Annotated in this window: 57 protein-coding genes, 2 tRNA genes, 2 pseudogenes and 1 riboswitch (2 of these 62 running past the window's edge); of the genes and pseudogenes, 23 read left to right on the top strand and 38 right to left on the bottom strand. The window is 59.5% G+C overall.

Annotated elements, in window-relative coordinates:
• On the top strand, window positions 1-257 hold the end of the coding sequence (locus M5G26_RS27265; protein ID WP_150693124.1) for a flavin reductase family protein. Its footprint begins 343 nt before the window's first position; only the last 257 of its 600 coding nucleotides appear in the window; its start codon lies beyond the left edge, outside the window; it ends in the stop codon at window positions 255-257.
• Window positions 258-333: 76 nt separating this feature from the next.
• Window positions 334-966 carry a LysE family translocator gene (locus M5G26_RS27260; RefSeq protein ID WP_273916984.1) on the top strand — a complete coding sequence of 211 codons (633 nt, stop codon included), beginning with the start codon at window positions 334-336 and terminating at the stop codon, window positions 964-966.
• A gap of 39 nt (window positions 967-1,005) precedes the next feature.
• Here the strand turns inward: M5G26_RS27260 and M5G26_RS27255 are convergent, their stop codons facing one another.
• From M5G26_RS27255 to ggt, 4 genes and pseudogenes are all read right to left on the bottom strand, one after another.
• On the bottom strand, window positions 1,006-1,818 hold the full coding sequence (locus M5G26_RS27255; RefSeq protein WP_273916983.1) for a MerR family transcriptional regulator: 813 nt from the start codon (window positions 1,816-1,818) through the stop codon (window positions 1,006-1,008).
• Window positions 1,819-1,880: 62 nt separating this feature from the next.
• Window positions 1,881-2,087: pseudogene (locus M5G26_RS27250) on the bottom strand (transcriptional regulator); the annotation flags it as partial.
• Between the two features lie 119 nt (window positions 2,088-2,206).
• Entirely contained in the window at window positions 2,207-2,575 is a 369-nt protein-coding gene (locus tag M5G26_RS27245) for a DUF6124 family protein (protein WP_273916982.1), read from the bottom strand.
• Window positions 2,576-2,971: 396 nt separating this feature from the next.
• Window positions 2,972-4,804, bottom strand: coding sequence for a gamma-glutamyltransferase (ggt, locus tag M5G26_RS27240; protein WP_273916981.1), 1,833 nt, complete (start codon window positions 4,802-4,804; stop codon window positions 2,972-2,974).
• Between the two features lie 155 nt (window positions 4,805-4,959).
• Here ggt and M5G26_RS27235 point away from each other — a divergent pair, with 155 nt between their 5' ends.
• A complete protein-coding gene (locus M5G26_RS27235; RefSeq protein WP_273916980.1) occupies window positions 4,960-6,060 on the top strand; it encodes a DUF2817 domain-containing protein in 1,101 nt (366 codons plus the stop codon).
• Window positions 6,061-6,155: 95 nt separating this feature from the next.
• Here the strand turns inward: M5G26_RS27235 and M5G26_RS27230 are convergent.
• A tRNA-Met gene (locus tag M5G26_RS27230) sits at window positions 6,156-6,232 on the bottom strand.
• Between the two features lie 115 nt (window positions 6,233-6,347).
• Complete coding sequence (locus M5G26_RS27225) at window positions 6,348-8,405, bottom strand: methyl-accepting chemotaxis protein (RefSeq protein ID WP_273916979.1); 2,058 nt, start codon at window positions 8,403-8,405, stop codon at window positions 6,348-6,350.
• Window positions 8,406-8,845: 440 nt separating this feature from the next.
• Here M5G26_RS27225 and M5G26_RS27220 point away from each other — a divergent pair, with 440 nt between their 5' ends.
• The gene (locus M5G26_RS27220) at window positions 8,846-10,063 is read left to right on the top strand and encodes an MFS transporter (protein WP_122663044.1); all 1,218 of its coding nucleotides are present in this window, start codon (window positions 8,846-8,848) and stop codon (window positions 10,061-10,063) included.
• A gap of 156 nt (window positions 10,064-10,219) precedes the next feature.
• Here the strand turns inward: M5G26_RS27220 and ychF are convergent, their stop codons facing one another.
• The 8 genes from ychF to M5G26_RS27180 all read right to left on the bottom strand — a co-directional run bounded on the left by ychF (window position 10,220) and on the right by M5G26_RS27180 (window position 17,138).
• Window positions 10,220-11,320 carry a redox-regulated ATPase YchF gene (gene ychF, locus M5G26_RS27215; RefSeq protein WP_007912904.1) on the bottom strand — a complete coding sequence of 367 codons (1,101 nt, stop codon included), beginning with the start codon at window positions 11,318-11,320 and terminating at the stop codon, window positions 10,220-10,222.
• A 22-nt stretch (window positions 11,321-11,342) separates the two neighbouring features.
• Window positions 11,343-11,927 carry an aminoacyl-tRNA hydrolase gene (gene pth / locus M5G26_RS27210; RefSeq protein WP_007912902.1) on the bottom strand — a complete coding sequence of 195 codons (585 nt, stop codon included), beginning with the start codon at window positions 11,925-11,927 and terminating at the stop codon, window positions 11,343-11,345.
• A 171-nt stretch (window positions 11,928-12,098) separates the two neighbouring features.
• Complete coding sequence (locus tag M5G26_RS27205; protein ID WP_038360906.1) at window positions 12,099-12,698, bottom strand: 50S ribosomal protein L25/general stress protein Ctc; 600 nt, start codon at window positions 12,696-12,698, stop codon at window positions 12,099-12,101.
• Between the two features lie 141 nt (window positions 12,699-12,839).
• Window positions 12,840-13,781 (bottom strand): ribose-phosphate pyrophosphokinase, encoded by a 942-nt coding sequence (locus tag M5G26_RS27200; RefSeq protein WP_003171603.1) that lies wholly within the window; start codon window positions 13,779-13,781, stop codon window positions 12,840-12,842.
• A 45-nt stretch (window positions 13,782-13,826) separates the two neighbouring features.
• A tRNA-Gln gene (locus M5G26_RS27195) sits at window positions 13,827-13,901 on the bottom strand.
• A 36-nt stretch (window positions 13,902-13,937) separates the two neighbouring features.
• Window positions 13,938-14,789, bottom strand: coding sequence for a 4-(cytidine 5'-diphospho)-2-C-methyl-D-erythritol kinase (gene ispE, locus M5G26_RS27190; protein WP_150693133.1), 852 nt, complete (start codon window positions 14,787-14,789; stop codon window positions 13,938-13,940).
• 3 nt (window positions 14,790-14,792) lie between these two features.
• Window positions 14,793-15,410 (bottom strand): lipoprotein insertase outer membrane protein LolB, encoded by a 618-nt coding sequence (lolB, locus tag M5G26_RS27185; protein ID WP_273916978.1) that lies wholly within the window; start codon window positions 15,408-15,410, stop codon window positions 14,793-14,795.
• A 3-nt stretch (window positions 15,411-15,413) separates the two neighbouring features.
• Entirely contained in the window at window positions 15,414-17,138 is a 1,725-nt protein-coding gene (locus tag M5G26_RS27180) for a tetratricopeptide repeat protein (protein ID WP_110721189.1), read from the bottom strand.
• Between the two features lie 182 nt (window positions 17,139-17,320).
• Between M5G26_RS27180 and hemA the strand changes: the two genes are divergently transcribed.
• From hemA to M5G26_RS27150, 6 genes are all read left to right on the top strand, one after another.
• Window positions 17,321-18,607 (top strand): glutamyl-tRNA reductase, encoded by a 1,287-nt coding sequence (gene hemA / locus M5G26_RS27175; RefSeq protein ID WP_134177942.1) that lies wholly within the window; start codon window positions 17,321-17,323, stop codon window positions 18,605-18,607.
• Window positions 18,604-19,686 (top strand): peptide chain release factor 1, encoded by a 1,083-nt coding sequence (gene prfA, locus M5G26_RS27170; RefSeq protein WP_038360919.1) that lies wholly within the window; start codon window positions 18,604-18,606, stop codon window positions 19,684-19,686. Before hemA ends, prfA begins: the two co-directional genes overlap by 4 nt.
• Window positions 19,687-20,517 carry a peptide chain release factor N(5)-glutamine methyltransferase gene (gene prmC, locus M5G26_RS27165; protein ID WP_273916977.1) on the top strand — a complete coding sequence of 277 codons (831 nt, stop codon included), beginning with the start codon at window positions 19,687-19,689 and terminating at the stop codon, window positions 20,515-20,517.
• The gene (locus tag M5G26_RS27160; protein ID WP_134177944.1) at window positions 20,511-21,266 is read left to right on the top strand and encodes a molybdopterin-synthase adenylyltransferase MoeB; all 756 of its coding nucleotides are present in this window, start codon (window positions 20,511-20,513) and stop codon (window positions 21,264-21,266) included. Before prmC ends, M5G26_RS27160 begins: the two co-directional genes overlap by 7 nt.
• Window positions 21,259-22,050, top strand: a complete 792-nt coding sequence (murI, locus tag M5G26_RS27155) for a glutamate racemase (protein ID WP_273916976.1) — start codon at window positions 21,259-21,261, stop codon at window positions 22,048-22,050. The genes M5G26_RS27160 and murI overlap by 8 nt, the downstream gene beginning before the upstream one ends.
• A gap of 112 nt (window positions 22,051-22,162) precedes the next feature.
• Window positions 22,163-22,681: an acyloxyacyl hydrolase gene (locus tag M5G26_RS27150; protein ID WP_038360929.1), complete on the top strand. Its 519-nt coding sequence runs from the start codon at window positions 22,163-22,165 to the stop codon at window positions 22,679-22,681.
• 95 nt (window positions 22,682-22,776) lie between these two features.
• On the opposite strand, the gene M5G26_RS27145 is transcribed toward M5G26_RS27150, so the two are convergent.
• The 12 genes from M5G26_RS27145 to M5G26_RS27090 form a co-directional block, all read right to left on the bottom strand.
• On the bottom strand, window positions 22,777-23,082 hold the full coding sequence (locus M5G26_RS27145) for a YkgJ family cysteine cluster protein (RefSeq protein ID WP_077574517.1): 306 nt from the start codon (window positions 23,080-23,082) through the stop codon (window positions 22,777-22,779).
• A 53-nt stretch (window positions 23,083-23,135) separates the two neighbouring features.
• Window positions 23,136-23,627: a DUF2878 domain-containing protein gene (locus tag M5G26_RS27140; protein ID WP_273916975.1), complete on the bottom strand. Its 492-nt coding sequence runs from the start codon at window positions 23,625-23,627 to the stop codon at window positions 23,136-23,138.
• Complete coding sequence (locus tag M5G26_RS27135) at window positions 23,620-24,885, bottom strand: SAM-dependent methyltransferase (protein ID WP_273916974.1); 1,266 nt, start codon at window positions 24,883-24,885, stop codon at window positions 23,620-23,622. The genes M5G26_RS27140 and M5G26_RS27135 overlap by 8 nt, the downstream gene beginning before the upstream one ends.
• The gene (locus M5G26_RS27130) at window positions 24,872-25,687 is read right to left on the bottom strand and encodes a DUF1365 domain-containing protein (RefSeq protein ID WP_273916973.1); all 816 of its coding nucleotides are present in this window, start codon (window positions 25,685-25,687) and stop codon (window positions 24,872-24,874) included. The genes M5G26_RS27135 and M5G26_RS27130 overlap by 14 nt, the downstream gene beginning before the upstream one ends.
• Window positions 25,684-26,931 carry an NAD(P)/FAD-dependent oxidoreductase gene (locus tag M5G26_RS27125; RefSeq protein WP_273916972.1) on the bottom strand — a complete coding sequence of 416 codons (1,248 nt, stop codon included), beginning with the start codon at window positions 26,929-26,931 and terminating at the stop codon, window positions 25,684-25,686. The genes M5G26_RS27130 and M5G26_RS27125 overlap by 4 nt, the downstream gene beginning before the upstream one ends.
• Window positions 26,928-27,710 (bottom strand): SDR family NAD(P)-dependent oxidoreductase, encoded by a 783-nt coding sequence (locus tag M5G26_RS27120; RefSeq protein ID WP_038360943.1) that lies wholly within the window; start codon window positions 27,708-27,710, stop codon window positions 26,928-26,930. Before M5G26_RS27120 ends, M5G26_RS27125 begins: the two co-directional genes overlap by 4 nt.
• Window positions 27,707-28,129 carry a nuclear transport factor 2 family protein gene (locus M5G26_RS27115; RefSeq protein WP_273916970.1) on the bottom strand — a complete coding sequence of 141 codons (423 nt, stop codon included), beginning with the start codon at window positions 28,127-28,129 and terminating at the stop codon, window positions 27,707-27,709. Before M5G26_RS27115 ends, M5G26_RS27120 begins: the two co-directional genes overlap by 4 nt.
• Window positions 28,122-29,567 (bottom strand): deoxyribodipyrimidine photo-lyase, encoded by a 1,446-nt coding sequence (gene phrB, locus M5G26_RS27110; RefSeq protein WP_273916969.1) that lies wholly within the window; start codon window positions 29,565-29,567, stop codon window positions 28,122-28,124. The genes M5G26_RS27115 and phrB overlap by 8 nt, the downstream gene beginning before the upstream one ends.
• Before the next feature lie 20 nt (window positions 29,568-29,587).
• A complete protein-coding gene (locus tag M5G26_RS27105) occupies window positions 29,588-30,529 on the bottom strand; it encodes a MerR family transcriptional regulator (protein ID WP_122599140.1) in 942 nt (313 codons plus the stop codon).
• Window positions 30,529-31,491 (bottom strand): YbgA family protein, encoded by a 963-nt coding sequence (locus M5G26_RS27100; protein WP_273916968.1) that lies wholly within the window; start codon window positions 31,489-31,491, stop codon window positions 30,529-30,531. The genes M5G26_RS27105 and M5G26_RS27100 overlap by 1 nt, the downstream gene beginning before the upstream one ends.
• A 180-nt stretch (window positions 31,492-31,671) precedes the next feature.
• Window positions 31,672-31,890, bottom strand: coding sequence for a TIGR02450 family Trp-rich protein (locus M5G26_RS27095; protein ID WP_007912847.1), 219 nt, complete (start codon window positions 31,888-31,890; stop codon window positions 31,672-31,674).
• Window positions 31,887-32,873, bottom strand: coding sequence for an NAD(P)/FAD-dependent oxidoreductase (locus tag M5G26_RS27090; RefSeq protein ID WP_134177955.1), 987 nt, complete (start codon window positions 32,871-32,873; stop codon window positions 31,887-31,889). The genes M5G26_RS27095 and M5G26_RS27090 overlap by 4 nt, the downstream gene beginning before the upstream one ends.
• 197 nt (window positions 32,874-33,070) lie before the next feature.
• On the opposite strand from M5G26_RS27090, the gene M5G26_RS27085 reads away from it, so the two are divergent.
• Both M5G26_RS27085 and hemH read left to right on the top strand, forming a co-directional pair.
• Window positions 33,071-33,973, top strand: coding sequence for a TIGR01777 family oxidoreductase (locus tag M5G26_RS27085; protein WP_134177956.1), 903 nt, complete (start codon window positions 33,071-33,073; stop codon window positions 33,971-33,973).
• 13 nt (window positions 33,974-33,986) lie between these two features.
• Window positions 33,987-35,012 (top strand): ferrochelatase, encoded by a 1,026-nt coding sequence (hemH, locus tag M5G26_RS27080; RefSeq protein WP_273916967.1) that lies wholly within the window; start codon window positions 33,987-33,989, stop codon window positions 35,010-35,012.
• A gap of 150 nt (window positions 35,013-35,162) precedes the next feature.
• Here the strand turns inward: hemH and M5G26_RS27075 are convergent, their stop codons facing one another.
• A complete protein-coding gene (locus tag M5G26_RS27075) occupies window positions 35,163-36,437 on the bottom strand; it encodes a uracil-xanthine permease family protein (RefSeq protein WP_007912843.1) in 1,275 nt (424 codons plus the stop codon).
• A gap of 2 nt (window positions 36,438-36,439) precedes the next feature.
• Window positions 36,440-37,078, bottom strand: a complete 639-nt coding sequence (gene upp, locus M5G26_RS27070) for a uracil phosphoribosyltransferase (RefSeq protein ID WP_007912842.1) — start codon at window positions 37,076-37,078, stop codon at window positions 36,440-36,442.
• Window positions 37,079-37,253: 175 nt separating this feature from the next.
• Here upp and M5G26_RS27065 point away from each other — a divergent pair, with 175 nt between their 5' ends.
• The 3 genes from M5G26_RS27065 (at window position 37,254) to M5G26_RS27055 (ending at window position 38,776) form a co-directional block, all read left to right on the top strand.
• Window positions 37,254-37,811, top strand: coding sequence for a hypoxanthine-guanine phosphoribosyltransferase (locus M5G26_RS27065; protein WP_016987197.1), 558 nt, complete (start codon window positions 37,254-37,256; stop codon window positions 37,809-37,811).
• A 134-nt stretch (window positions 37,812-37,945) separates the two neighbouring features.
• Window positions 37,946-38,425, top strand: coding sequence for a hypothetical protein (locus M5G26_RS27060; RefSeq protein WP_273916966.1), 480 nt, complete (start codon window positions 37,946-37,948; stop codon window positions 38,423-38,425).
• A gap of 63 nt (window positions 38,426-38,488) precedes the next feature.
• Window positions 38,489-38,776, top strand: coding sequence for a PA4642 family protein (locus M5G26_RS27055; protein ID WP_034156015.1), 288 nt, complete (start codon window positions 38,489-38,491; stop codon window positions 38,774-38,776).
• Between the two features lie 149 nt (window positions 38,777-38,925).
• Here M5G26_RS27055 and mqo read toward each other — a convergent pair whose 3' ends face one another.
• Together mqo and M5G26_RS27045 are read right to left on the bottom strand one after the other, a co-directional pair.
• Window positions 38,926-40,434, bottom strand: a complete 1,509-nt coding sequence (gene mqo, locus M5G26_RS27050) for a malate dehydrogenase (quinone) (RefSeq protein WP_150693147.1) — start codon at window positions 40,432-40,434, stop codon at window positions 38,926-38,928.
• Between the two features lie 709 nt (window positions 40,435-41,143).
• Window positions 41,144-41,377, bottom strand: a complete 234-nt coding sequence (locus M5G26_RS27045) for a hypothetical protein (RefSeq protein ID WP_007912834.1) — start codon at window positions 41,375-41,377, stop codon at window positions 41,144-41,146.
• Window positions 41,378-41,581: 204 nt separating this feature from the next.
• Between M5G26_RS27045 and M5G26_RS27040 the strand changes: the two genes are divergently transcribed.
• On the top strand, window positions 41,582-42,166 hold the full coding sequence (locus tag M5G26_RS27040; RefSeq protein WP_008086137.1) for a YajG family lipoprotein: 585 nt from the start codon (window positions 41,582-41,584) through the stop codon (window positions 42,164-42,166).
• A 385-nt stretch (window positions 42,167-42,551) separates the two neighbouring features.
• On the opposite strand, the gene M5G26_RS27035 is transcribed toward M5G26_RS27040, so the two are convergent.
• Entirely contained in the window at window positions 42,552-42,758 is a 207-nt protein-coding gene (locus M5G26_RS27035; protein WP_008083982.1) for a hypothetical protein, read from the bottom strand.
• A gap of 193 nt (window positions 42,759-42,951) precedes the next feature.
• Between M5G26_RS27035 and M5G26_RS27030 the strand changes: the two genes are divergently transcribed.
• Window positions 42,952-43,230: a hypothetical protein gene (locus M5G26_RS27030; RefSeq protein WP_093441332.1), complete on the top strand. Its 279-nt coding sequence runs from the start codon at window positions 42,952-42,954 to the stop codon at window positions 43,228-43,230.
• An 88-nt stretch (window positions 43,231-43,318) separates the two neighbouring features.
• Here the strand turns inward: M5G26_RS27030 and M5G26_RS27025 are convergent, their stop codons facing one another.
• Window positions 43,319-44,482, bottom strand: a complete 1,164-nt coding sequence (locus M5G26_RS27025) for a 1-acyl-sn-glycerol-3-phosphate acyltransferase (protein WP_200887272.1) — start codon at window positions 44,480-44,482, stop codon at window positions 43,319-43,321.
• Window positions 44,483-44,624: 142 nt separating this feature from the next.
• Here M5G26_RS27025 and M5G26_RS27020 point away from each other — a divergent pair, with 142 nt between their 5' ends.
• The 3 genes from M5G26_RS27020 to M5G26_RS27010 are packed head-to-tail and all read left to right on the top strand — an operon-like array spanning window position 44,625 to window position 45,737.
• Complete coding sequence (locus M5G26_RS27020; protein ID WP_095050626.1) at window positions 44,625-44,807, top strand: CPXCG motif-containing cysteine-rich protein; 183 nt, start codon at window positions 44,625-44,627, stop codon at window positions 44,805-44,807.
• Between the two features lie 9 nt (window positions 44,808-44,816).
• Window positions 44,817-45,077, top strand: a complete 261-nt coding sequence (locus M5G26_RS27015) for a putative signal transducing protein (protein WP_007912819.1) — start codon at window positions 44,817-44,819, stop codon at window positions 45,075-45,077.
• Window positions 45,078-45,113: 36 nt separating this feature from the next.
• The gene (locus tag M5G26_RS27010) at window positions 45,114-45,737 is read left to right on the top strand and encodes an SOS response-associated peptidase (protein WP_150693150.1); all 624 of its coding nucleotides are present in this window, start codon (window positions 45,114-45,116) and stop codon (window positions 45,735-45,737) included.
• 208 nt (window positions 45,738-45,945) lie between these two features.
• Here M5G26_RS27010 and M5G26_RS29690 read toward each other — a convergent pair whose 3' ends face one another.
• Window positions 45,946-46,689 (bottom strand): methyl-accepting chemotaxis protein, encoded by a 744-nt coding sequence (locus M5G26_RS29690; protein ID WP_443218398.1) that lies wholly within the window; start codon window positions 46,687-46,689, stop codon window positions 45,946-45,948.
• A gap of 111 nt (window positions 46,690-46,800) precedes the next feature.
• A pseudogene (locus tag M5G26_RS29685) lies at window positions 46,801-46,998 on the bottom strand (HAMP domain-containing protein); the annotation flags it as partial.
• 1,351 nt (window positions 46,999-48,349) lie between these two features.
• Between M5G26_RS29685 and M5G26_RS27000 the strand changes: the two are divergent.
• Window positions 48,350-49,168 carry a M48 family metallopeptidase gene (locus M5G26_RS27000; RefSeq protein WP_273916964.1) on the top strand — a complete coding sequence of 273 codons (819 nt, stop codon included), beginning with the start codon at window positions 48,350-48,352 and terminating at the stop codon, window positions 49,166-49,168.
• A 124-nt stretch (window positions 49,169-49,292) separates the two neighbouring features.
• On the opposite strand, the gene M5G26_RS26995 is transcribed toward M5G26_RS27000, so the two are convergent.
• From M5G26_RS26995 to M5G26_RS26985, 3 genes are all read right to left on the bottom strand, one after another.
• Window positions 49,293-49,877 (bottom strand): TMEM165/GDT1 family protein, encoded by a 585-nt coding sequence (locus M5G26_RS26995; protein ID WP_007912813.1) that lies wholly within the window; start codon window positions 49,875-49,877, stop codon window positions 49,293-49,295.
• An 87-nt stretch (window positions 49,878-49,964) separates the two neighbouring features.
• A riboswitch (yybP-ykoY riboswitch) is annotated at window positions 49,965-50,089 on the bottom strand.
• A gap of 39 nt (window positions 50,090-50,128) precedes the next feature.
• A complete protein-coding gene (locus tag M5G26_RS26990) occupies window positions 50,129-51,127 on the bottom strand; it encodes a class I SAM-dependent methyltransferase (RefSeq protein ID WP_134177963.1) in 999 nt (332 codons plus the stop codon).
• A 32-nt stretch (window positions 51,128-51,159) separates the two neighbouring features.
• Window positions 51,160-52,125 carry a 2-hydroxyacid dehydrogenase gene (locus tag M5G26_RS26985; protein WP_273916963.1) on the bottom strand — a complete coding sequence of 322 codons (966 nt, stop codon included), beginning with the start codon at window positions 52,123-52,125 and terminating at the stop codon, window positions 51,160-51,162.
• Window positions 52,126-52,216: 91 nt separating this feature from the next.
• On the opposite strand from M5G26_RS26985, the gene M5G26_RS26980 reads away from it, so the two are divergent.
• Window positions 52,217-52,846 (top strand): LysE family translocator, encoded by a 630-nt coding sequence (locus M5G26_RS26980; RefSeq protein ID WP_108226027.1) that lies wholly within the window; start codon window positions 52,217-52,219, stop codon window positions 52,844-52,846.
• Between the two features lie 97 nt (window positions 52,847-52,943).
• On the opposite strand, the gene M5G26_RS26975 is transcribed toward M5G26_RS26980, so the two are convergent.
• Window positions 52,944-53,708 carry an AraC family transcriptional regulator gene (locus tag M5G26_RS26975; RefSeq protein ID WP_273916996.1) on the bottom strand — a complete coding sequence of 255 codons (765 nt, stop codon included), beginning with the start codon at window positions 53,706-53,708 and terminating at the stop codon, window positions 52,944-52,946.
• An 85-nt stretch (window positions 53,709-53,793) separates the two neighbouring features.
• Between M5G26_RS26975 and M5G26_RS26970 the strand changes: the two genes are divergently transcribed.
• Window positions 53,794-53,877, top strand: the 5' portion of a protein-coding gene (locus M5G26_RS26970; RefSeq protein WP_273916962.1) for an MFS transporter. It continues 1,101 nt past the right edge of the window; 84 of the gene's 1,185 nt are visible here — the first part of the coding sequence; the start codon lies at window positions 53,794-53,796; the stop codon falls past the right edge of the window.

Below are 53,877 nucleotides of genomic sequence, written 5' to 3'. Positions count from 1 at the left end.
GCGAACAAGTCGAAGCGCCGCTGCTCGACGGCTGCGTCGCTTGGCTCGAATGCCGTTTGCTGCCGGAGCCGCGCAATCACGAGCAGTACGACCTGTTCCTCGCCGAAGTCATCGCTGCCCATGCTGATGAGCGCGTGTTCAGCGACGGACGCTGGCATTTCGAAGGGCACGATGGTTTACGCACCTTGCACCACGTGGCGGGCGGGCATTTTCTGAAGATTGGTGATGCGGTGGATGGCAAGACGCTAGCGGTCTGAATGACGGCTGATGGCAAAACATTGCCGGATGTTGCAAGGTAGAGGGCATCGTCGAACCCAATCAGGCACATGCCCCATGGATCCTTCCCTTTCGAGTTATCTGGCGCCGCTGCTGTCGTTGGCCCTGTTGTGGACGGTGGCCGTGGTCACGCCCGGCCCGAACTTCTTCAACATCGCGCAACTCGCGGTCAGCCGTTCCCGCCGCCACGGTGTCGTCGCGGCGCTCGGCGTGGCCAGCGGAACCGTGTTGTGGGGGCTGGCGGGTGGCCTGGGCATTCAGTCGCTGTTCAGCGCCGCACCAGCGCTGTACTTTAGCTTCAAGATTGCCGGTGGCTGCTACCTGATCTACCTCGGACTCAAGCAGTTCAAGCGCAAGGCGCCGATCGTCCCGGGCACGCTGGATGACTCGCAGCAAACGTTGCTCGGCGCTTACGGTCTGGGCTTTCTGGGCAACATGACCAACCCCAAATCCGCATTATTTGTCGCCACCATTTTCGCCACCGCCATGCCGGCTCACATCCCACCGCTGTTGCTGGCGCTGGCAGTCATGACCATGGCGACGCTGTCGTTCAGTTGGTATTGCTGCGTGGCGCTGTTCTTCGCCAGTCGGCGGATCGCCGGTGTGTATGAGCGTTCGCGGCAATGGCTGGATCGCTTGGCCGGTGGTTGTTATCTGCTGTTTGGTGCGCATCTGGTGGCGAATCGCTGATCGTGAACAAGGCTGCGTTTGCAGCCTTGTTCACGACCATCAGTCTTTCAGCGGAATGTACAACTCGACCACGCTGCGCGGGTCCATCGGACCGAAGAACCGCTCGCCGCAATACTCGAATTCAATTCCTTCGTCTGGCGCCATGCCGGCGGCGGGCAGCCATTCACTGTAAGCGGCGCGAAAGGTTTCCGGCAGCGTTGTGACTGTTCCGTGGTGCTCCACGCGGGCATAACGACGAGCCGGTATCTGCAATTCGACCATGCCAGAAATCAGCGGGGCACTGTGTCCCACCGGCAGGCCGGCGATGTAGCGCCATTGACCGTCTTCCAGCGGCTGGCACACGCCGAAAGTGCCGAGCGGTTCATGCAGACGGTCGATCTCTTCTTCCCGTGGTACAAACCGCTGCCACATGTCGGCGATGGTGCCTTCGTCATCTTGTTGCCAGGTCATGCCCATGATTCGCAGGGCGGGATAGTCGACACGTGCAGGCGTTTGCATGGCCGGCAGCGGCCGGTCCGGTTGTGCAAGATATCGGTTCAATTGCCCTAAAACGTTTTCGCTGCGCTGGATATCAGCCCTCAATTGCTGCGCATGCTTTTCGAGGGTTTCACGCAGATTGACGACACTGTCCAGCCCGCCATTGGCGGACAAGACTTTGATCTCGTCGAGCCCCATGCCCAACTGTTTGAGCCAGATGATTCGGCCAAGCGTGACGATTTGCTCCGGGCGATAGTAGCGATAACCGTTGTCTCGCCCGGTGGCTGCCGGGCTGAACAAACCAATGCTGTCGTAATGACGCAATGTCTTGGTGGTGAGCCCGTGGCAGCGGGCCATTTGTCCGATGGTAAGCATGAACCTCTCCTGTTGGCTGCTTGGACTCAACGGTAAAGCTTGCCCCAAGGGCAAACTCAATCCCCTGATTGTTCCATCCGGAATTTGAATGCTTCGGTCGGGTTGTAGCGCGGAAATTGCTTGGTTTCGTAAGCTTCGATCAAGATGATCATTGCCTCGAAGTAGTTACCTTTCGGGGAGTTACGTTCCGGTTCATTGTCGAAAAGCGCAGAAACGTCTTGCAGCGCCGCACGGTAGTCTTCTTCGGTATGAATCGGAAGTATGTTCATGAGGTGCTCTGATTTCAGCGGGCGATGACTCCGGCTTGTGGTGCCCCCTCGCCCGATCTTTGGCTACAAGAAAAATCCGATGCCTGTGCGGGCATCGGATTTTTTATACGCCGAAGTAATTATGCAGTCGGCTGAACGTTATCCAGCGCCTGATTCACCGCCAGCTCACTCAGCATGACGATTTGCGCGATACCCAGCGCGGTCTTGCGGTGCGCGGTATCCAGCACGGCGGCGAAATTGTTGAGCATCTCGGTGACCGAACCCAAGGATTCACTGGCATTGGCCAGCAGCGATTCGGTGTCGTAAACCGGGTTGGCGAGGTACATGGGTTCAGCTACGCGGGCGGACGCCATGATGTGAATGGTCGGTTTGAGGTAGTGGTCGAGCGCGCGGTCCGCCGCTTCGTTGAGTTTTTTGCTGTCGATGGTTGCGTACGGGGATGTTGGGTCGGTGTCTGTTTCGGGGGGATTGGGTGTTGGTTTTTTCATGGTGTTCTCCGATCAGGATTGGAGCTGGCCGATTCGGTTTCCGAACGAATAGGTGGCAGCTGTGCGCAGGTTGGAAACCCGGGGAACGGAGAACCCGGTTGACCCGAAGGTCTCCCGCGCACAGCCGCCATAACGGAGTGCACACCATGAAGGTGCGCAAGGATACGTTATGAAAGGCGCTTGTGCGCTCGGTTCTACTCGGGGTTTCCAATCCCGGTCACTGAATTGGCAGCGACGAGTACAGGCTAGAGAGCTGACGTCCGACGGACAACCTGAAAACCTTGTGGGACGGTTCTCTGTTTACCTCGCAGCCTTTAAACATCCCGATTTGAAATACGCAGTGTGCTAAACAAAAGGCCTACCTCACGGTAAGCCTTTTCTCTTTGCGTCCTAGCCTCAATCCCCCAACGCTTCGCCTTCACGCCGTGGATCCGCGCCGCCTTCCAACGACGCTTTCCCCTGTGCATCCTTGACCCGCACGATGGCCTGGGTGCCGCTGGTCATGTCGATTTCATTCACCGCATGCCCTTTGTCTTTCAGCGCCTGAATCAGCGCCGGGCTGAACTGGCCTTGTTCCAGTTCTGTCGGGCCGTTGCGGCTGCCGAAGTTGGGCAGGCTGATGGCGCTTTGCGGGTCGAGGTTCCAGTCGAGCAGGCCGACGGTGGTTTTCGCCACGTATTCGATGATTTGCGAACCGCCGGGCGAGCCGACCGTGGCGACGAATTCGCCGCTGTGGCGATCAAAGATCAGCGTTGGCGCCATCGACGAGCGTGGACGTTTGCCAGGTTCGACGCGGTTGGCAACTTTCTGGCCATTCTCTTCGGGGATGAACGAGAAGTCGGTCATCTGGTTGTTCAGCAAGAAGCCCTGAACCATCAGGTGCGAGCCGAACGCGGCTTCGATGGTGGTGGTCATCGACACGGCGCCGCCGAGGTCATCCACCGCGACCACTTGCGAGGTGGAGATGCGCAGCGGCGAACGGTCCGGGGCGTAGGCAACCTGCACACCCGGTGGCGTGCCCGGTTTGGCGCTGCCCATGCTGCGTTCGCCGATCAGGCTGGCGCGGCTGGCCAGATAACCCGAGTCGACCAGGCCTTTGACCGGCACTGGCACGAAGTCGGTGTCGGCGACGTATTGCGCGCGGTCGGCGTAGGCCAGACGTTCGGCTTCGGCGATCAAATGCACAGCCTCTGGCGCCGGTTCGATGCCAGCCGGTTTGTCAGTTTTCACCGGTTTGAGCGGTGTCAGCGAAAGACGTGGATCGCGGGTTTCCAGCGCCTGCAACGTACCGAGAATCTGCGCCACGGCGATCCCGCCCGACGACGGAGGCGGCATGCCGCAGACCTGCCAGCGTTTGTAATCGGTGCACAGCGGCGCACGTTCCTTGGCCTGGTAGCGCTGCAGATCGTTCAGCGACAGGCTGCCGGGGTTGGCGTGGTCTTGCACTTTGGCGACGATTTCTTCGGCGATCGGGCCTTTGTACAGTGCGTCCGCACCTTCGTTGGCGATGCGTTTGAGCACGGCGGCCAATGCCGGGTTTTGCAGGCGCGTGCCGACGGCTTTGACGCTGCCATCGGCGTTCAGGAAATACTTGGCCATGTCCTGCGACTGGCGGATGACTGGATCTGATTCCAGCAGCGAGTGCAAACGCGCAGATATCGCAAAGCCTTGCTCGGACAGTTTGATCGCCGGTTCAAACAGCTTCGCCCACGGCAGGCGACCGTGTTGTTTGTGTGCCATCTCCAGCGCGCGCAACACGCCCGGTGTACCGACCGAGCGACCGCCGATCTGCGCCTGCGGGAACGACATCGGCTGACCATCGGCACGCAAGAACAGCTTATCGGTGGCGCCGGCCGGTGCGGTTTCGCGGCCGTCATACGTGCGCACTTGTTTGCCGTCCCACAAGACGATCATAGCGCCGCCGCCGATCCCGGAAGACTGCGGCTCAACCAGGGTAAGCACCGCTTGCATCGCAATCGCCGCATCAATCGCCGAACCGCCCTGACGCAGCATCTCGCGCCCGGCCTCAGCAGCCAGTGGATTGGCAGCGGCGGCCATGTGTTGGCTGGCGTGACGGGTTTGCAGATCGGTGCGGAAACCGGACGCGGCTTCCGGGGCCAGCGGCAAGGTCGAGGAGGGCGGGGCGTTGCACGCGGTGAGGGTCAGGGCGCTGATGATCAGCGTCAGGGCTGGCAGGCGAAAGCGTCTCAAGGGCAAGGCTGAAAACACGCGGGCTCTCCGTCCGTGGGATAAAAAGTCTGTGGGACTTTATCGGCCGACCGTGCAGGACGCAAACCGCCGGTATGTTTCTCCTTCATGCCTTTCCGAATTTTCTGTAGGGTCAGTGGCAATCGTGAAGCCAGAACAATCCACAAGAGGCCAGCATGCACAGCGAGTTTCCCACCGAGTCCAGTTATCGCCATCAGCGCGAACAGTTTCTTGCCGCCGCGACCGCTGCCGGCGCAACCCTGACTTCTTATGCGCATCCACGCAGCGGGCCGTTTGGCGTGCCGTTGAGCACCGACGTTGCCGTGCTCGGTGATCCGCAGGCGAAGCGGCGTCTGGTGGCGCTGAGCGGTACGCACGGGGTGGAGGGTTATTACGGCTCCGACTGTCAGATCGACTGGCTGAAAACCTTCGTGCCGGGTTCGCTGCCCAAGGATGTTGCCGTGGTGATGGTTCACCTGATCAATCCCTGGGGCACGGCGTGGTTGCGGCGGGTCAACGAAGACAACATCGACCTCAATCGCAATCACCTGGATTTCACCGGGCCGCTACCGGATAACCGCGCTTACGCCGCACTGCATGAAATCTACGCCTGCCGCGACCTGAACGGCCCCGAGCGACAACGCGCCGATGCCTTGCTGGCTGCGCAGATCGCTGAGCATGGTTGGCCGGCGGTGATGTCGATCGTCGAGGGAGGCCAGCACAGCCATCCCGATGGATTGTTTTACGGTGGCCGCGCGCCGAGCTGGTCGAATCGCACGTTGCATCAAATCATCGAAGCGCATCTGGCTGGCGCTGAAACGCTGATGTGCTTCGACCTGCACACCGGCGCTGGCGAGTACGGCCACCCAATGTTGCTCACCATCACCCAAGCGCCTTACCCGGCACTTGCGCAGGCCCAGGCGATCTACGGCCCATGGCTCTACACGCTGCACACCGGCGCCGACACCCTGAGCGAAACCGGTGTGGCGGCGACGGCTACCGGGTACACCTCGCAGGCGCTGCTCAATGCGTTGCCGGGCGTGCAACTGATGCCGTTTGTGATCGAGTGTGGGACGTATCCGGGTCCGGATGTGCATCGGCATTTGCGTGATGACCATTGGCTGCATCTGCATGGCGATCCGCTGGATGCGACGGGGCGGAGGATCAAGTTGAATCTGCTGGAGCAGTTTTATCCGGCGGATCCGGATTGGCGGGCGATGGTGGGGTTGCGGACTCGGCAGATCTGGGTGAAAGGGTTGGCGGCGCTGACAGGCTGAAAACCAGATGAGGGGAGAAATCCCCCATCACGAAATCGCACTTTTCTCGAGGCATAAAAAAACGGCCTACCTTTCGGTAAGCCGTTTTTAGTACTTGGTGGCTACACAGGGACTTGAACCCCGGACCCCAGCATTATGAATGCTATGCTCTAACCAACTGAGCTATGTAGCCAAGTGGCGCGCATTATTCCCCTGAAATGGAAAAGCGTCAAGCGTAAATTTAAAATATTTCTTCTTATTTTCAACCGCTTATCCTCCAGCCCGGAAAATCCGGGCCGGACGGGGCATCAACGCAGCTGAAATCTTGCCGTATTGGCGCTCAAGGCGTGGCTGCCCTGACTCAGGGTATCCGCCGCGAGGTTCACCGCCCGTGCGCCTTCAAGCAAACGCACGGCCGCCTGATCGACCTGCTGGATATTGCCGCTGACCTCATCGGCGGTGCTGGCCTGTTCCTCAACCGCCGTGGCGATCTGCGCCAACGTGTCGGTAACGCTCTGCACGGCGCTGGCGATTTCACCCAAACGTTCACCGAGACCAGTGACCGACTCGGCATCGGTTTGCGCCTGGCCGCATGCAGCTTCCATCAAACTCACGGCTTCGTTGACCGTGGCGCGCAAACTGTCGACCGTGCCGGCGATCTGCGCGGTGGATGACTGCGTGCGTTGCGACAGGCTGCGCACCTCATCGGCTACTACGGCAAAGCCGCGACCCTGTTCACCCGCACGAGCAGCCTCGATGGCTGCGTTGAGCGCCAGCAGGTTGGTCTGTTCGGCAACACCGCGAATAGTGTCGACCACCAATTGAATCTGCTGACCTTGTTCACTGACCCGACCCAACGCTGCAGCCGTTTCATTCAAGCGCTGATTGAGCTGCTGAATACTCGCCGTGGTGCGCTGGCTGTCGCGGCTGCTGTCAGCAGCAATGCGCCGGGTGTGCTGAGCGCTGCCTGAGGCCTGTTCGCAGCTTTGCGCCACACCTTGCGACGTTGCGGCCAATTGCGTGGCGGCTGCGGCGATCTGGCTGATCTGCAACTGTTGCGCTTCGACTTCGCCGAGGGCGCCGCTGGAGTGTTCGTTGAGGCTGCGTACCGCGTTGCTCAGTTGCGAGGTCTCGTGATCGACGCCAAGCATGCTCGTGCGCAGTTGCACCACGGCAACGTTGAGCGCAGTGCTGATCGCCGCCAATTCATCGCGGCCTACCACCGGCACTTGCAGGCTGAGGTTGCCATCGCGCAGGGCTTCGGCGAGCAGGGTGATGCCGCTGGCACTGCGACGGATCGAGGCTTGCAGGCAGACGAACAAATACAGCGCCGCGAGCAGCAGGCAGCCGAAGATTGTGGCGACGATGATGAATTGGCGAATCGCCGAGCTGTGGTAGGCATCGAGTCGCTGATCCAGCGAGACCAGCGATTGCTGGCGCAGGGCGGCGAGGTCGGTCAGCAGCGCATCGAGGCTACGTTCGAATTCTTCCGGTTTGAGATTGATAGAGCCGCCGAACACGCCGTCGTCCAACACCTTCAGACCGCTGTCGAGGTTTTTGAGGCTGTCGTGGTATTGGCTGGCCCAGCTCTGCTGATCTTTCGGCAGGCGTGCTTCGAGCAGCGTGGCGGTTTTCACCAGTTGCTCGCGGGCATCGCCGATGCGGCTGCGCAGGTCGCGCAATTGCAGACGGCTTTGCAGGGTGAATTGGCCGGAGACAACCGATGCCTGGCCGACTGCAGCGAGGCGTCCGACCCGTTCGATCAGATCCGGCGCGTGTTGCGTGGAAATTTGCGTCAGCAGATAGGTTTCCAGCCACGGCGCGAGGGTCAGGCGATTGTCCATGACGATTTGTTCGCGCAACGCTTGCAGGGCGCTGAGGGCGTTGGTGAAACGGTCGTAACCGTCCGGCCACCAGCCGACGCCGCTGAGGCTTTTCGAATCCAGACCATTGAGTGCGGTTTGCAGCGCTTGATAGCGGGTGAGGGTTTCGCCTTCGGCACCTTCTTTTTTCAGCGCGTTGCCCAAATCTGTAGTGGCTTGCTGCACGGCCGGTTGCACCGCGTCGAACGCGCCCATGGCGGCAAGCGTGGCCGGTGTCGGCTGGCGATTGGTTTCCGTGGCGCGCCAGCGGGCAGCGCGATCGCGCTGGGCGGCGAGCAGGTTGTCCAGCGCATCCAGCGCGAGCAACTGGCGTACGCCGGCGCGTTCGCCGGAAATCAGATTGAGTTTGTCGCGATAGTCCTGGCCGATCATCAACAGGCTGCCGGCCAACGGCAGAATGAACAGCAGAAACAACAACTGGAATTTACCTGCGAAGCCAAACCGCCCCAGCAATTTGATCCCCGGTGAAAGGAAAGCCTGCATGCCCCATGACTCCTCTGGACACCACGCACCAATGGCGTGCATCGCGGTCGTTGGACGTTGATGTTGTGCCCTGCTAAAAGGCCTCGAAAGTTCACTCTCGCCCGCTCTGTAGGCCGGCTCTGTAGCGAAACTTCCCATTGTCGGTCGCCTTTGTAAGGCGCCCGCGTTCAAGGGGAGAAGCAAGGCAAGATTCAGACCATGGCGTTGCGCTATCACCTTGCCGAACACCCTGCCCCTGTAGGAGCTGCCGCAGGCTGCGATCTTTTGATCTTGATCTTAAAAACAAAGATCAAAAGATCGCAGCCTGCGGCAGCTCCTACAGGGATTGATCTGTGATTCAGTTGGTTAGTTAGCTGGCTAAGGGGATGGCGCTGGCGCACCGAAAAATGGCACATTGACGCACCTGCCTGTGTGCACCCATCTGCTGTCCGGAATCTTCCATGGCTATCAGCAACGTTCAGACCGCCGCTGCCTCGGCGCCCGCTGCTCCGCAAAGCAGTCCTTTGGTGATGCGTATCATCGGCGCGGTGGCGCTGGCGCATTTGATCAACGACCTGATCCAGTCGGTGCTGCCGTCGATCTACCCGATGCTCAAGGCCAATTACGGCCTGACGTTCACTCAGGTCGGCTTGATCACTTTGACCTTTCAACTGACTGCGTCGCTGTTGCAGCCGTGGGTCGGTTATCACACCGATCGGCATCCAAAACCGTGGCTGTTGCCGGCCGGTTCGATTTGCACGCTGATTGGCATCGTGATGATGTCGATGGTCGGCAGTTTCCCGTTGATTCTGCTGGCGGCGGCGCTGATCGGAATCGGTTCCTCGACGTTCCACCCCGAGGCTTCGCGGATTGCGCGACTGGCCTCGGGCGGACGCTTTGGTCTGGCGCAATCGACCTTCCAGGTCGGTGGTAACGCCGGTTCCGCGTTCGGTCCGTTGCTGGCGGCGGCGATCATCATCCCGTTCGGCCAAGGCAATGTGGCGTGGTTCGGTTTGTTCGCGGTGTTTGCGCTGTTCGTGCTGTACCGCATCAGTCGCTGGTACGCCCATCACCTCAATCTGTTCAAGCTCAAGGCCGGTCAGGCGGCGACTCACGGTCTGTCGAAGGGCAGGGTGACCAGTGCGTTGGTGGTGCTGGGGCTGTTGGTGTTCTCCAAGTATTTCTACATGGCCAGCCTGACCAGTTACTTCACGTTCTACCTGATCGAGAAGTTCGATTTGTCGGTGGCCAGCTCGCAGTTGCACCTGTTCCTGTTTCTCGGTGCGGTAGCGGCGGGGACGTTCTTCGGCGGGCCGATCGGCGACAAGATCGGGCGTAAGGCGGTGATCTGGTTCTCGATCCTCGGCGTGGCACCGTTCACGCTGCTCATGCCTCACGTTGACCTGTTCTGGACCAGCGTCCTCAGCGTGGTGATCGGCTTCATTCTGGCTTCGGCGTTCTCGGCGATTGTGGTGTACGCGCAAGAACTGGTGCCGGGCAATGTCGGGATGATTGCCGGAATCTTCTTCGGTCTGATGTTTGGTTTTGGTGGGATTGGCGCGGCGTTGCTCGGGCATCTGGCGGATATTCACGGGATTGAGTACGTGTATTTCCTGTGTTCGTTCCTGCCACTATTTGGCGTGCTGGCGATTTTCCTGCCGCGCACCAAAAAGACCTAAGATCAAAAGATCGTCCGATCGCGGCCCGAGCCTTCGGCAGCTCCTACATGGGATTGATGTACACCTGTAGGAGCTGCCGAAGGCTGCGATCTTTTAACAATCTGCCAGGCACAAAAAAGCCGCGTATCAAACGCGGCTTTTTCTTCGGCGTAACGCTTACACGTTGAAGCGGAAGTGCATCACGTCGCCGTCTTTGACGATGTAATCCTTGCCTTCCAGACGCCATTTACCGGCTTCTTTGGTACCGGCTTCGCCCTTGTACTGAATGAAGTCGTTGTAGGCGATGACTTCGGCGCGGATGAAGCCCTTCTCGAAGTCGGTGTGGATCACGCCGGCAGCCTGAGGTGCGGTGGCACCGACTTTGACGGTCCAGGCGCGGACTTCTTCGACACCGGCGGTGAAGTAGGTCTGCAGGTGCAGCATTTCGTAGCCGGCGCGGATCACGCGGTTCAGGCCAGGCTCTTCCAGGCCCAGGGCCTCGAGGAACATGTCTTTTTCTTCGCCGTCATCGAGCTCAGCGATTTCCGCTTCGATCTTGTTGCAGACCGGAACGACCATCGCGCCTTCTTCTTCGGCAATGGCACGAACCACGTCCAGGTGCGGGTTGTTCTCGAAACCGTCTTCAGCGACGTTGGCGATGTACATGACCGGTTTGGTGGTCAGCAGGTGGAAGCCCTTGATCACTGCTTTTTCGTCAGCGCTCATGTTCTTCATCAGGCTGCGTGCAGGCTTGGCTTCGGTGAAGTGCGCGATCAGTTGCTCCAGCAGAGCTTTCTGAACCACGGCGTCCTTGTCACCACCTTTGGCGTTACGCGCAACTTTCTGCAGTTGCTTCTCGCAGCTGTCGAGGTCGGCGAAGATCAGTTCCAGGTCGATGATTTCGATGTCGCGTTTCGGGTCAACGCTGTTGGAAACGTGGATCACGTTTTCGTCTTCGAAGCAGCGCACCACGTGAGCGATCGCGTCAGTCTCACGGATGTTGGCGAGGAACTTGTTGCCCAGACCTTCACCTTTCGAGGCGCCGGCAACCAGGCCTGCGATGTCGACGAATTCCATGGTGGTCGGCAGGATGCGCTTCGGATTGACGATGGCCGCCAGGGCTTCCAGACGCGGATCCGGCATCGGCACGATGCCGCTGTTCGGCTCGATGGTGCAGAAGGGGAAGTTCTCGGCCGCGATACCGGATTTGGTCAGGGCGTTGAACAGGGTGGACTTGCCGACGTTAGGCAGGCCGACGATGCCGCAATTGAATCCCATGGTGTTTCCCCTCGGAGTAGAGTCAGGCCTTCTGGCTGTGCAGGTTTTTCATCGCGCGGTTCCATTCACCGGCGAGGATATCCGGCAGCACGCCGAGGGCAAAGTCGATGCTGGCATCGAGTTTTTCCTGTTCGGCGCGTGGCGCACGACCCAGGACGAAATTTGAAACCATACTGGCGACGCCCGGGTGGCCAATGCCAAGCCGCAGGCGGTAGAACGTATTCTGATTGCCCAGTTGCGCAATGATGTCGCGCAACCCGTTGTGACCGCCATGGCCGCCGCCCTGCTTGAGCTTGGCAACGCCCGGAGGCAAGTCGAGTTCGTCGTGCGCCACGAGGATTTCTTCAGGCTTGATGCGGAAGAAACCGGCGAGTGCCGCCACGGCCTGGCCGCTGCGGTTCATGTAGGTGGTGGGAATCAGCAGACGAACATCCTGACCCTGATGCGAATAGCGCCCGGTCAGGCCGAAATATTTGCGATCGGCGACAAGGTTGACACCTTGTGCGTCAGCGATGCGCTCAACAAAAAGGGCCCCTGCGTTATGCCGGGTCTGGTCGTATTCGGCGCCTGGATTTCCCAGGCCAACGATCAGTTTGATGGCAGTCACGATAGGGGCCCTTCCTTAGAGTGGTGGGTAACATCGCCGCGATCAGGCAAAGCGGCGAAAGTGGACGAAAAATGCTCATTTACCATGGATGTAAACTCCGCGTTCTCGCCCGCTTTCTCGCTACGTTCCAGTCCGCGATGTTACTTGCTCACTCAGGCATGACAGAGTGAATTACTCTGCTGCGCCTTCTTCAGCTTCTGGAGCAACGCGTGGAGCGTGTACGTTTGCAACAGCTTTGTCGTCACCGTGAGCCAGTGCAACGAACTCAACGCCTTTAGGAGCTTTGAGGTCGGACAGGTGGACGATTGCGCCGATTTCCAGAGCCGACAGGTCGACTTCGATGAACTCAGGCAGATCTTTCGGCAGGCAAGTTACTTCGATTTCGTTCAGGACGTGCGAGATCTCGCCGCCTTTCTTGATCGGAGCTTCTTCACCAACAAAGTGCACAGGCACGATAGCGGTCAGTTTCTGGCCGGCTACGACGCGTACGAAGTCAGCGTGCATAACGTGACCCTTGGACGGGTGACGTTGCAGAGCTTTGATGATGACGTTCTGCTTTTTGCCGCCAACGTTCAGTTCGATAACGTGGCTGTAGGCAGCTTCGTTTTCGAGCAGTTTGGCAACTTCTTTAGCCAGCATGCTGATGGATTCAGGGGCTTTTTCGCCACCGTAAACTACAGCTGGAACCAGGCTAGCGATACGACGCAGGCGGCGGCTCGCACCTTTCCCCAGGTCGGAACGCACTTCAGCATTCAGAGTAAAATCGTTCATTTTGTATCTCCAAAATAGCCATGACCGAGTGGCGTTTGCGACCAGCGCCAAACACGGTATGGGCAAAAAAGCCCCGCCCCGGCAGGAATGCCGGGGCGGGGCGCTTTTCGTCAACGAGACATTTCGCGAAGGGCAGGGCCCTTAACGGAACATCGCGCTGATCGATTCTTCATTGCTGATGCGGCGAACCGCTTCGGCAACAACCGGTGCGATATCCAGTTGACGGATACGTGCACAGGCTTGTGCTGCAGCGGACAGCGGGATGGTGTTGGTCACCACCAGCTCGTCCAGCACGGAATTTTCGATATTCTCGATGGCCCGACCCGACAGCACAGGGTGTGTGCAGTAGGCAAAGACCTTGGCTGCGCCATGCTCTTTCAGGGCCTTGGCCGCGTGGCACAGAGTGCCGGCGGTATCGACCATGTCATCGACCAGAATGCAGGTACGCCCTTCGACATCACCGATGATATGCATCACTTCAGAGTGATTGGCTTTCTCACGGCGTTTGTCGATGATCCCGAGATCCACGCCCAGGGATTTGGCAACGGCACGTGCACGCACGACGCCACCAATGTCCGGGGAAACGATCATCAGGTTTTCGAAGCGCTGATCTTCAATGTCATCCACCAGAACCGGGGAGCCGTAGATGTTATCTACCGGAATATCGAAGAAACCCTGAATCTGGTCAGCATGCAGATCAACCGTGAGAACACGGTCGATGCCGACTACGGTAAGCATGTCAGCAACGACTTTCGCGCTGATAGCTACACGTGCGGAACGCGGACGGCGATCCTGACGGGCATAACCAAAATAAGGAATAACAGCAGTGATACGAGTAGCCGAGGAGCGGCGGAAGGCATCAGCCATCACTACCAGTTCCATCAGGTTATCGTTGGTCGGAGCGCAAGTCGGCTGAATAATGAAAACGTCTTTACCGCGAACGTTTTCATTGATCTCGGCAGTAATTTCGCCGTCGGAGAACTTACCGACAGAGATGTCACCGAGAGGGATATGCAGCTGACGTACGACACGCCGAGCCAGATCGGGGTTAGCGTTCCCCGTAAAGACCATCATCTTGGACACGCGCAGTACCTAGAGGCTGAGGGTAACCTGGATGAGTATAGAAAATGGCAGGGGCGGCTGGATTCGAACCAACGCATGGCAGGATCAAAACCTGCTGCCTTACCGCTTGGCGACGCCCCTGTATCTGTTGCATCAAGTGCCGAGCACCTGGTTCCTTTAGAGCAGACTTTGCAGCTTGCGGTGCAACATCGAAACGTTGCTGCCTTTGGCTACAAACCCTGTAAGGGTCTCTGTCAGAAGGGCCGAGACTTTATCAGCTTCAGCTTTGCTTGGGAAGCCCCCAAACACACAACTTCCAGTTCCGGTGAGCTTTGCTTCGGTAAATTTACCTAACAAATCCAATGCGTTACGTACTTCTGGATAACGCCTTGCAACCACCGGCAAGCAGTCATTTCGACTGTTTCCCTCGGGAACGGGGCGCACTTTAATGGGCGGCGTGTTACGTGTCAACAAAGGATCGGAAAAAATTTCTGCCGTACTAACAGAGACTTGCGGCACGAGCACCAGATACCACGGTTCTTCGGGATCCACCGGAGTGAGTTTTTCGCCCACGCCTTCGGCAAAAGCCGCGTGGCCACGGACGAAAACCGGTACGTCGGCACCCAGCGATAGGCCCAGTGCGGCCAGGCGATCTTCATCCCAACCCAACTGCCACAAATGATTCAGGCCCAGCAAAGTCGTCGCCGCATTCGAACTTCCGCCGCCGATGCCGCCGCCCATGGGCAGGACTTTATCGATCCAGATATCGATGCCGAGCTTACAGGCGGATTGTTGCTGGAGCATTTTTGCCGCACGCACGATCAGGTTGCTGTCATGCGGCACGCCAGTGAACTCGGTGTGCAGTTGAATCACACCGTCATCACGCACGGCAAAAGTGATTTCATCGCCGTAATCGACAAACTGAAACAGCGTCTGCAATTCGTGGTAACCGTCTTCACGGCGCCCGAGAATGTGCAGCATCAGATTCAGTTTGGCCGGCGAGGGCAGGGTCAGACGTGCAGCGGTCATCGGTTATTGCCCCAACTTGCGCGGTTGCCAGGTCTTGATCACCAGCGTCACGTCAAGATCAGTGCCGTGCAGCTTGATGCGCTCCGGCAACCAATAACCATTTTGTTCGGTGTAAGCGGTGTATTCGACTTTCCAGCCATCCTGTTCCAGGTTGGCCAGACGACTGTCGGCATCCAGGCTCAGGCGACTTTTGCTGTCCGGAGCGGGCAGGCCGCGCACCCACCAGGCCAGATTCGACACTGGCAGTTTCCAGCCAAGCTGTTCTTCGAGCAGGGCTTCCGGGGACTGCGATTCGTAGCGGCCCTGATTGGCAACTTCCAGCGAGACCTTGCCCGGACGCCCGGTCAGGCGTGCGGCGCCACGACCCAGCGGGCCGGACAAACGAATGTCGTAGTAGTCCTGACGTTGCAGCCAGAACAGCGTGCCGCTACCGGAATCTTTCGGTGCGCGGATGCCGATCTTGCCGTCGATCTGCCAGCCATCGAGGCCGGTCAGCTGTTGTTTGTTCGCGGCCCATTGAGCCGGGCTGCCGTGGCCCTCGACCGATTCGCGAGTGCCAAAACCCGAGCAGCCAGCGAGCAGGGCGATAAAGCTGAAAACAATTACGTGGCGCAAAAACATGAGTTAAAGAGTCTCGGATCCGGTCAGGCGCTTGATGGTGCTGCGCAGAATGGTGCTGTCGGGCTGATCCTTGAGGAATTTGCCCCAGATTTGTTTGGCTTCACGCTGGTTGCCCTTGGTCCACAACACTTCGCCCAGGTGCGCGGCGACTTCGTGATCAGGGAAGCGCTCCAGCGCCTGACGCAGGTATTTCTCGGCGTCATCCAGATTGCCCAGGCGGTAATTCACCCAGCCGAGGCTGTCGAGTACGGCCGGGTCTTCCGGATTGATCTGGTGTGCCTGCTCGATCAGCGCTTTGGCTTCAGCGTAGCGCGTGGTGCGATCGGACAAGGTGTAGCCGAGTGCGTTGAGCGCCATGGCGTTGTCCGGATCACGCTTGATGATCAGGCGCAGGTCTTTTTCCATTTGCGCCAGATCATTGCGTTTTTCCGCGAGCATGGCCCGGGTATAGAGCAGATTCAGATCGTCCGGGTATTGCAGCAAGGCTTGCTGCAAGACTTTCCAGGCCTTGTCGTCCTGTTTGTTGGCCGACAGGGTTTCCGATTCGATCAGGTACAACTGAATCGCGTAGTCCGGTTGTTCGTCGCGCTGGGCAGCGAGTTTGCTTTGCGCTTCAGCGGTCTTGCCGTTGTTCATCAGAATATCGGCCTGACGCAATTGCGCCGGCAGATAATCGTTGCCCGGGCCGACCTGGGCGTACTCGATGAGCGCGCCTTGCGGGTCGTTGCGTTCTTCAGCGATGCGACCGAGGTTCAGGTGCGCCGAATCGACGTGGCTTTCGCGGGCAATCAGGTCTTCCAGGTAACCCTTGGCCTCATCCCAGGCCTTCGCTTCCAGGCATACAAGTGCCAGCGAATAACGCAGTTCGTCGTCTTCAGGGTATTGCTGCACAAGGCTGGAGAACTCGGCCTTGGCGTCGTCCATCCGGTCCTGTTCAACCAGCATGCGCGCGTAAGTCAGGCGCAGGCGCTTGTCGTCCGGGTACTTCTTGATGCTTTTTTGCAGCAGAGGCAGCGCTTCGTCGCCTCGGTTGAGAATTTGCAGCAGGCGCGCGCGCAGCAGAATCGGCGCGATCTCGCCGTCATCCGGCGGATTGTCTTCGAGCAGGGCCAGTGCGCCTTTGTTGTCGCCGTCCTGTTGCAACAACAGGGCCTTGCCGAAAATCAGCTGGCTGTTGTTCGGATGGCGTTGCAACAAACGGTCGAAGCTTTTCATCAGACCGTTGCGGGTTTCCTGATCGGTATCCGCTGCCGACAGCGCGAGGAAGTCGAAATGGGTATCGCCCTTGCCCTGCAGGACCTTCTCCATATAAACCATGGAGTCGTCATAACGCCCTGCGCGGGCGAGTTGCACGGCGGCGGCGCGTTGCGCTTCGAGATCGTCCGGAGCGTTTTTTGCCCAGATCAGCGCGGTATCGAGGGCCGGTTGATCGGCGCCCAGATATTCGGCGATACGGAATGCGCGCTCGGAGACGCCCGGATCCTGGGTGTTGATGGCCTGGGTCACGTAGTTGTCCAGGGCAATGTCAAAACGATTGCGCTGGCCGGCGAGTTCGGCGCTCAACAGGCTGAAAACGGTTTCCTCGCTGAACGAGCTGTAAACCTTGGGCTTTTCAGGCGCGGGCGTGGTGTCTTCAACCGACGGCGTACCGTCCGGCGAAACGGGAGCCAAGGCCTGGCAGCCGCTGAGGAAGACAAAAGCGAGGAGCAACGCGGAAGATCTATTCATATAGGAAGAGGACGACTAACCTGCGGTCGGATCATCATGACACAAGCCTTCGGCCAAACATAACCGAGACTCAATTGTGCCCATTATAGGGGCTGACGATTGGGACAATAGTCAGCGGTAGTTGTTCTGAATCTTTCGAAGGTGGACAATTGCCGGCTTCACGTCACCATCAGCGACCTTGAATGGCCTTCCTTGCACTCGGTATCAACCACAAGACTGCTTCAGTAGACGTCCGCGAGCGCGTGGCTTTTACTCCTGAACAGCTGGTGGAGGCCTTGCAGCAGCTCTGCCGACTGACCGACAGCCGCGAAGCCGCGATCCTCTCCACCTGCAATCGCAGTGAGCTTTATATAGAACAGGATCAGCTTTCTGCCGATATCGTGCTGCGCTGGCTGGCCGACTATCACCATTTAAGCCTCGATGAGCTGCGCGCGAGTGCTTATGTGCATGAAGATGATGCGGCAGTTCGTCACATGATGCGTGTCGCCTCCGGGCTCGACTCGCTGGTGCTCGGCGAACCGCAGATTCTCGGTCAGATGAAGTCGGCTTACGCCGTGGCCCGCGAAGCCGGCACCATCGGCCCGCTGCTGGGGCGACTGTTCCAGGCCACGTTCAATGCCGCCAAACAGGTGCGCACCGACACCGCGATCGGTGAAAACCCGGTATCGGTGGCGTTTGCCGCCGTCAGTCTGGCCAAGCAGATTTTCAGTGATTTGCAGCGTAGCCAGGCTCTGCTGATTGGCGCCGGCGAGACCATCACCCTGGTCGCCCGTCATTTGCACGAGTTGGGGGTCAAGCGCATCGTCGTCGCTAACCGCACGCTGGAACGCGCCAGTCTGCTCGCCGAGCAGTTCGGCGCCCACGCAGTGTTGCTGTCGGACATCCCGGCAGAACTGGTGCGCAGCGATATCGTCATCAGTTCGACCGCCAGTCAGTTGCCGATCCTTGGCAAAGGCGCGGTAGAAAGCGCTTTGAAGTTGCGCAAACACAAACCGATCTTCATGGTCGACATCGCCGTTCCCCGGGATATCGAGCCGGAAGTCGGCGAGTTGGACGACGTTTACCTCTACAGCGTCGACGATCTCCACGAAGTGGTCGCCGAAAACCTCAAGAGCCGTCAGGGCGCAGCGCAAGCCGCTGAAGAGATGGTCTCGGTCGGTGCTGACGATTTCATGGTGCGCCTGCGGGAACTGGCGGCGGTCGATGTGCTCAAGGCCTATCGTCAACAGAGCGAACGTCTGCGCGACGAAGAGCTGCAAAAAGCCCTGCGTCTGCTGGCTAACGGCGCTAACGCCGAAGATGTGCTCGGGCAACTGGCCCGTGGTCTGACCAATAAACTCTTGCATGCGCCCAGCGTGCAATTGAAAAAGCTTTCTGCCGAAGGCCGCCTCGATGCGCTGGCCATGGCTCAGGAACTCTTTGCCCTCGAGGGCTCACCGGATAGCTTTTCGGATAAAAAACCGCAATGAAAGCGTCACTGCTCAATAAGCTGGACATCCTCCAGGACCGTTTCGAGGAACTGACCGCGCTGCTCGGCGACGGCGAAGTCATTGCCGATCAGGCCAAATTCCGCGCCTATTCCAAGGAATACGCCGAACTCGAGCCGGTGGTACAAGGCTATAAAAAGCTGCTCAGCGTACAAAGCGATCTTGAAGGCGCGCAGGCGCTGCTCAAGGACAGCGACCCGGACATGCGTGAAATGGCCGTGGAAGAAGTCCGCGAAGCCAAGGAATTGCTGATCACCCTGGAATCCGACCTGCAACGCATGTTGCTGCCCAAGGATCCGAATGACGGGCGTAACGTCTTCCTCGAAATTCGTGCTGGCACCGGTGGCGACGAGGCGGCGATCTTCTCCGGCGATTTGTTCCGCATGTACTCGCGTTACGCCGAGCGCCGTGGCTGGCGTGTCGAGATCCTTTCGGAAAACGAAGGCGAACACGGTGGCTATAAAGAAGTCATCGCCCGAATCGAAGGCGACAACGTTTACGGCAAGCTGAAATTCGAATCCGGTGCGCACCGCGTTCAGCGTGTACCCGCCACCGAATCCCAGGGCCGTATCCACACCTCGGCCTGCACCGTGGCGGTGTTGCCCGAGCCCGACGAGCGCGAAGCCATCGAGATCAACCCGGCGGATTTGCGCGTCGACACCTTCCGCTCCTCCGGGGCCGGTGGTCAGCACGTCAACACCACCGACTCGGCGATCCGCATCACGCACATACCGACCGGCACCGTCGTCGAGTGTCAGGAAGAACGTTCCCAGCACAAGAACCGTGCCCGTGCGATGGCCTGGTTGTCGGCCAAGCTCAACGATCAGCAAACCGCTGCGGCGGCCAATGCGATCGCCAGCGAGCGTAAATTGCTGGTGGGCTCCGGTGACCGTTCCGAGCGGATTCGCACCTATAACTTTGCCCAGGGCCGGGTCACCGACCATCGCGTCAACCTGACCCTGTACTCGCTGGATGAAATCCTCGCCGGTGGCGTCGAGGCGGTGATCGAGCCGTTGCTGGCCGAATACCAGGCTGACCAACTCGCCGCGATAGGTGAATAAATGACCATCATTGCCAGCCTGTTGCGCGCCGCCGAACTGCCGGACTCGCCCACGGCGCGTCTGGACGCCGAATTGCTTCTTGCCGCCGCGCTGGGCAAGTCGCGCAGTTTTCTGCACACCTGGCCCGAGCGCATCGTGCCGAGTGAAGCAGCGCTGACTTTTGCCGAGTACCTGCAACGCCGTCGTGGCGGTGAGCCGGTGGCCTACATTCTTGGCCAACAGGGTTTCTGGAAAATCGATCTGGAAGTCGCGCCGCACACATTGATTCCGCGTCCGGACACTGAATTGCTGGTGGAAGCCGCGCTGGAATTGCTCCCCGCGACGCCGGCCAAAGTGCTCGACCTCGGCACTGGCAGCGGTGCGATCGCATTGGCCTTGGCCAGCGAACGTCCGGCGTGGAAAGTCACCGCCGTGGATCGCGTACTCGAAGCCGTGGCCTTGGCCGAACGCAATCGTCAGCGTCTGCATTTGAACAACGCCACGGTGCTGAGCAGTCATTGGTTCAGCGCACTGGAAGGTCAGCGTTTCCAGTTGATCATCAGCAATCCGCCGTACATCGCGGCCGCCGATCCGCATCTGGTCGAAGGCGATGTGCGCTTCGAGCCGACCAGCGCATTGGTCGCCGGTGAAGACGGGCTCGACGATCTGCGTCTGATCGTTGCGCAGGCCCCGGAACATCTGGAGGCCGCTGGCTGGCTGATGCTCGAACACGGCTATGATCAAGCCGAAGCCGTGCGTGATCTGCTGTTGACGCGCGGTTTCGAAGAAGTCCACAGCCGCACCGATCTGGGCGGTCATCAACGCATCAGTCTGGGGCGCCTGCCGTGCTGAATGATCAGGAATTGCTGCGCTACAGCCGGCAGATTCTGCTGCAACACATCGACATCGACGGGCAGTTGAAGCTCAAGGCCAGTCGCGTGCTGATCGTCGGCCTCGGCGGTCTCGGCGCGCCGGTGGCGTTGTACCTCGCAGCGGCGGGTGTCGGTGAACTGCACCTCGCAGATTTCGACACGGTCGATCTGACCAACCTGCAACGCCAGATCATTCATGACACCGACAGCGTCGGTATGAGCAAGGTCGACTCGGCGCTCAAGCGTCTGACCGCGATCAATCCCGAGATCCAACTGATCGCCCATCGTCAGGCGCTCGACGAGGATTCTCTCGCGGCTGCCGTGGCGGCGGTGGATCTGGTGCTCGACTGTTCCGATAATTTCTCCACCCGCGAAGCGGTCAACGCTGCATGTGTAGCTGCGTGTAAACCGTTGGTCAGCGGCGCGGCGATTCGACTCGAAGGGCAGTTGTCGGTGTTCGACCCGCGTCGTGCCGAGAGCCCTTGCTACCACTGTTTATACGGGCACGGCAGCGAAGCTGAACTGACCTGCAGCGAGGCCGGTGTGGTCGGTCCGCTGGTGGGTCTGGTCGGCAGCCTGCAAGCGCTTGAGGCCTTGAAGGTGCTGGTCGGTTTCGGCGAACCGCTGGTGGGGCGTTTGCTGTTGATCGATGCCCTCGGTTCGCGTTTCCGCGAGTTGCGCGTCAAGCGTGATCCGGGTTGCAGCGTCTGTGGTTCGCGCCATGCGTGAAGCGCCGATCGGCGTGTTCGACTCCGGTGTCGGCGGCTTGTCGGTGCTGGCGGAAATCCAGCGTTTGCTGCCCAATGAATCGCTGCTCTATGTCGCCGATTGCGGGCACATTCCCTACGGTGAGAAAACCCCGGAGTTCATTCGTCAGCGTTGCAGCGTGATGGCCGGTTTTTTCCGTGAACAGGGCGCCAAGGCGTTGGTGCTGGCCTGCAATACCGCGACGGTCGCGGGCGTTGCTGACTTGCGTCGTGATTTTCCCGACTGGCCGATTGTCGGTATGGAGCCTGCGGTCAAACCTGCCGCCGCCGCGACCCGCAGCGGTGTGGTCGGCGTGCTCGCCACCACCGGCACATTGCAGAGCGCCAAGTTCGCTGCGTTGCTGGATCGTTTCGCCACTGACGTTCGTGTAATCACCCAGCCGTGTCCCGGCCTTGTCGAGTTGATTGAAAGCGGCGATCTGCACAGCGCCGAGTTGCGCCAGTTGCTGCAAGGTTACGTCGAGCCGCTGTTGGCCAGCGGTTGCGACACGATCATTCTGGGCTGCACCCACTATCCCTTTCTCAAGCCGATGCTCAAGTTGATGATCCCTGCGGACATCAGTCTGATCGATACCGGTGCTGCTGTAGCGCGGCAACTTCAGCGGCTTTTGTCTGAGCGCGATTTGCTCGCTGCCGGCCCGAACCAACCAGTCAGATTCTGGACCAGCGCCGATCCTGCGTACTTCAAAAACATCCTGCCACTGCTCGGCCAAAACGCTGGTGAAGTGCAAAACTTCGACTTGTAAAAAAATTGTGAAATAACTAAAAAATCAGCTGAACTTCTAAGCAGGCGCCAGCTTCTATAGCGAAGAGTTATCTAGAAAATCAAACGTTCGTTCCGGAAAAGGAAGTTTCAACGTGAAGCGACTATTCTGCTTGGCTGCGATTGCGGCCGCACTGATGGGGCAAAGTTTTACTGCACAAGCGGCAGGTGTGGAGTTCGCGGTGGGGGCCACCAGCGATTCGACCATGACGTACCGCCTGGGCATGAATTTCGATTGGGACAAGAGCTGGCTGCAGAGTGATGTCGGTCGCCTGACCGGTTACTGGAGCGGTGCTTACACTTACTGGGAAGGTGACAAGACCTCCAGTAACAACAGCCTGTCGTTCTCGCCGGTATTTGTTTACGAGTTTGCCGGTCAGTCGGTCAAACCGTATATCGAAGCGGGGATTGGTGTGGCGGCTTTCTCCAACACCAAGTACGAATCCAATAACCTTGGCGGCTCTTTCCAGTTTGAAGACCGTTTCGGTTTTGGTCTGCGTTTCAATGGCGGGCATGAAGTCGGAATTCGTGCGACGCACTATTCCAACGCTGGTCTTGCCAGTGACAACGACGGTGTAGAAAGTTACTCGCTGCACTACACGTTGCCGTTGTAAGCACGATCAAAAGATCGCAGCCTTCGGCAGCTCCTACAGGTGAAACACATTCCCATGTAGGAGCTGCCGAAGGCTGCGATCTTTTGTTTTTGGGATCACCGGTAAGCCGTGGTGATGCCTTTGCGCTCTTCAATGCACTCCGGCGCGCCCATCTCGAACTCGCGGCAGATCAGCGGGCGTTTCTCATAGATCGTGCACATCATCGTGTCGCGATCCAGCGCCGCGCACCAGCCGTCGTCCAGACGCAGCATCACTTCACCACCCCACTCATCGGTATCGATAAAGCGATCGGGCACGCCAGTGTCGGTGATCAGCATCACTTCGAGCTGGCAACAGCACGCCGCGCAGGTCGAACAAGTGACCGCCGGTTCCGTGATTTGTTGGTGGGGAATGGTCTTCATGGCCGGCAGTGTAAGGCAGTGGCCGGCATGCGTGTGAAAGGTCTGACAGACGCTCATTGAGTCAGCCGTCGCGCCATCGCATGCAGCAGCGGAAACAGCAGCGCCCAGAGCAGGCCGATACCGATCAGCGTCGGTAACTCGCCAAAGGGAAATTGCACCCCGGCCAGGCGTCCGCCAGCGTAATACGACAGTGCTCCGCCGACCGCGCCAAGCACACTCGCCAGCCACCAGGGCCGGGCGCTCCAGGCCAGGCAATGGCGCAACGTGGTTGCCAGCAATGCCCAGAGCAGCATCAGCCACAGCGGAATCAGCGGCGACTGATCCTGAAACTCGAACACCCCGACACCACGCAACAAACTGTCCACAGCGGTGCCGACAATTACTATGCTCAAAATCAAACGACCCTCAGCCGCCCAGCTGCTGATCCAGCGCAGATGGATCACCAGCACCGCCAGCGCGACCAGCAACCACAAACTGTTGCCGCCGAGCACGCAGGTCAGCCAGCCGATCTGGAACAGCACGGCATTGGCCACACGCTCAAGCATCGAAGCGTCCGAGCAGCGGCGCAGTCATCGCGGCCGGTTTGGCCAGCAACAGTTGTGCGGTGCCGATGGTGCGTTCGAGGAAACCGCCCTCGCAGTAACACAGGTAAAACTCCCACAGCCGCAGGAAATAATCGTCATAGCCCAGTTCGGTGAGACGGCCATGGGCGCGGCGGAAGTTCTCATGCCACAGGCGCAGGGTGCGGGCGTAGTGCAGGCCGAAATCTTCCATGTGCAACAGGTTCATGTCGGTGTCGCGGCCGACCACTTCGAGCATTTTCTGCACGCAGGGCAGGGCGCCGCCGGGGAAGATGTAGCGCTGGATGAAATCGACACCGCGCTTGGCCTGTTCATAGCGTTGTTCGCGGATGGTGATGGCCTGGATCAGCATCAGGCCGTTGCTCTTGAGCAACTGCGCGCACTGTTTGAAGTAGGTCGGCAAAAAGCGATGACCGACGGCTTCGATCATCTCGATCGACACCAGTTTGTCGTATTCGCCGGTCAGGTCGCGGTAGTCCTTGAGCAGCAGCGTGACCCGATCCTGCAAGCCCAGCTGTTCAATGCGTTTTGCGGTAAACGCGTACTGCTCTTTCGACAGAGTCGTGGTGGTCACGCGGCAGCCGTAATGTTGCGCGGCATACAGCGCCATGCTACCCCAGCCGGTGCCGATCTCCAGCAAATGGTCGCTGGGTTGGAGCGCGAGCTTCTGACAGATCCGCTCGAGTTTGTTCAGTTGCGCCTGTTCGAGGCTGTCTTCCGGGGTGAGGAATTGCGCTGCGGAATACATCATGGTCGGGTCGAGAAACTGCTCGAACAGGTCGTTGCCCAGATCGTAGTGTGCGGCGATGTTCTTCTGCGAACCCTTGCGCGTGTTGCGATTCAGCCAGTGCAGGCCTTGCACCAACGGCCGGCTGAGACGGGCCAGACCACGCTCCATGGCATCGAGCACGTCGAGGTTGCTGACGAACACGCGCACCACCGCGGTCAGATCCGGCGAACTCCAATAGCCGTGGATAAAGGCCTCGCCGGCACCAATCGAACCATTGCCGGCGACCATGCCCCAGACGGCCGGATCCGTCACATGGATTTCCCCGAGCAACGCACTGCCCGGCGTGCCGAACATCAGCCGTTCGCCATCCTCGACCACCAGCAGTTGCCCGTGTTTGAGCTGCGCCAATTGGCGCAACACGCCGCGACGCAGCAGCGATCCGGTCACACCGTTGGTGCTGAACCGACTGACCGACAGACTAGAGGATTTCATGGCGGTGCTCCTTGGGAGGCACAGTGGCGGTTTGAAAGCTGCCGTCGGCAGTCTGATGAGCAAAGATCGGTGCGCGTTTGAGCAGCAGTCGCAGCGCTTGCCAGTAAATGGCCAAGGCGGTTTTTGCGGTCATCCACGGAAACCGCCGCAAGTAACGATGCAGGCTGCGACGGTCGAGGCTTTCGCGTTGCAGATTCAACGTCGCGTCGAACAGTTTGTGCTCGCCCTGCCAGTCGGCCATGTGCACGCCGAGGGTTTGCGCGGCGGGGCTGAAGCTCATGCGGTATTCGAGGTCGCGCGGCAAAAACGGCGAAACGTGAAAAGCCTTGGCCACGGCGAAGTGCTGATGGAAATCCTGCAGATTGACCGGCGGGCGCGCCGGCAACACATAGTGATAACGCTCGCGCCACGGCGTGTTGGTGACTTCGCAGACAATTGCCGCCAGTTGCCCGTCCGCCTCATGGCAGTAAAAGAAACTCACCGGGTTGAACGACAGCCCCCAACTGCGTGGCTGGGTCAGCAGGCAGATCGAGCCTTGCGGTTCGTGGCCGATGGCGATGCCGACCTGCTGGCGTACGGCATCGATCAGGCGTATGCCACGGCCGGTAAAGGTCTTCAGGTAGTCAGTCTCGCGAAATGAAAACGGCGCAAAACGGCTACGTCCGGCCAGCGGCGACAGTGCAAGCACCGCGTCCTGTTCGCTGAGATCGAGGTAGAGCAAACCGATCCGGTAGCGGAATTCATGGCGGCGCGGGGAAAAACGCCGATGGCCGATCCAGCCGCTGTACAGGGCGCTGTTCATAAGGTTTCCCCGAACGCAGCGGCCACGCGCAAGGCGCTGACCACACCGTCCTCATGAAAACCATTGGCCCAGTAAGCGCCGCAATAATGCGTGTGCTGCGCGCCATCCAGTTCGCCCCAGCGCTCCTGTGCCGCCACCGCCGCGAGGCTGAATTGCGGGTGGGCGTAGGTGTAACGGGCGAGCACTTTGTCCGGGCTGATGCCGGCACTCTGATTGAGGCTGACGCAGAACGTGGTGTCGCTCTGAATGCCCTGCAGAATGTTCATGTCGTAGGTGACGGCGGCGTGGGTGTGACCGGCGCCGCTGAGCCGATAGTTCCAGCTCGCCCAGGCCAGTTTGCGCGTCGGCAACAAAAGCGTATCGGTGTGCAGCACCACTTCATTGTCGGCGTAGGGCAGGGCACCGAGGATCGCGCGTTCGGCATCGCTGGGGACTGCCAGCAGTTTCAGCGCCTGGTCGCTGTGACAGGCGAACACCACTCGATCGAAATGCTCAAGGCCTGCCGGGCTGTGGATAACTACGCCATGCACATCGCGATCAACCCGGGTTACCGGGCAATTGAGCCGAATCCTGTCTTTGAACGCGGCCGTCAGCGGCGCGATATAGGCGCTTGAGCCGCCTTCGATGACTTGCCATTGCGGCCGATCGCTGACAGACAAAAGCCCATGGTTTTTGAAAAACCGTACAAAAAACTGCAGCGGGAAGTTGAGCATTTCTGCCATCGGCATCGACCAGATCGCCGAACCCATCGGCACGATGTAATGCAGGATGAAGCGTTCACCGTAACCGCCGGCCTTGAGGTATTCATCGAGGGTTGTGTCAGCGGCGATGCGCAGTTCAACCAGGTCGCGCTGGGCTTCTTTATTGAAGCGCAGAATGTCGCGCAACATGCCCCAGAACCCCGGCGACAACAGATTGCTGCGCTGGGCGAAGAGGCTGTTGAGGTTGTTGCCGTTGTATTCCAGGCCGGTGTCCGGGTCGGTCACCGAGAAACTCATTTCGGTCGGTTTGAACGCCACGCCGAGCTGGCCGAGCAAGCGGATAAAGTTCGGGTAAGTCCAGTCATTGAAGACGATGAAACCGGTGTCCACGGCGTACTGCCGTTCTGCGACGGTCACGTCCACGGTGTGCGTGTGGCCACCGACCCAGTCGCCGGCCTCGAACACCGTCACTTCATGCCGGCGATTAAGCAGGTAGGCGCAGGTAAGCCCGGCGATGCCGCTGCCGACGATGGCGATTTTCATGTCGGATCCGTCAGCGGAGGCGATTTGCGCACCATGCGCTTGCCGATCGCCAGTTGCACGCGTGCCGGCAGTTTCGACAGCGGCCACAACGCGGCCATGAACAGCGCCGGAAAGGCGATCTCCAGCGGCCGGTCCTTGAGCTTGGCGAAGATGTGCCGCGCGGCTTTATCCACAGGCCAGCTCAAGGGCATCGGGAAATCGTTTTTGGCGGTCAGTGGTGTTTCAACGAAACCCGGGCTGACCACGGTGACTTCAATGCCTTCGTCGGCCAGATCGATGCGCAACGACTCGAACAGGTAGCGCAAACCAGCCTTCGACGCGCCATAGGCTTCGGCCCGTGGCAGCGGCAGGTAAGTCACTGAGCTGGCGACGCCGATCAGATGCGGCGCGGTGCCTTTGCGCAGCAGCGGCAGCGCGGCTTCGATGCAATAACTGCTGGCGAGCAGGTTAGTGCGCACCACATGCTCGATGATCGAGGAATCGAACTGCTTGGCGTCGACATATTCGCAGGTGCCGGCGTTGAGAATCACCGAGTCCAGCGAACCCCAGTCGGCGGCGATCTGCTCACCGATTTCGCGAACCGTCTGGCTGTTGGTCAGGTCACCGGGCACTACCAAAACCTGCCCCGGATAGCGTTGCGACAAGACCTTGAGCGGGGCGACCTGACGGGAACTGACTGCCAGATGCGCACCGGTTTTCAGGATCTCTTCAGCCAGCGCCGCGCCGATGCCACTGCTGGCCCCGGTCAACCAATAACGCCGTGGAGGTGTACGACTCATCCCATTCTCCTTTTCAGCCAGGCAATGACCCGGCCCAATACTGGCAAGTGTTCATACAGCAGCGCCCCGGCATCGAAGTAATCCCGGTGGCGATAAACCTTGTCACGCCAGAGCAGATGCGAGCAGCCGCTGACGCGAATCACGCGGCCATTCGCCAAGCGCGGATGGCGATAGCTCATGACCCAGCGCAAATAGCCTTCGCCGTCGCTGATCTGATCGAAACCATGAAAGTCGAAACGCAGTTCGCTGACGTTGGCGTATAGCTCGCCGAAATAGTCGCGTAACTGCGCCAGACCCTGCACCTCGTGCAGCGGGTCGGTGAAATGAATGTCATCGCTGTACAGCTCGCCCAGGCATTGCAGGTTGTCTTTGTTCAACGCTGAAAATTGCCGGGCGAAGCGGCGCAGGAATTCACTCATCATCGCCTCCTGAGGACGCACGCGAAGGCAGGTTCTTGAAGGCCGCCAAAGCGCGCTGACGCGAGGTGCTGAGGTTGACGATCGGCGAGGGATAGTCCGCCGCGCCGAACAAACCGCCGACGTCGGCCGGGTTGTGCACTTCTTTCTTGTTGAGGCCGGCCAGTTCCGGCAGCCAGTGCTTGATGAACAGGCCTTCGCTGTCGAATTTTTCCGACTGGCTCAGCGGGTTGAATATGCGGAAATAAGGCGCCGAATCGGTGCCCGTCGACGAACTCCATTGCCAGCCACCGTTGTTCGCCGCCAAGTCGCCATCAATCAGGTGGCGCATGAAAAAGCGTTCGCCTTCGCGCCAGTCGATCAGCAGGTTTTTGGTCAGAAACATCGCCACGATCATGCGCAGGCGATTGTGCATCCAGCCGGTTTCGAGCAGTTGGCGCATCGCGGCGTCGATGATCGGCAGACCGGTACGCGCTTCTTGCCACGCGGCGAGATCGTCCGGCGCATCACGCCAGGCCAGCGCTTCGGTTTCCTGACGGAAGGCGCGGTGTCGCGAGACCCGTGGATAGCCGACCAGAATGTGCTTGTAGAACTCGCGCCACAGCAGCTCGTTGATCCAGGTGACCGCGCCGACCTTACCGCTCTCGAACTCGCCCTGATTACTTTGCAGGGCGGCGTGCAGGCATTGCCGTGGCGAAATCACGCCGGCCGCGAGATACGCCGAGAGCTGACTGGTGCCGGGCTTGGCCGGGAAGTCGCGTTCGCTCTGGTAGTAGTCGATCTGCGCGTCGGTGAAGGTGTCGAGACGGCGCCGGGCTTCCTTTTCGCCGGCGGGCCATAGATCGCGCAAGGTCTGGCTCGGCGTCGAGAAACCCTTAACCGAGTCGGGAATCGGATCGCTGCTGACCTCAAGTTTTTCCTGTTTGCCGGGAGCTTTAACCAGCGCCGGCATCGAGCGATGCAGGCGTTCGTAACAGACTTTGCGAAACTGGCTGAACACCTTGAAGTAGCTGTCGGTCTTGGTCAGCACCGTGCCGGGCTTGAACAGCAACTGGTCGAGATAGCTGTGAAAGGTGATGCCCTCGGCCTTCAATGTTTCGCCTACCGCTGCATCGCGACGGCTTTCATGGACGCCATATTCTTCATTGACGTGAACCGCCGCTATCTTCAGTTGCCGGCAGAGCTTGAGCAGTTCCGCCGGGGCTTGATCCCAATGGCTTGCAGTGCGAATCAGCAACGGGATATTCAGTTGGCCAAGGCTCGCGCTCAACTCACGCAGGTTGCGCAACCAGAAGTCGACCTTGCACGGCGCATCGTCATGCTCTAGCCATTGCTGCGGGCTCAACAGGTACACGGCGACCGCCGGGCCGCGCGCTGCGGCGGCTGCGAGAGCGGTGTTGTCATGTTGGCGCAAGTCGCTGCGCAGCCAGATCAATTGCATGTCGGCACTCACTGCGTCCATTAGATCAGCCCACGCTGAACGAGTACCTGGTGCGCCAGCAGCGCGTCTTCAGCCAGGAACACATCAGCCATCTCGGAAGTTCTTACGGACAACTCGGCGTGGTGGATGCATACCGTTGGTCCGACCAGCATTTTCGGGCAGCTGACTCCGTTCAATAGTTTCGGCAACTGCGCAAGGTTCATGGCTTTGCTGGAATACAGCAGTACGCCACGGGCTTGCAGATGTTCGACCGCCAGCGCCAGTTCGGCGGCCGGCAGCGGCCAGTCAAACACTTGCACCGGACAATCGGCGCTGCTGATCAGCCACGCGCACAGCCACAGATGAGGTTCCAGTGGCAGGTCGGAATGGTTGATCAACAACAGCGGGGCGCCATGCAACTGACGATTGTTATGGTAGATGCGTGTGCCGAATTTGCTGCGGAGCCACGAATAAAAGAACACCCGCTCCATTTGCGCGCCGAACTGGCCCTGCCAACGCTGCTCCAGTTCCGCCAGCAGCGGCATCAGCAATTGCTCGCACAGCGTGCGTGGCGGGTAGAGCGCCATGGCCTGATTGACGCTGTCGTCGAGGCTGCGTTCATTGAGCTGCGTGACGGCGGCAAGCAGGGTTTGGCGTAAGCGCTGCCAGTCGTTTTCCACCGATTCGCTGAACGCCTGCGGTGCGTCGAGCAGCGGTTTGACCTGACTGACGGCAACACCACGGTTGAGCCAGGTGAGGATGGTCAGAATTTGCTGAACATGTTCGGCCGAATACAGCCGGTGGCCCTTGGGCGTGCGTTGCGGCACGACCAGCCCGTAGCGGCGCTCCCACGCACGCAGGGTGATCGCATTGACGCCGGTCTGCCGCGCGACTTCGCGAATCGGCAGCCAACCCTCGTCGAGGGCTTTTTTAAAATCCGCGCCAAGGTCTTCCTGGGCGCTGGTATCCATTTTGTCGTTCATTAGATTGCGTTTCGCAGGCTGAGGTTTTCCGGGTGCGGTTGCAGGTAAACCTGTTGCGCGATGTACGAATCCGGATGGAGGCGAAAGTGATGCTTGAGCAGCGTCAACGGCACCACCAGCGGCACGATGCCCTGGCGGTACTGGCCGATGACGTGTTGCATTTCCTGTTTGTCTTCGGCGCTGATTACCTGTTTCAGATAACCGCTGATGTGCAGCAGCACGTTGCAGTGCGTGCCACGGGTGGCGCATTTTTTCAATGCTGCCATCAGCTCGCTGAAGTAGTGCGGGCCGAGTTTGGCGGGATCGGTGTGAGCCATATTGCCCAACAGCTTGCCCAGCGCCTTGTATTGCAGGGGGTTGTGCGCCATCAGCAGGTATTTGTAGCGCGAGTGGAACTCGGTGAGGGCGCGGCGGCTCAGACCTTTCGCGAGGACTTGCTGCCATTCGCTGTAAGCGAATACGCGGGTGATGAAGTTCTCGCGCAGCACCGGGTCGTTGAGGCGCCCGGCTTCTTCCACGGGCAGATCCGGATGCCGTGCGCAGAACGCCTGGGCATAAATGCCGCGTCCGCCGCCATTCACCGGGGCGCCGTTGGCGTGGTAGACCTTGACCCGTTCCAGTCCGCAGGACGGCGATTGCTGCATGAAGATGTAGCCGCAGATGTCATCGAGTTCGGCGGCCATTTTCTCGCCGTATTCGGCCAGTGGCTGGGTGACGTTGATCGCCCGGTTCACCGTGCCGACCGCTTGTGGATGCTCAGCGTCGCCGACGAGGCGGATGGGTTCGCGCGGGATGCCCAGGCCGATGGCTACTTCGGGGCATACGGGGACAAAATCGAAATGCTCGGTGAGGGTGCGGCTGCACAGGCGCGATTCCTTGTGTCCACCGTTGTAGCGCACCTCGGCACCCAGCAGGCAGGCGCTGATGGCGATTTTTGGTTTGGCTACGCAGGTATCTGACATGGGCACCTCGAATCTATACCTATACAGAGATCAATCTCTGTACAACATTGGCTTAGCATAGATTCAAAGGTGTACAAGTCAAATCATTTGTACAACTTTCTGCAGGAGCTGCCGAAGGCTGCGATCTTTTGATGTTGTGGTTGTAAAGCAAAATCAAAAGATCGCAGCCTTCGGTAGCTCCTACATGAGCCAACCGATTTTCCAGTGAGTGCTGTTTTGTAGCGCTTGCCAATCGAGGCGTTCAGCACGCTTGGTCAACACCGCCTGCAACTCGACTTCCAGCACTGTGCCTTCCTCGTCGCGAAACAACTCGGTCACCAGAAAATGTTTTTCACGATTCTGCGGCTGTGCTGCTGTCCATTTCGACAGCAGCAATTTTTGCGGATTGATGCGGTTCATTGCAGGTGTTCGTGCAAGCGTCGCGCAGCTTCCTGGCCACTGAGCCAAGCGCCTTCGACGCGCCCGGACAGGCACCAGTCGCCGCAGGCGTACAGGCCCAGATCGGCATCGGCCAGCGTGCCCCATTCGTGGCCCGTCGCGGGTCGCGCATAGAGCCAGCGGTGGGCGAGGCTGAAGCTCGGCGCGGGCATGGCGCTGTGCAGCAACTCGGCAAAGGCGCCGTGCAGTTGCTCGATCACCGCTTCCTTGGACAAGTCGATGTGTTGCCGGCTCCACGCGCTGGTGGCATGCAGCACCCAAGTGTCGAGGGTGTTGTCGCGCCCCGGTTTGCTGCGGTTGCGCGCCAGCCAGTCGAGCGGGCTGTCCTGCACGAAGCAACCTTCGATGGGCGTATCCAGCGGCGTCTCAAAAGCGAGGGCAACGGCCCAGGTTGGCTCCATTTTCACCCCGGCAGCGGCCCCGGCAAGCTTCGGCGCGGCGGCCAGCAAAGCAGTCGCTTGCGGTGCCGGCGTGGCGATCACGACGTGGCTGAACGGGCCGTGTGTAAAGCCCTCGGCGTCCTGCAGATGCCAGTGTTCCTCGCCGCGATAAACCTCGGTGATGCGACAGGCGAAATGCACCTCCAGGCCATCGAGCAAGCCACGGGTGATGGCGCTCATGCGCGGCGCACCGACCCAGCGGGTCTGTTCGTCCGGCGACAGATTCAACTGCCCGCCCTGATAGGTGTAGAGCTGCGGCGTCCACTCGGCGACCCAGCCCTGGCTTTGCCAACGCTGAACTTCAGTGACGAAGCGGCGGTCGCGGGCGGTGAAATATTGCGCGCCCATGTCCAGCGAGCCTGCGTCGCTGCGCTTGCTCGACATGCGTCCGCCGCTGCCGCGACTTTTATCGAACAATTGCACGGTATGCCCTGTCTCTGTCAGAGCCTGGGCGGCGGAAAGTCCGGCGATGCCGGTGCCGATGATTGCGATAGGTACAGTCATAGGGGCCTCGTTTACCTTTCTGTACAGACTACGCCGTGGATGAAACCTGTACAATTTTGTTTTTTGGTATAACTTCTAGCGTTCTCGTTCTGACAGCTTGGCCTATGGTTAAACAATAGAGCCTGCCCGATAGAAAAGATCCCTGCTTATAAAAATAGACTAGTGATCCGGGTTAAACGCCACGCGAGGAAGATGTCATGCACATATTGCTGACCGGCGGTACTGGTTTGATCGGACGTCAGCTCTGCCGACACTGGTCGCAGCAGGGCCATCGCCTGACGGTCTGGAGCCGAAAACCGGAGAAGGTCGCGAAGATCTGCGGTGCGCAGGTGCGTGGCATCGCGCGTCTGGAAGATCTCGGCGAGGAGTCTGTGGACGCGATCATCAATCTGGCCGGCGCGCCGATTGCCGATCGGCCGTGGACCCATCGCCGCAAAGCGTTGCTCTGGAGCAGTCGAATCACGCTGACGGAAACCCTGTTGGCGTGGCTCGAAACCCGCGCGCAGAAACCGGCATTGTTGATTTCAGGTTCGGCGATCGGCTGGTACGGCGATGGCGGTGAGCGCGAGCTGACGGAAGATTCGCCGCCGGTGATCGACGATTTTGCCAGCCAGTTGTGCATCGCCTGGGAAGAAACCGCGCAACGTGCCGAAGCGCAGGGAATCCGTGTGGTGCTGCTGCGAACGGGTCTGGTGCTGTCGGCCGAGGGCGGCTTTTTGTCGCGGTTGTTGTTGCCGTTCAAACTCGCGCTGGGCGGGCCTTTGGGCAATGGTCGGCAGTGGATGCCGTGGATTCATATCAACGATCAAATCGCCCTGATTGATTTTCTTCTGCACCGCGATCAGGCCAGCGGTCCTTATAATGCGTGCGCGCCGAAACCTGTGCGCAATCGCGAATTTGCCAAGACGCTGGGCAGCGTTTTACACCGCCCGGCGTTCATGCCGATGCCGACGCTGGCGCTGAAAGTCGGTCTCGGCGAGATGTCATTGTTGTTGCTCGGCGGCCAGAAGGCTATGCCGGCACGCTTGCTGGAAGCGGGTTTCACTTTCCAGTTCACGGATTTACGTGCGGCCCTGGACGATCTCTCCAGCCGCCTCTGAAATAGGACGTTGCATGACCGATCACGCCTTGCTTCTGGTCAACCTGGGTTCCCCGGCCTCCACCTCGGTGGCCGATGTGCGCAGCTACCTCAATCAATTCCTGATGGACCCCTATGTGATCGACCTGCCGTGGCCGGTGCGGCGTCTGCTGGTGTCGCTGATCCTGATCAAACGCCCGGAGCAATCGGCCCACGCCTATGCCTCGATCTGGTGGGAGGAAGGTTCACCGCTGGTGGTGCTCAGCCGGCGCCTGCAAGAGCAGATGAAGGCGCAGTGGAAGCATGGCCCGGTCGACTTGGCGATGCGTTACGGTGAGCCTTCAATCGAAACGTGTCTGACAAGACTGGTAGCAGCGGGGCACAAGCGCATCACGCTGGCGCCGCTTTATCCACAGTTCGCCGACAGCACGACCACCACGGTGATCGAAGAGGCCAGGCGTGTGATCCGCGCGAAGAAGCTCGATGTGCAGTTGTCGATCCTGCAGCCGTTCTACGATCAACCGGAATACCTCGACGCTTTGGTCGACGGCGCCAAGCCGCATTTGCTGCAGGATTACGATCACTTGCTGCTGAGCTTCCACGGTTTGCCCGAGCGGCATCTGACCAAACTCGATCCGACCGGCAATCATTGCTTCAAGAATGAAGACTGCTGCAAGAACGCCTCGCCTGCGGTATTGGCGACCTGTTATCGCGCGCAATGCCTGCGAACTGCGGCTTTGTTCGCCGAGCGCATGGGCCTGCCGGATGGCAAATGGTCGGTGTCGTTTCAGTCGCGTCTGGGTCGGGCCAAGTGGATCGAACCGTACACTGAAGCGCGGCTGGATGAACTGGCGAAAAGCGGCGTGAAGAAGATTCTGGTGATGTGCCCGGCGTTTGTTGCCGACTGCATCGAGACGCTGGAAGAGATTGGTGATCGCGGTAAGGAACAGTTCCGCGAAGCGGGGGGCGAGGAGTTGGTGCTGGTGCCATGCCTGAATGATGACCCGCAATGGGCGAAGGCCTTGGCGACCCTCTGCGAAAGAGCACCGCTGGCGCTCTAAAAGCCAAAAGCTTCGCGAGCAGGCTCGCTCCCACATGATCGTTCCCACGCTCCGCGTGGGAATGCAGCCCGTGACGCTCCGCGTCACTGGACGCAGAGCGTCCCTAGAGGCATTCCCACGCAGAGCGTGGGAACGATCAGATCTAAGGGGTTAGATCAGCGGCTCATCCGCCTTCTTGTTCTTCCAGCCATCATTGCCCGGCAGAATCAGGTTCAGCGCAATCGCCACCACCGCGCACAGCGCAATGCCTTTGAGACCGAAGTCGTCCGGGCCGGTGCCGGTGCCGACCAGCACACCGCCAATCCCGAACACCAGCGTCACCGAGACAATCACCAGATTGCGCGCCTCGCCCAGATCGATCTTGTGACGGATCAGGGTGTTCATCCCCACCGCCGCGATCGAACCGAACAGCAGGCACAGAATCCCGCCCATCACTGGCACCGGAATGCTCTGCAGCAGCGCGCCGAACTTGCCGATGAACGCCAGGCTGATGGCAAAGATCGCCGCCCAGGTCATGATTTTCGGGTTGTAGTTCTTGGTCAGCATCACTGCGCCCGTCACTTCGGCGTAGGTGGTGTTTGGCGGGCCGCCGAACAGACCGGCAGCGGTGGTGGCAATGCCGTCGCCGAGCAAGGTGCGATGCAGGCCGGGCTTCTTCAGATAGTCGCGACCGGTCACGCTACCGACGGCAATCACGCCACCGATGTGTTCAATGGCTGGAGCCAATGCCACCGGGACGATGAACAGGATCGCCTGCCAGTTGAACTCCGGCGCGGTGAAGTGCGGGATCGCAAACCATGGCGCAGCGGCAATCTTCGCGGTATCAACGACACCGAAATAGAACGCCATAGCAAAACCGACCAGCACGCCGGAAATGATCGGCACCAGACGGAAGATGCCTTTGCCGAACACCGCCACGATCAACGTGGTCAGCAATGCCGGCATCGAGATCATCATCGCGGTCTGGTAATGGATCAGTTCAGAACCGTCGCCAGCCTTGCCCATCGCCATGTTCGCGGCAATCGGCGCCATGGCCAGACCGATGGAAATGATCACCGGACCAATCACCACCGGCGGCAGCAAACGGTCAATAAAGCCCGTGCCTTTGATCTTCACGGCAAGACCGAGGAAGGTGTAGACGAAACCGGCCGCCATCACACCGCCCATGGTCGCGGCGAGGCCGAACTGGCCCTTGGCGAGAATGATCGGGGTGATGAAAGCGAAGCTCGACGCCAGAAACACCGGCACCTGACGCCCGGTGACGATCTGGAACAGGATCGTCCCAAGACCTGCGGTAAACAGTGCCACGTTCGGGTCCAGGCCCGTGATCAGCGGCATCAGCACCAGAGCGCCGAAAGCCACGAACAGCATCTGGGCGCCGGACAGCACCGTGCGCCAGAGCGGATCGTTGAACTCTTGCTGCATGGTTACGCGTCCTTCTGCTTGGTGCCGAAGATCTTGTCACCGGCGTCGCCAAGCCCTGGGATGATGTAACCGTGCTCGTTCAAGCGCTCATCAATGGACGCGGTGTAGATGGTCACGTCCGGGTGAGCCTTTTCTACGGCGGCAATACCTTCCGGCGCGGCAACCAGCACCATCGCGCGGATGTCCTTGCAGCCGGCTTTCTTCAGCAGGTCAATGGTCGCAACCATCGAGCTGCCGGTGGCGAGCATCGGGTCGATGATCATCGCCAACCGTTCGTCGATTTCCGGAACCAGTTTTTCCAGATAGGTATGCGCTTGCAGGGTTTCTTCGTTGCGGGCGACGCCCACAGCGGAAACCTTGGCACCCGGGATCAGGCTCAGCACGCCTTCGAGCATGCCGATGCCGGCGCGCAGGATCGGCACGACGGTGATCTTCTTGCCGGCGATCTTCTCGACCGACACGGTGCCGCACCAGCCTGCAATATCGTAGGACTCCAGCGGCAAATCTTTGGTAGCTTCATAGGTCAACAGGGCGCCGACTTCCTGAGCGAGCTCACGGAAGTTCTTGGTGCTGATATCGGCGCGGCGCATCAGGCCGAGTTTATGACGGATCAGCGGATGGCGGATCTCGAGGATGGGCATGGAAAAACTCCGGCGGCGGGCAAAAAAACCGGCCTAGATTAATCTATCCGAGGGTGATGTCCTATAGGACATTCTGTACGTTAGTCCATAAAGGCTTGATTCGGCCTCGCGAGATGCGTACCTTTGCCCGCTTTTCGCAGCCATACCCCCCCACATTCCCCCCCTGGAGAGCGCCATGTCCGCTGATCTCGAGCATATCCGTCAAATCATGCGAGAGGCTGACTGCCTGTACACCGAATCTGAAGTCGAGGCCGCCATTGCCCGCGTCGGTGCACAAATCAACGAGCAACTGGCCGACAGCAACCCGGTAGTGTTCTGCGTGATGAACGGCGGGCTGATTTTCTCCGGCAAGCTGCTGACGCACCTGCAATTCCCGCTGGAAGCGTCCTACCTGCACGCGACCCGTTATCGCAACGAAACCAGCGGCGGCGACTTGTTCTGGAAGGCCAAGCCGGAAGTCTCGTTCATCGACCGCGACGTGCTGATCATCGACGACATTCTCGACGAAGGTCACACCCTCGGCGCGATCATCGACTTCTGCAAACACGCTGGCGCGCGCAAAGTGCACACCGCCGTGCTGATCGACAAGGATCACGACCGCAAAGCACGTCCTGACCTGAAAGCCGATTTCGTCGGCCTGCCGTGCATCGACCGTTATATCTTCGGTTACGGCATGGACTACAAAGGCTACTGGCGCAACGCCAACGGGATCTTTGCCGTTAAAGGCATGTAAGCAAGATCAAAAGATCGCAGCCTTCGGCAGCTCCTACATGGGATTGATGTAAACCCGTAGGAGCTGCGGAACGCTGCGATCTTTTGCTTTTAATCCCATGCTAGAGTGCTCGGCCCCGCCCTCCGGAGCCCGTCATGAGCCTCTCGATCCGCAGCCTCGCCGCGCTTTTCCTGATCTTCAGCCTGCCTCTTTCCGCCGCGCCGATGCACAGCCAGTTTCTGCCGCCGGACGATCTGACAGTCCGCGATGCCGAGCCCGAGCAGCAGCAACTCATGCAAGTCACCGATTATTCCGTGGTCGTGGGCGCGCAGCGTCAATCCAATCAACAACCGATTCCGGTTACCTCGCCGCTGATGATCCGCCTTAAAGGCAAATCCCTGAACAAGGGCGCGACGATCACTCAGGTGCTGGTCAATTTCGACGGCGAAAGCAAAAGCCTGAAAAAGCCGATCTACGACGACAAGAGCAAAACCCTGACGCTGTTTTATCCACAGGCCCAATACCGCGTGGTGATCGACTTGCTGCGCAACGACACTGTGTATGTGCAGTTCCTCAGTTACGCCAACGGCCATATCTGGGCCGATTTGCACACCGGGGCGGTGCGATCGCGTTGAGCCGGGCGGCCGGGCAGGGGTAAACTGCCCGCCCCGTGTAATGTCTGCGAGCTGGAGTCGGCAATGCGTAAAGATAAGAAACAAGTGATTGGTGACGAGATCGGCGATGAGCAGATCAAGCTGTTCCTCGATTTTGAGCCGGTCGACGCCACTTCGCCGTCGCTGCACAAACTGATCAAGGCCTACCGTGGCCTGCGTATCGATGACTTCGAACGCTTTCTGGGCTTCTTCGTCGCGGCCGGTTATGACGTTGATGGCAAGGACGAGCAGGGCAAGACCTTCGTTGACCTGATCGCCGATCAGCGCAACGCCCCGGACTACATCGAGCTGATCGAAAAGTCCCGCGGTTAAGGTCAAAAGACAAGATCAAAAGATCGCAGCCTTCGGCAGCTCCTACATGGGATTTATGTTGGCCCTGTAGGAGCTGCCGAAGGCTGCGATCTTTTGATTCTGGCGTCCATAAAAAACGCCCCGATTGGGGCGTTTTTTATGCGGCGTGATCAAGCGTAGCTTGGGGTCTCGCTGCTTTCTTCAACCAGTTCCAGCGCGATGTTGTTCTGCGTGTTGATCTTGCGATACAGCGCAGCATCGGTTTCCAGGACCTTTTCACGGGCCGGGAAGATTTCCGCCAGTTTGCCCGCCCACTCACCCTTGGCCTTGGCCGGGAAGCACTTCTCGATCAGCTCGAGCATGATCGAAACGGTCACCGATGCACCTGGCGAGGCGCCGAGCAGGGCGGCGAGGGAACCGTCCTTGGCCGCAACCAGTTCGGTACCGAACTGCAGGATGCCGCCCTTTTTCGGGTCTTTCTTGATGATCTGCACCCGTTGGCCGGCCACTTCCAGGCGCCAGTCTTCGGCTTTCGCCTCCGGGTAGAAACGGCGCAGGGAATCCAGACGCTGTTCCATCGATTGCATCACTTCGCTGACCAGGTACTTGGTCAGGTCCATGTTGTTTTTCGCCACGGCCAGCATCGGCCCGATGTTGCCGGCGCGAACCGACAGCGGCAAGTCCATGAAGGAGCCGTGCTTGAGGAACTTGGTGGTGAAACCGGCGTATGGCCCGAACAGCAGGGATTTCTTGCCGTCGACCACGCGGGTGTCCAGGTGCGGCACCGACATCGGTGGCGAACCCACAGCGGCCTGGCTGTAAACCTTGGCCTGGTGATGCTTGACCACTTCCGGGTTGTCGCAACGCAGCCACTGGCCACTGATCGGGAAGCCGCCGAAGCCTTTGCTTTCTTCGATGCCGGAAGCCTGCAGCAACGGCAACGCTGCACCACCCGCGCCGAGGAAGACGAACTTGGCGTCGACTTCACGGCTGCTGCCGCTGTTGACGTCCTTGATGCTGACGGTCCAGCCGGCGCCGTTACGCTTGAGGCCAGTGACGCGCTTGCAGTATTTGACTTGAGTGTCGGGAGCGCTGGTCAGGTGCTTGAGCAACTGATTGGTCAGGGCGCCGAAGTTGACGTCGGTGCCGTTCATCACGCGAGTGGCAGCGAGCACTTCGTCCGGCGAGCGGCCCGGCATCATCAGCGGCATCCACTCGGCCATTTTGCCCTTGTCTTCGGTGTATTCCATGTCAGCGAAGGCGTGGTGCTTGCTCAATACGTCAAAGCGTTCCTTGAGGAAGGAAACGCCACTGTCACCCTGCACGAAGCTGAGGTGCGGCACCGGGCTGATAAAGGATTTGCACGAGCCGAAGGTGCCTTTCCTGGTCAGGTACGACCAGAACTGTTTCGACACCTCGAACTGGGTGTTGATGTGCACGGCTTTCTTGATGTCGACGGTGCCATCAGCGGCTTGCGGCGTGTAGTTCAGCTCGCACAGACCGGCGTGGCCGGTACCGGCGTTGTTCCAAGGGTTGGAACTCTCTGCAGCACCGGAGTCCATCAGCTCGACGACTTCCAGCTTGATCGCGGGGTCGAGCTCTTTGAGCAGTACTGCCAGGGTGGCACTCATGATGCCCGCCCCAACCAGAACTACGTCGACTGCTTCGTTATGCGCCATTTAACGCGTCTCCAAAATCTGCAGCACCAAATTGTCGGCATGGCTGCCAGGCGTTCCGGGACAGATCAATTGTGCCCCAGCTATCCGTGGTCAGGTCGCCATGTCCGAATCTTCGCAATTTTTCGCAACTTCGACGGATGTATGCGGCTTGGCTTTCAAGAGCTCCATGAACTCATTTCAGCGCGCGGCTGGCAATTCGACTTATGGTCGAGACATCCGTTTTTGTGCAACCAAATCCGTAGCGGACAGGCTTCAGGCTCCGATATTCGAGGTATACCCGGTCCTGTGTCGTTGGGCTGTTTCAGACGCTAATGGTGCATGTTCAGACGCAAAACTTTTCATTTGCTCGCCACACTCTTGTGAAGTTGTGAAAACCCGTTTTTTTCACGCTCTTTTGAAGACGTGAACCTCAAAAAAGGGCTGTCCAGGCCTGGCACCCTGCCCGTAAGGGCAAAACAACGCGGTGGCCGAGCGTCATGACAGCTCTGCAGATTCGCGAAAAGCGGGGTTTTTGCCGGAAGAACAGGCAAGCGCGCCAACTTCACTCGATCTGTGTGGGCGGCTCTCTGTGGGCGATTTTGATGTCAAATGCATGCGCATTGACGCTGTTGCGGGGCCCGATCAGGAGACGTCCTTATAATCGGGGGGAGATTGTATCGAAGAAATGCGGGCAGTTGCTCGTGTTTAATGACTTTTATTAGGCATCCGGTCAGATGCTCAACATCGCTTGCACCCGTGCGCGGGGCTGCGACGCTATGACGCGGGCGCTGGCGGGCAGTGGCTGGTGCAACCAGTTGAGGCGGATTTCTTCGATTTCCACCCAGCCGTCGCCCATTGGCTGCAGGCTGCACTGCTTGAATGCCTGGCAATGGCCGTTGCGGTCGAGCAGGGCGAAGCTGCGATGCAGCGGGCGAGGGGCGAACAACGAGATCAGATAACGCATGATTGAGTACCTTGTGGGGGACTGATTTCAAGGTTGCCAAGGCGCCGTGACGTCAACGTGTATGGCGGGTGAATAAACTGTGACAGGAACCGCTTTCCCAAGGGTTGGTCAGACATTTCAGTATTCGCTGCAGGGCGCTGGTTACCCGCAGTGGCCCACCGCTATACTGCCGGCCTGTTTGTGCCTGATTCTGGAGAGAAGAGCATGTTGCAACGCCTGTTGTTCGGTTTGATCACTGTGGCCGGTTTGACTCTGGCCGGCTGCGCCCACAGCCCGCAACAACTGAACCCGGAGCCAAAGCTGACCACCCAGCTGCCAGCGGTCGGCCGTGGTCAGCCAGTCGTCGTGCGTGTGGTTGACGGTCGTCCGTCGCCAACCCTCGGTACCCGTGGCGGCCTGTACCCGGAAACCAGCGCCATCACCGTGCAGCGCGAGCAGATCCTGCCGAAGTTGCAGGCTCAGGCTGAAGCCGCCGTGCGTCTGCTCGGCTTCACCCCGACCAACAACGCGCCGAATGCTCCGCAGTTGACTGTGACCCTGGCCGAGCTGAAGTATCAGTCGCCGAAAGAAGGCATGTACGTGACCGAAGCGACCATCGGCGCGACCTTCCGCTCCGACGTGCAAAACGCTAACCGTCGTTACAGCGGCCGTTATGGGGCGTCGCTGGACCAGCGTTTCGGCATGGCGCCGAACCAGGAAACCAACACCAAACTGGTCAGCGACGTGTTGAGTGATGCGTTGACGCGTCTGTTCAAGGATCCGACTGTGGGTCAGGTTCTGGCTGAGTAGGTTTTCAGCGGATGTGAAAAAGCCCGGGATCAGTGATGGTTCCGGGCTTTTTTGTGGGTGTCAGTGTTGGAATTTGTGTTGGATGAACGACCGATCCCCCTCACCCCAGCCCTCTCCCCCAAGGGGCGAGGGGGAAAGGGAGCCGATCGGGGGCTTTTCAGAACCGGAGTTCAACTCGAGTTTTTCAGGTCGATGTATCTCGAAAAAACAACTCGGTCAGTCCTCTCTCCCTCAGGGGGGGGCGAGGGGGAAAGGGAGCCGATCGGGGGCTTTTCAGAACCGGAGTTCAACTCGAGTTTTTCAGGTCGATGTATCTCGAATAAACACCTCGGTCAGTCCCCTCTCCTTCTGGGAGAGGGCTAGGGTGAGGGTGCTTTTGCTATTTTCAGGCCGCCTGAGAATAGAAGTCGAGCACGCTGACGCCCGTCAGCAAATCCGTCTCCGGCAAATCCGCATGCTGATGCCCGCCCAGTGCGCAATACACCAGCCAATGGCGGTCCTGCACATTGAAAGCGAGACTACCGACGAGGCTCTGTTGTTCGTCGTAAGGTGTGATGAGGTACAGACGATCCTGGTTTTCAGCGTGAAGCATGTCGCGTTCCATGTGTGTTTCGAGGCGCGCAGGGTGGCCTATCCACATGACGATGCCGTGACACAGGACAGCCATCGGTCGATTGTCAGGTAATTTGTCGCAAAGCCTGGGGCAGGGCGCTAGGGTTTCGGTAGAATCCGCGCCGCAGTCGTCGATCTGGCGTCTGCCATACCGGTTCAGATAGAGGTCTGTGATGTCGCTGCACTTGATGACACTGTTTACCGCCCATCCCGCCAAGTTGATCAACCTGCTGGCGCTGTTGTTGGCGTTTCCGGGCAGTTGGCTGCTGCACGCCACTCGCCGCCGTGAACAGCGCGCGATGGCCAGCATTGCCGCCCAGCGTCAGGCGCAGCCGAATGCCGAGCCGATCCTGGATTGGGCGACCTTGCGCATGAACCGGTTTTTCTATCGTTTTGGTTTTGCTTGCCTCGGGCTGGCCCTGATCGTCTCCTGGATCAGCACGCGCTATTAAAAGCAAAAGATCGCAGCCTTCGGCAGCTCCTACACGAATCCCCTGTAGGAGCTGCCGAAGGCTGCGATCTTTTGATCTTGCCGTTGTTTTACAGCGGCAACCCAGCCTTGACCCGATACTGATTACGCACCGGCGTCGCATATTGCAGCACCAGATACGGACGATGCTCCTCAGGGCAAGCGTCCAGCCGGCTCTGCCATTCTTCCTGCGCCTTGGCCAGTTCATCCGCCGGGAACACCTCGGCAGCCTTCGGCACATTCAACTGCGGATCGGCATCGGCCCACTGCGCATACGCCAGGTAATGCACCGGGAATAACCGGTAGCCGCCGAGAATCTGCTTGTCCATTTCGACCGCCAATTGCTTGGTGTCTTCAAACAGCTCGGTGATCGGCGCGGCGAAGTTCACGTGCACCCGGCCTTTGTAGCCGGTGATGCCCTTGGCGATGCTTACGTCATCCTCGCCCGGCGCTTTCGCGTAGGTGCCGGTGGTGGCGCGGATGTACAGCTCGCGGGCCTTGGCCTGGTCGCACGGGTCGTATTCGTAGCTGATCGACACCGGGGTGACGTTCAGCGAGCGAATGACTTCGCCGAACGGCTCGTCCTTGCGGCTCATGTGGAACATCTTGAGGATCGCCGACTCGGTACGGTCATCGCCATCCTTCGCCCGACCTTCAGCCTGAGCGATCCAGATCGACGCGCAATCGTTGCGGATCGAGTGGTTGATGTACGCCGATAGCAACTGATAAGCAGCCATTTTCTCGCGACGGCCGGTGATCGAACGGTGGACGATAAAGCTCTTGTTCAAACGCATCAGATCGCTGACAAACGGCTTTTGCAGCAGGTTGTCGCCAATCGCGATGCGCGGCGTCGGCAGGCCGGCGTGGTACACGGCGTAGTTGACGAAGGCCGGGTCCATCACGATGTCGCGGTGGTTGGCGATGAACAGATAAGCGCTGCCGGACTTGAATTGCTCGACACCGGTGTAGGTCACGCCGTCGGTGGCGCGCTCGATGGTGTGGTCGACGTAGGACTCGACCTTGTCCTGCAACGTCGCCACCGAGGTCACGTCGGCGAACTCACGACGCAGCCGATGGGCTATAAGTGGTTTGAGCATCCAGCCGAAGGCACCGGCAAAACGCGGGAAGCGGAAGTGGGTGAGGATATCTAGAAACGCCTTGTCGCCGAGCAGTCTTGCCAGTACCACAGGTACTTCGCTGTCGTCGTAAGGTCGGATGGCATCGAATTCGCCCATCATGCTCTCTTGTTGGAAACGGCTAGGGTAAGTAAAGGTTTTGATCGAAAACCCGCGGGGCACGGTCTGAAAAAGTAGCCAGACAAAAATAGCCCTGCAAATAGACCGGCGATTATACGCACAAGTCACTTGGGAGACCGCGATGCTGGAAACCGCTGAATACGAATGTCCTTATTGTGGGGAGCTTGTTGAGACGTCGGTGGACTTGTCCGCCGGCGATCAGACCTACATCGAGGACTGTCAGGTGTGTTGTCGGCCAATAACGTTCGTATTGCAGGTCCATGGAGAGGACTGGTTTCTGGAAGTTTTCAGCGAGAACGAATAAGGGGCGCCCATGCAGCGAATCTACGAGCCGGAAAATCTGATGGAAGGTGAAATGCTCAAGGGCATGCTCGCCAGCGAAGGCATCGAGGCGCATTTGATTGGCCGTGATTTGCTCGGCGGCACTGGTGAGCTGCCGATCTTCGGTCTGTTGGGCTTATCTGTGGATAACGATCAGGCCGAATACGCCCGTGAGCTGATCACCGCGTACAATGCCGCGCTGCCGCTGCCCGGCGATGAACCGGAGAGCTTTCCCGGGACGCTGGTCTGTTAGGCTGAGCTTCGTTTTACTTCAGAGTCGTGTTGCCCCATGTGTGGACGTTATGCCCTGTTTCGCTGGAACCGCGATTTCGCGGCCTTGCCAGGTTTTCCCGCCGATCAGCAGGCGCAGTGGAACATTTCCCCCAATGATTCGGTGTTGATGCTGCGAGCCGGTGAAGACGGTCAGCGCACCTTGGCCCGCGCCCGTTGGGGGCTGACGCCGCCGTGGCTGACCGATCTGTCGAAAACCCCGGCGCATGCCCGGGCGGAAACCGTGGCTGAGCAGCCGATGTTTCGTGAGGCGCTGCGCCAGCGTCGTTGCCTGCTACCGGCGAATGGTTTTTACGAATGGCGCGGGACCCAGCGCAAGCGCCCGTTCTGGCTGACGCCGGGGGAGGGCTCTTCGCTTTTTTTCGCGGCGATCTGGGAGGCGTATCCGGTGCAGGAGCAGGTGTGGCTGAGCACTGCGGTGATTACGCAACCGGCGTCGAGTCAGCGCCGGCCGTTGATTCTCGATGAGGCAGGGCAGGCGGCGTGGCTCGATCCCGAAACGCCATTGCATGTGTTGCAAGGATTGCTGGCCAGTGAGCCGGCGGCGTTGCGCGAGCGGGTGTTGGCGAATCTGATCAATGATCCGAAGCTCAATGGGCCGGAGTGTTTGACCCCGGGTTAAGGCATTTAGATCAAAAGCCCCTCACCCTAGCCCTCTCCCGGGGGGAGAGGGGACTAACCGAGTTGTCTACCGTCATGCATCGACCTGAAAAATCGTGGCGATTATGGATTCGGTGAAAAGCGTTCAAGTCGGTGTACTTCGTCAATATCCCCCCAATCAGTCCCCTCTCCCTCTGGGAGAGGGTTAGGGTGAGGGTGCTTTTCGCTTTTCAGACCTTGAACTGATTGATCAACCGCCGCTGCTGCTCTGCCAGCTTGGTCAAATCCGCACTCGCCGAACTCGACTCATCCGCACCACCCGCGACTTCATTGGCCACTTGCCCGATGTTGATCACATTGCGGTTGATGTCATCGGCCACAGCACTCTGCTCCTCCGCCGCACTGGCGATCTGCGTGTTCATGTCGTTGATCACCGACACCGCGTGAGTAATCGTCTCCAGCGCTTGAGCCGCTTTCGCCGCGTGTTGCACGCTTTCGTCGGTGCGGTTCTGGCTGTCTTCCATGACTCGCACGACATCGCGCGTGCCCTGCTGCAGTTGCTGGATCATGCTCTGGATTTCTTCGGTGGCCTTTTGAGTCTTTTGCGCCAGATTGCGCACCTCGTCTGCCACCACCGCAAAACCACGACCCTGTTCACCGGCACGCGCCGCTTCAATCGCCGCGTTCAGGGCCAGTAAATTGGTCTGCTCGGCAATCCCGCGAATCGCCGTGAGAATCGCGTTGATGTTTTCGCTGTCCTTGGCCAGCGTCTGCACCACGTCTACCGCCTTACCGATTTCCGCCGCCAGCACACCAATCGAGTTCGAGGTGTCACGGACAATCTGCATGCCCTGGCTGGCCGCTTGATCAGCATGACTGGCCGCTTGTGCCGCCTGCGTCGCGTTACGTGCGACGTCCTGCGCGGTGGCGGTCATTTCCTGCACTGCCGTGGCGACCTGATCAATCTCGGCCATTTGTTTCTGAATGCCGATGTTGGTGCGAATGGCGATGTCGGCGGTGTGCTCCGAGGAATCGCTGACGCTCTGCACCGACGTCACTACCTGCGTGATCATCGCCTGCAATTTGGCCAAAAAGGTGTTGAAGCCCTTGGCGATCGAGCCCAATTCATCGCTGCGATCACTGCTCAAGCGTCGGGTCAGATCACCTTCACCCTGAGCAATGTCATTGAGCATGGCGACCATTTGCTTCAGCGGTCGGGCGATGCCGTGGCCGACCAGCCAGATCACCAGCAGGCCAATGCCGGCGATGAGCAGACCGACCATGGCCATGCCGAAGGTGTCGGATTTACGCTGAGCATCCAGATCGGCCTGTAGCTTTTGCAGATCCGCCATCACCGCGTTGAGCGGCAGTTGCAACATCAACGTCCAGCGCGCGTCGGTCTGGCCGATGCCGAACGGCAGGTACAACTCGATGCGGCCCTTGTCCTTGTTGACCGAGTAAGTCACTTCGCCGCGTTTGAGATTGGCCATGTTGGCGGTCTGCTCGGCGTCGAGGATGTCGCTGACTTTTTCGCCGAATTTGCTCGGGTCCTTGGTGTAGGCAACGATCCGCCCGTTGCCGCCGATCAGGGCCATCTGCCCGGCGCCGCTGTACAGTTTCTGGTTGGCGCCGAGGAGCATTTCCTGAATGAAGTTCACCGACAAGTCAGCACCGACGATGCCCTGGAAAGCGCCGTTGAGCATGATCGGTTCAATGAAAGAGGCGAGCATGACGATCTTGTCGCCGACTTTGTACGGCGCCGGATCGATCACGCAGGCTTTCTTGGTTTCCTTCGAGCACAAGTAGTACTCGCTGGCGCGCACGCCGGTGGACAGGGTTTTCTGGTCGTCAACGTCGACCAGTTTGTCCAGGCCGAGGGTGCCGTCATCGTTGCGGAACCACCACGGCAGGAAGCGCCCGTTGGCGGCATCGATGCCCACCACGCTGGTGCCGACGTAGGCCGCGTCATTGTGGTCCAGGGCGTTCTTTTCCCAGCCGATGTAAGTGCCGAGAATCTTCGGGTTCTTTTCGACGTTTTCTTCGATCAGGCTGATCAGTTGTTCGCGGCTGACGCTCAGGCGCGGCTGGCCATCGGCGCCCGGCGTACCGAGCAGGGCGTTGACTCGCACCAGGCCGCCGGCAATCAGCAGCGGCGCCTCGAGCTCGCGCTGGATCTGGCTGACCTGGGTTTGCGCCAGCGAGGTCAGGCGCTGTTCGATGACTTGCTCGAACTGCGCCTGGGTGCGTTGTTGCACCATTTCTTGCGTGCGCGCACCGGAGAACAGCGCATACAGCACCAGCGCGGCGACCACACTGAGCACGATGGCGCCGGCCAGGGCGGCGACGGAAAACTGGATCGACTTGAACTTCATGGGAGCTCCGCACGCAAGAGGACGTCTGCGCTGATGTATCGGCAGCGGGCATTGGGCCATGAGTGCGAGCCGGAGCAATTGAAAGCTAATGTCGCAAATGGATCAGTGCGCGACGCAGTTGGACGGGACTTGGCGGTCGCTGTGAATTTTTTGCGACAGCTCTGGTGGGAAACGTCTGAAAGTCGCTGCAACACGTCCGTTGTATCTGGCGTCGATACAATTACCCGCCTAGGATACGCGCAGGTTTTCAGGGAGCTTTTGAATGAACAAGACATTGGTTGTAAGTGCACTGAGCGCAGCGCTGTTGCTGGTCGGTTGTCAGTCGGTCAACACCACCAGCGGCGGCGCCGTGGGGGTGGAACGCAAGCAGTACATGTTCAGCATGCTGTCCTCGCAAGAGGTCGACCAGATGTATGCCCAGTCGTATCAGAAGACCGTCGGCGAGGCCTCCAGCAAAGGTGTGCTGGACAAGACCAGCCCCGAGGCCAAGCGGGTTCAGGTGATTGCCAACCGCCTGATCGCCCAGGCGCCGAACTTCCGTCCGGACGCGGCGCAATGGCAGTGGGAAGTCAATCTGATCAAGAGCGATGAGCTCAACGCCAACTGCGGTCCTGGCGGCAAGATCATTTTCTATACCGGGCTGATCGACAGCCTGAAACTCACCGACGATGAAATCGCCGCGGTCATGGGCCATGAAATCGCCCACGCCTTGCGCGAGCACGGTCGTGAAGCGATGTCCAAGGCGTATGGCATTGAAATGGCCAAGCAGGGCGCGGGTGCGTTGCTCGGTCTGGGGCAGGACAGTCTGGCGCTGGCCGACACCGTGGCCAACTACGGCATGACCCTGCCGAACAGCCGTGCCAACGAAAACGAAGCCGACCTGATTGGTCTGGAGCTGGCCGCACGCGCTGGCTACAACCCGAACGCCGCGATCACTTTGTGGAACAAGATGAGCAAAGCGTCGGAAGGTTCGCCGCCGGAGTTCATGAGCACTCACCCGGCTTCGACCAGCCGGATTGCTTCGTTGCAGGCGGCGATTCCGAAGGTTATGCCGCTGTACGAACAGGCTCCTAAATCCTGAGTCAGTGATCGTTCCCACGCTCTGCGTGGGAATGCCTCAAGGGACGCTCCGCGTTCCAAAAGGGACGCAGAGCGTCCCCGGCTGCATTCCCACGCAGAGCGTGGGAACGATCCTTCTCTCAGGGTTAAACCCAGCCGCTGCTCTGCATTGCCTTGTACACCGCAACGATCGCCAGAATCATGAATGCCGAGGCCGCGAGGCGACGGATCAAGGTCAGTGGCAATTTGTCGGCGGCAAAGTTACCCGCCAGCACCACCGGTACGTTGGCAATCAACATGCCCGCCGTGGTACCGATAATCACCAGCCACAGATCGGGGTATTGCGCCGCGAGCATGACCGTGGCGACCTGAGTCTTGTCACCCATTTCAGCCAGGAAGAACGCAATCAGCGTGGTCAGGAACGGCCCGAACTTGCGTGCGGTGCTGGTTTCATCGTCATCCATTTTGTCCGGAACCAGCGTCCACAGCGCCGTGGCCGTAAAGCTTGCGGCGAGAATCCAGTGCAGTGTCGCATTCGAAAAGAAACTGCCGAACCAGGCGCCGACCGCACCGGCTGCTGCGTGGTTGGCCAGGGTCGCGGCGACAATCCCGGCAATGATCGGCCAGGGTTTGCGGAAGCGAGCGGCGAGAATCAGCGCGAGCAGTTGCGTCTTGTCGCCGATTTCGGCCAAGGCAACGATTGCGGTGGGAACGAGTAACGAGTCCAGCATCAGGATTTCCTAAGGGGCGGGTCGACACGGCTATGACACGTACAGCCTTCCCGCCCCGGGTAAGGTGTGCGTGTCATAGGTCTTGTCAAACCCTGCGATCCGTCTGTTGCGGACGCTTGGGTCGCATACGCCATGATCTGAGGATCAAGTATGTTGACGTATGCCGGACGAGCTTGGCGCTCGTGGGAGACTACTCCCCTAGGACGGAGCGGATTCTGCCTAGGCAAATCCGATTGAGCAAGAACAAATTTTCAGCCGCGCTTGGCGCGGTAAATCCGGAAACCATTGCCTTCGGCCTTGATCGCACAGATGCCCAGATGCTCTTCGATCAGTGGTTGATACTTGAGGAAACTGTTCGCCACCAAGCGCAGTTCGCCGCCGTTTTTCAGATGTTTCGCTGCTTTTCGCAGCAAGTTCTCGGTGGCGAAATAATCAGTGTGCACGCCGACATGGAACGGCGGGTTGCTTAGAATCGCGCTCAAACCCATCGGCGCGGCATCGATACCGTCCCCGGTCAGCACTTCAGCTTCCAGACCGTTGGCCGCCAATGTCAGGCGACTGCTGGCGGCGGCGAATGCGTCGACATCGAGCAACGTGACCTGATTGTGCGGGTAGCGACGTTTTACCGCAGCGCCCAACACACCCGCGCCGCAACCGAAGTCGAGCAAATGGCCGCTCGGCAATTTGTCCAGATGCTCCAGCAGCAGGGCGCTGCCGCGATCCAGGCGACCGTGGCTGAATACGCCCGGCAGGCTGATGACTTTCAACGGGCCTTCAGCCAGTGGCAATTCATAGGTCTGCGCCAGGCTTTCCAGGGGTTTCGCTTCAGGGGCGTTGGCCACGGTGACTTGCCAGAGCTGGCAATGACGCGCGCTGTCGAGCTTGCGCGGTTTGCCGAACGGGTTGAGCTGCTTGGATGCGCCCTCGATGCCACTGCGTTTTTCCCCGACCAGAAACACTTCACGCCCGGCCAGACGTGAGGCCACGGCGTTGAGGATGTAATCGGTCAGGTCCTTGGACTTGGGCAGAAACACCACGGCGCTGTCGAACTCGCGCTCCGGGATGTTCACGCCGAAATGGCTGCGACCTTCGAAGCGAGCGTCCAGCGCGGCTTGATCGCCGGCATGCCAGCACCAGCCGAATGCGTTGGGCAGGCGCCCGAGCAAATCGTCGGCGGGCAAACCGGCCAACAGCAACGAACCTTGAAACAACTCGGGCTGACGAAGCAGTACTTCACTGCGCGGATCCATAACTGCTCCTCAAAAAAAAGTGCCGCAGTTTATCAACTGACGACCCGCAGCGCCTTACCGCTGAAGAACGCCTGAGCGTTTTCGGTCAATTGGCCGACGATGCGCTGGCGTGCTTCAACACTGCCCCAAGCGTTGTGCGGTGTGACGATCAGGCGTGGGATGTCCGCCGCGAGCAACGGATTGCCCTGGGTCGGCGGCTCGACGCTCAACACATCGGTAGCCGCGCCGCCGAGGTGGCCATTGCGCAAGGCATCGGCCAGCGCCTGTTCATCGATCAGACCGCCACGGGCGGTGTTGACCACAAACGCACCGGGTTTCATCGACGCCAGCTCGCGAGCACCGATGAAATGGCGCGTGTGCTCGTTGAGCGGGCAGTGCAGGGTGAGGGCGTCGATTTGCGGCAGCAGTTCATCCAGCGGCAAACGATCCGGGCGAGCAGGGCGGCCCGGAATCTGCCCGAGCAACACGCGCATGCCGAACGCTTCGGCTAATCGCGCTACGGCGCCGCCGAGTTCTCCATGACCGAGCAGGCCGAGGGTTTTGCCTTCCAGTTCAACAATCGGATAGTCGAGCAGGCAGAACTGTTTGGCTTGCTGCCAGCGACCTTCGCCAACGGCTTTTTGATAATCGGCCAAACGGGTGGCGAGGTTGAGCAGCAACATGATCGTGTGTTGCGCCACCGACGGCGTGCCGTATCCCTGACAATTGCACACGGTAATGCCCTGAGCACGAGCGGCGGCAAGATCGACATTGTTGGTGCCGGTGGCGGTGATCAGGATCAGCTTCAGATCGGGATTGGCAGCCATCGCGGCGGCGTCGATCAGGATCTTGTTAGTGATCGCCACCGTCGCCCCTTGCAGGCGCTCGGCAACCTGCTCGGGCAACGTTTGGGCGAACAGCAGCAGATCGCTGAAACACGCGCGCAGCGGACTGAGGTCGAGGTCGCCGAGATCCAGCGAAGGGTGATCAAGGAATACCGCGCGGCGCGTGTTCGTCATCAACTGTACCTTTTGTGCTGTGAGCATTGGGCGTAATCTGCCGAGCCTACCAGATGAAACAAATTGATACGCTTGGCCGAAAGGAGCCCCCATGTACTGGACCGAGTTCTTGACCGTTGCACTGATCCACCTGCTGGCCGTCGCCAGCCCCGGCCCGGACTTTGCCGTGGTGGTGCGCGAGAGCGTGACCCACGGTCGTCGCGCCGGCACCTGGACCGCGCTGGGCGTGGGCACGGCGATTTTCCTCCACGTTGGTTATTCGCTGCTCGGCATCGGCCTGATCGTGTCGCAGTCGATCGTGCTGTTCAACGCCTTGAAATGGGCGGCCGCCGCTTACTTGCTGTACATCGGCTTCAAGGCGTTGCGCGCGCAACCGGCGAAAGTCGTGGCCGATGATCTGCACAAAGAGGCCGGCGTACGCACGGCGCGCGGCGCGTTCACCTCGGGCTTCGTGACCAACGGTCTGAACCCGAAAGCCACGCTGTTCTTTCTGTCGCTGTTCACCGTGGTGATCAACCCGCACACGCCACTGGCCGTGCAGGCCGGTTACGGGATTTACCTGGCCGTTGCGACCGCCATCTGGTTCTGCCTGGTGGCGATGCTGTTCAGCCAGCAACGTGTACGCGCCGGTTTCGCCCGCATGGGCCACTGGTTCGACCGCACCATGGGCGCGGTGCTGATCGCTCTCGGCGTGAAAATCGCGTTTACCGAGATGCATTGATCCCACTGTGTAGGAGCTGCCGAAGGCTGCGATCTTTCGATCTTGATCTTAAAAAAACAAAGTCAAAAGATCGCAGCCTCGTTGCACTCGACAGCTCCTACACGAGTTGGCTGAGCTTGCTCAGGTTGTTCAGGTAATCACGGGGACTTTCCCCGAGCAAACGGCGAAACATCGCGCTGAACGCCCGCGCGCTGCCGTAACCCAGATCCTGCGCCACACGCTGCACGCTGTCCCCGGCGAGCAGACGCGGCAGGGCTTCCATCAGGCGCAGCTGCTGGCGCCAGGCGTTGAAACTCATCTGCAATTGTTGCTGAAACAGTCGCGCCAACGTCCGTGAGCTGGCGCCGACCTGCTGTGCCCAGTCTTCCAGCGTATTGGCATGATCGGGCGTGTGCAGCAGCGCCAGACAGATGTTTTGCAGGCGCCGGTCAGTGGGCATCGGAATGTGCAGCGGCAGGTTTTCCAGACCGGCGAGTTCTTCCAGCATCAACTGCTGAATCAGCGGATTGTCGGCATGCGGTGGCCCTTGCACGGCACGCAGGATCAGCTCGCGCAGCAACGGTGTCACCGCCAATACGCAGCACTGTTGCAGACTGGTGGGTGACAGTTCTGGCGCGATGAACAGCGAGCGCATCTGCACATCACCACTCATGAAAATCTCGTGCGCCACTTCGGGTGGAATCCACACCGCGCGACTCGGCGGAATCACCCACGCACCCGATTCGGTGACCACGCGCATGATCCCGCTGACGGCATACAGCAACTGCGCCTCACGATGCAGATGCAGCGGCTGGTGGGCGCCGTCCAGGTAATCCCTGGGGTAGGCACTCACCGGGCCGTGTTCGAAATGGCTGATCAACATGTCTGATTCGATGACTTGCTTGGCAGGAATGCGCTTTACGGCCAACTTAGCATAAGCGCCACACAACAACGTAAAGCGTGCCGCCATGAATCAATCCAGAAACGTCATTCGCTATGTCAACGCCGCGCATGTGATCGATCACATGTTCATGCTGATTTTTCCCGCCGCC

The organism is Pseudomonas sp. TNT2022 ID642, from assembly GCF_028656995.1.
In the GTDB taxonomy this organism is placed as follows: domain Bacteria; phylum Pseudomonadota; class Gammaproteobacteria; order Pseudomonadales; family Pseudomonadaceae; genus Aquipseudomonas.
This window is presented reverse-complemented; position numbering and strand designations above follow the sequence as displayed.

Excerpts from the sequence above, each read along its gene's own strand:
- M5G26_RS27260 (WP_273916984.1), top strand. The coding sequence starts at position 334 with ATGGATCCTTCCCTTTCGAGTTATCTGGCGCCGCTGCTGTCGTTGGCC.
- M5G26_RS27255 (WP_273916983.1), bottom strand. The coding sequence starts at position 1,818 with ATGCTTACCATCGGACAAATGGCCCGCTGCCACGGGCTCACCACCAAG.
- M5G26_RS27245 (WP_273916982.1), bottom strand. The coding sequence starts at position 2,575 with ATGAAAAAACCAACACCCAATCCCCCCGAAACAGACACCGACCCAACA.
- M5G26_RS27235 (WP_273916980.1), top strand. The coding sequence starts at position 4,960 with ATGCACAGCGAGTTTCCCACCGAGTCCAGTTATCGCCATCAGCGCGAA.
- M5G26_RS27225 (WP_273916979.1), bottom strand. The coding sequence starts at position 8,405 with ATGCAGGCTTTCCTTTCACCGGGGATCAAATTGCTGGGGCGGTTTGGC.
- M5G26_RS27220 (WP_122663044.1), top strand. The coding sequence starts at position 8,846 with ATGGCTATCAGCAACGTTCAGACCGCCGCTGCCTCGGCGCCCGCTGCT.
- ychF (WP_007912904.1), bottom strand. The coding sequence starts at position 11,320 with ATGGGATTCAATTGCGGCATCGTCGGCCTGCCTAACGTCGGCAAGTCC.
- M5G26_RS27205 (WP_038360906.1), bottom strand. The coding sequence starts at position 12,698 with ATGAACGATTTTACTCTGAATGCTGAAGTGCGTTCCGACCTGGGGAAA.
- ispE (WP_150693133.1), bottom strand. The coding sequence starts at position 14,789 with ATGACCGCTGCACGTCTGACCCTGCCCTCGCCGGCCAAACTGAATCTG.
- lolB (WP_273916978.1), bottom strand. The coding sequence starts at position 15,410 with ATGTTTTTGCGCCACGTAATTGTTTTCAGCTTTATCGCCCTGCTCGCT.
- M5G26_RS27180 (WP_110721189.1), bottom strand. The coding sequence starts at position 17,138 with ATGAATAGATCTTCCGCGTTGCTCCTCGCTTTTGTCTTCCTCAGCGGC.
- hemA (WP_134177942.1), top strand. The coding sequence starts at position 17,321 with ATGGCCTTCCTTGCACTCGGTATCAACCACAAGACTGCTTCAGTAGAC.
- prfA (WP_038360919.1), top strand. The coding sequence starts at position 18,604 with ATGAAAGCGTCACTGCTCAATAAGCTGGACATCCTCCAGGACCGTTTC.
- prmC (WP_273916977.1), top strand. The coding sequence starts at position 19,687 with ATGACCATCATTGCCAGCCTGTTGCGCGCCGCCGAACTGCCGGACTCG.
- murI (WP_273916976.1), top strand. The coding sequence starts at position 21,259 with ATGCGTGAAGCGCCGATCGGCGTGTTCGACTCCGGTGTCGGCGGCTTG.
- M5G26_RS27145 (WP_077574517.1), bottom strand. The coding sequence starts at position 23,082 with ATGAAGACCATTCCCCACCAACAAATCACGGAACCGGCGGTCACTTGT.
- M5G26_RS27140 (WP_273916975.1), bottom strand. The coding sequence starts at position 23,627 with ATGCTTGAGCGTGTGGCCAATGCCGTGCTGTTCCAGATCGGCTGGCTG.
- M5G26_RS27135 (WP_273916974.1), bottom strand. The coding sequence starts at position 24,885 with ATGAAATCCTCTAGTCTGTCGGTCAGTCGGTTCAGCACCAACGGTGTG.
- M5G26_RS27130 (WP_273916973.1), bottom strand. The coding sequence starts at position 25,687 with ATGAACAGCGCCCTGTACAGCGGCTGGATCGGCCATCGGCGTTTTTCC.
- M5G26_RS27125 (WP_273916972.1), bottom strand. The coding sequence starts at position 26,931 with ATGAAAATCGCCATCGTCGGCAGCGGCATCGCCGGGCTTACCTGCGCC.
- M5G26_RS27120 (WP_038360943.1), bottom strand. The coding sequence starts at position 27,710 with ATGAGTCGTACACCTCCACGGCGTTATTGGTTGACCGGGGCCAGCAGT.
- M5G26_RS27115 (WP_273916970.1), bottom strand. The coding sequence starts at position 28,129 with ATGAGTGAATTCCTGCGCCGCTTCGCCCGGCAATTTTCAGCGTTGAAC.
- phrB (WP_273916969.1), bottom strand. The coding sequence starts at position 29,567 with ATGCAATTGATCTGGCTGCGCAGCGACTTGCGCCAACATGACAACACC.
- M5G26_RS27105 (WP_122599140.1), bottom strand. The coding sequence starts at position 30,529 with ATGAACGACAAAATGGATACCAGCGCCCAGGAAGACCTTGGCGCGGAT.
- M5G26_RS27100 (WP_273916968.1), bottom strand. The coding sequence starts at position 31,491 with ATGTCAGATACCTGCGTAGCCAAACCAAAAATCGCCATCAGCGCCTGC.
- M5G26_RS27095 (WP_007912847.1), bottom strand. The coding sequence starts at position 31,890 with ATGAACCGCATCAATCCGCAAAAATTGCTGCTGTCGAAATGGACAGCA.
- M5G26_RS27090 (WP_134177955.1), bottom strand. The coding sequence starts at position 32,873 with ATGACTGTACCTATCGCAATCATCGGCACCGGCATCGCCGGACTTTCC.
- M5G26_RS27085 (WP_134177956.1), top strand. The coding sequence starts at position 33,071 with ATGCACATATTGCTGACCGGCGGTACTGGTTTGATCGGACGTCAGCTC.
- hemH (WP_273916967.1), top strand. The coding sequence starts at position 33,987 with ATGACCGATCACGCCTTGCTTCTGGTCAACCTGGGTTCCCCGGCCTCC.
- M5G26_RS27075 (WP_007912843.1), bottom strand. The coding sequence starts at position 36,437 with ATGCAGCAAGAGTTCAACGATCCGCTCTGGCGCACGGTGCTGTCCGGC.
- upp (WP_007912842.1), bottom strand. The coding sequence starts at position 37,078 with ATGCCCATCCTCGAGATCCGCCATCCGCTGATCCGTCATAAACTCGGC.
- M5G26_RS27065 (WP_016987197.1), top strand. The coding sequence starts at position 37,254 with ATGTCCGCTGATCTCGAGCATATCCGTCAAATCATGCGAGAGGCTGAC.
- M5G26_RS27060 (WP_273916966.1), top strand. The coding sequence starts at position 37,946 with ATGAGCCTCTCGATCCGCAGCCTCGCCGCGCTTTTCCTGATCTTCAGC.
- M5G26_RS27055 (WP_034156015.1), top strand. The coding sequence starts at position 38,489 with ATGCGTAAAGATAAGAAACAAGTGATTGGTGACGAGATCGGCGATGAG.
- mqo (WP_150693147.1), bottom strand. The coding sequence starts at position 40,434 with ATGGCGCATAACGAAGCAGTCGACGTAGTTCTGGTTGGGGCGGGCATC.
- M5G26_RS27045 (WP_007912834.1), bottom strand. The coding sequence starts at position 41,377 with ATGCGTTATCTGATCTCGTTGTTCGCCCCTCGCCCGCTGCATCGCAGC.
- M5G26_RS27040 (WP_008086137.1), top strand. The coding sequence starts at position 41,582 with ATGTTGCAACGCCTGTTGTTCGGTTTGATCACTGTGGCCGGTTTGACT.
- M5G26_RS27035 (WP_008083982.1), bottom strand. The coding sequence starts at position 42,758 with ATGCTTCACGCTGAAAACCAGGATCGTCTGTACCTCATCACACCTTAC.
- M5G26_RS27030 (WP_093441332.1), top strand. The coding sequence starts at position 42,952 with ATGTCGCTGCACTTGATGACACTGTTTACCGCCCATCCCGCCAAGTTG.
- M5G26_RS27025 (WP_200887272.1), bottom strand. The coding sequence starts at position 44,482 with ATGGGCGAATTCGATGCCATCCGACCTTACGACGACAGCGAAGTACCT.
- M5G26_RS27020 (WP_095050626.1), top strand. The coding sequence starts at position 44,625 with ATGCTGGAAACCGCTGAATACGAATGTCCTTATTGTGGGGAGCTTGTT.
- M5G26_RS27015 (WP_007912819.1), top strand. The coding sequence starts at position 44,817 with ATGCAGCGAATCTACGAGCCGGAAAATCTGATGGAAGGTGAAATGCTC.
- M5G26_RS27010 (WP_150693150.1), top strand. The coding sequence starts at position 45,114 with ATGTGTGGACGTTATGCCCTGTTTCGCTGGAACCGCGATTTCGCGGCC.
- M5G26_RS29690 (WP_443218398.1), bottom strand. The coding sequence starts at position 46,689 with ATGGCCGAGATTGATCAGGTCGCCACGGCAGTGCAGGAAATGACCGCC.
- M5G26_RS27000 (WP_273916964.1), top strand. The coding sequence starts at position 48,350 with ATGAACAAGACATTGGTTGTAAGTGCACTGAGCGCAGCGCTGTTGCTG.
- M5G26_RS26995 (WP_007912813.1), bottom strand. The coding sequence starts at position 49,877 with ATGCTGGACTCGTTACTCGTTCCCACCGCAATCGTTGCCTTGGCCGAA.
- M5G26_RS26990 (WP_134177963.1), bottom strand. The coding sequence starts at position 51,127 with ATGGATCCGCGCAGTGAAGTACTGCTTCGTCAGCCCGAGTTGTTTCAA.
- M5G26_RS26985 (WP_273916963.1), bottom strand. The coding sequence starts at position 52,125 with ATGACGAACACGCGCCGCGCGGTATTCCTTGATCACCCTTCGCTGGAT.
- M5G26_RS26980 (WP_108226027.1), top strand. The coding sequence starts at position 52,217 with ATGTACTGGACCGAGTTCTTGACCGTTGCACTGATCCACCTGCTGGCC.
- M5G26_RS26975 (WP_273916996.1), bottom strand. The coding sequence starts at position 53,708 with ATGTTGATCAGCCATTTCGAACACGGCCCGGTGAGTGCCTACCCCAGG.